Genomic DNA, 57,671 nt, shown 5'->3' on the forward strand with positions numbered 1-57,671 from the left:
GTGCGAGACGAAGTTGAGCACCATCTCCTGCGAGAACGGCGCGTTCAACTGGAGGCGGCATTCCCGCCACAGACGCTCCACGTGGTACTCCTTCGAGTACGCGTAGCCGCCCAGGGTCGACATCGCGCGGTTGCAGGCTTCGAACCCGGCTTCGGCGCCGAGGAACTTCGCTGCGGCGGCTTCCTTGCCGCATCTCTGCTGCGTGTCGAATAGGTTCGCCGCATGCATGGCCATCCGCTCGGCTGACTCGAGGCGGATCCACGAGTCGGCCAGTGGATGAGCAACGGCCTGGTTCTTGCCGATGGGACGATCGAACACGACCCGGTCCTTGGCGTACTGAACCGCGATATCCATTGCGGCACGACCGATTCCGATCTGTTCCATGGCGACGACGATGCGCTCGGGGTTGAGTCCGTCGATGAGGTACTGAAACCCCTTGCCGACCTCACCGACGACCTCGTCGTCGCGGACCGGGAGGTCGTCGATGAACAGCTCGTTCGAGTCGAGCGCCGAGCGGCCGCACTTCTCGATCTCCCGGATGGTGACGTGGTCTCGGTTGAGATCGGTGAAGAAGATCGTCATGCCGTCGAGCGGGTTGGCGTCATCACGCGGTGAGGTACGGGCAAGCAGCAGGATCTTGTCCGCGTTCTGGGCGTTACTGATCCAGACCTTCTGACCGTTGACGACCCAGCCGCCGTCGACCTTCTTGGCCATGGTGCGGATGCGGGAGGTGTCGACGCCGGCGGTCGGTTCGGTGACGCCGAAGCACATGAGGATTTCTCCGCTGGCGATCTTCGGCAGCCACTGCTTCTTCATTTCCTCGGAGCCGAAGTTGATGATCGGCGCCGGGGGGAAGATCGAGAAGTGGATAGCCGACGCACCACTGTTCGCGGCACCGGAGGCGGAGATCTCGTAGAGCATCACCGCCGCCTCGGTCATCCCGAGCCCGAGTCCGCCGTACTCCTCAGGGATGATCAGCCCCAGCCAGCCACCGTCGGCGAAGGCCTTCACGAACTCGCGCGGATATTCGGCCTTCTTGTCCTTCTGCCGCCAGTATTCGAGATCGAAGCTGCGGGCCAGTTCGCGTGTCGCCTTTCTGACGACGTCGACTGCGGTCTCCTCGGTGGTGATGGTCATGGTGTTTCTCCTAATTCTGCAGAGAGGGAATGGCGGCGAGACTGTCCACGGAGTCGAGTGCGGCGAGATCGCCCGTTGGTTCTCCGAGATGTTGTGCGCGGATGACGCGGCGCATGATCTTGCCGTTCTTGGTCTTCGGCAGAGCCGACACGAGGTGGACGGTGGGGGCGAATGACCGTCCGACGTTGTGGACGGCCGTGGCGACGAGGTCGTCCTCGTCGATCCCCTCGTCCCGCACGACGACGAAGGCGACGACCTTCTGGCCGCGTTGTTCGTCGGGCACCCCGATCACGGCGACCTCGACGATGCGGGGATCCTTGAGCAGCGCGGCCTCGAGCTCCGCGGGTCCGATTCGTCGGCCGGAGACCTTCATCGTGTCGTCGGATCGGCCGTGGATCTTCCAGCTCCCGGATGGGGAGACGCTTGCCAGGTCACCGTGGACCCAGAGGTCGGGCCAGGTGTCCCAGTAGGTGTTCAGGTAGCGGTCGGTGTCGCGCCAGAAGGAGTGGGTCATTCCGGGCCAGGTGTTCATCACGGCCAGTTCCCCGATCTCGTCGAAGACCGGTGCGCCGGCTGCGTCGAGGACGGCGGCGTCCATACCCAGCATGGGGCCGTTGAACGACGCCGCGTCCGCGGCGAGGAACGGATAGCAGACGATGATTCCGCCGGGAACCTCGGTTCCGCCGCTGTAGTTGATGACGGGGCGGGTGCCCTTGCCGACGTGGTCGAACAACCATCGCCAGGTGGGCTCGTCCCATGCCTCACCGGTGGAGGCGAAGGAAACGAGGGTCGACAGGTCCTGCGCGATGGCCTCGTCCTGTGTGGCCGCCATGACGGCCCGCGCCGCGGTCGGAGCGATGCCCTGCAGGGTGACCCCGTTGCGTTCGACGATCTCCCACAGCCGGTTCCGGCTCGGGTACGTCGGCACGCCTTCGGTCAGCACCAGGGTGGCGCCGTGCTGGAGAACGCCGATGAGGAGAACGCCGTACAGCATCCATCCGATGTCGGCGATCCAGGCGACGACATCGCCGCGGTGGACGTCGAAACCGTATGCCGCGTCGACCCCGCACTTTACGGCCAATCCGCCGTGCGAGTGGACGATGCCCTTCGGTGCGCCGGTGGTACCGGAGGTGTAGGCGATGACCACCGGGTCGTTGGGGTCGGTGTCCACGGTCGGGGCCGGCGCGGGGTCGGCCTCGAGTTCGTCCCAGTAGACGTCCCGGCCGTCCACCATCGGAGCCCCGTCGCCGAGATTGCGCACGACGATGACCGTGCGGATCGAGGTCGTCTCCGCGAGTGCCTCGTCCGCGGTCTCTTTGAGGGGAACCCGTTTGCCGCGGCGCGTCGTCGCGTCCGCTGTCACGAGCACGACCGCCTCGGAGCTGCGGATGCGCGAGGCAACGGCCTCGGCGCCGTAGCCGGAGAACGCCGGAACCACGACCGCGCCGATCATGGCGGCGGCGAGGAACGCCACCGCGGTCTCGGTGACCACCGGGGCGAACAGCACGATCCGGTCGCCCTTGCCGACCCCGAGGTCACGCAGGTTCGCCGCGAAGCGGCGCACCTGCCGGTCGAGTTCGGCGAAGGTCAGCGCCCGGCGGGCGCCGTTGTCGGCCTCGTAGACGATGGCGTCCCGGTCGGCGAGATCCCCGGCCGCGTGCCGGTGCGAACACAGGTGCGCCAGATTGATCCCCCCTCCGACGAACCACTTCGGCAGCGGCTTGCCGGCCGAGTCGTCGAGCACCGCGGTGAACGGGCGGGTGAACTCGATGTCGAGGTCGTCGATCACCGCACGCCAGAACCACTCGGGATCGTTGATCGATGCTGTGTGCAGTTCCTCCACCGACTCGTATCCCCACCGCTTCATCGCCGCGAGCAGCCGGTTCCGGGAAATGATCTCCTCGGTCGGGATCCAGGCGGGCGAGGAGGAGGTTCCGAAGACGCATTGCCCCAACATGTGCACGTCCTTCTTGTGTGATCGGATGGGGGTCAGCTCGGGCGCTTGAGCATGAGCCCGTTGCGGCGCGCGTTGCACACGACCTCGTCACGCTGGTTGAGGCCGAGGTGGCGGAAGAAGACGATTCCGGCGTCGTTGCGGCTCTTGGACTCTCGCTTGCCGATGATCTCGGTGCGGACGTGGATCGTGTCGCCGTGGAACACGGGCTTGGGGAAGGTGATCTCCTCGAACCCGAGATTGGCGACCGTCGTGCCGAGGGTGGTCTCGGGCACGGGGACCCCGCAGACCAGCCCGAGGATGTAGAGGCTGTTGACCAGCCGCTGGCCGAATTCGGTGTTCTTGCTGTACTCCGCATCCAGGTGCAGGGGCGCGAGGTTCAGCGTCAGCGAGCTGAACAGTACGTTGTCGTACTCGGAGACCGTCCGCCTCGTGGGATGGTCGATCACGAGACCGGATTCGAACTCCTCGAAATACAAACCGGGCATATCGGCGCCCTGCCTTTCACTTTTGTTTCGCGTGACGAACGCCTGGCAGATCAGCCAGGAATAGGAAGTGACCTCACGTCCGCGCGGTGAGCGGGATCGGAGTCGAGTGACATGTGGCGTGCGCCCCATCTAGACGTTAATCTACTGTCGATTAACGTACGAGTCAACAGCACCTTCTGTGCTAATTTTCAATCGATGACGAACACGAGACGCGGAACCGAGTCGAACTCGCCCGCCGGAACCAAAGCCGCGCGAACCCGCCAGCGCATCATGGATGCGACCGCTCGGGTGGTCGGACGACGCGGCTACGCCGGCACTCGACTCTTCCAGGTCGCCTCGGAGGCAGGTCTTCAAACTGCGACGATCTACTACCATTTCGCCTCCCTGGAAGAGCTCATCGAGGCGGTCATCCGGGAAGGAACGACGCAGGTCAACACCCATGTTCGCCACGCTCTGGCGGAATTGCCACCGGACACGGACCCGCTGGACCGCATCGTGGTCGCAGTCGAGGCACATCTGCGCGTAACGCTCGGAATGTCCGACTACACCATTGCCGCGGTCCGCAACTCCCGCCAGCTCCCCGACTCCATGCGCGACGCGATCCGCGTCGACGAGGAGGAATACGGCACCGTCTGGCGTGACCTGATGAACGCCGCACACACGGCCGGCCGGATCAGACCCAACGCCGACCCCTACCTCACACGCATGCTGATCATGGGCGCCCTGAACTGGGCCGTGGAATGGTGGCGCCAGGACAGGGTCCCGGTGGAAACCGTGATCACGACCGCGCAAACCATTGTTCGCCGCGGACTGGAGAACCGATCCCCGCAGGCGACCTCACCGCTGTTCCTCGAGCCCCGCTCCTAAAAACCAGCCACTACCTGCGCGCACCAGGGCGTCGGGCGCACCCGCCGACGGTGGACGGTGCCACGGTCGCCACGACCTCACAGCCCAACCCAGATCCGGGGTATTGTCATCTACATCACGTTAATCTACGATCGATTCACGTACCGAGGCGCTGCGGAACCGGCTGTCCCATCCATGCCGGCCACTTCACGTCACTCCAATTCCCTTGTCGTGGAACCTGATTCCAGTGACCCGTCCGTCCCGGGCTATCGCCGTCGATCGAACTCGAAAGACCATCACCTCGAAGGAGAAGTCCTCCATGACCACAATTCGACCGTATCGGTCCATGCTCTTCGTGCCGGGACACAAGGCCGCGTGGGCGGACAAGGCCGTGGCGTCGGGCACCGACGCGATCATTCTCGACCTGGAGGACTCCGTCCCCGCCGCGGACAAGGCAGCCGCGCGCGACACCGTCGTCGGGACCATCGGCCGCCTGAGCGACCAGGGACTCCGCGCGGATGTGTGGGTTCGGCCCAACAGCCGCGACACCGGACTCATGGGTGCCGATCTCGACGCCGTCGTCGTACCCGGCGTCGCGGGGCTGCTGCTCCCGAAGACCTTCGACGCCGAGGACATCGTCCGGATCGACGCGGTCGTCTCCCATCTCGAAGAGACCCGTGGTCTTCCCGCCGGCGAGATCGGTTTCCTGCTGAGCCTCGAAACCGCCTCGTCGATGGCGAACTGCGAGGCAATGGCCGCGGCCACCCCGCGGGTTGTTGCCCTCCTCGGCGCCACCGGACCCAACGCCGATGTCGGGCGTGAACTCGGATTCGAATTTACCCCGGAGGGTCTCGAAACCCTGTACCTGCGCAGCCGCATCGTGCTCGCGTCCCGGGCCAACGGGCTGCACCACCCGATCGGCGGCGTGTGGCAGGACATCGCAGATCTGGACGGATTCCGCACCTTCTGTGAGGACAACCGCCGCCTCGGGTACCGGGGCATGACCCTCATCCACCCGTCCCACGTCGAGATCGCCAACGAGGTCTTCACCCCCTCCCCCGACAAGGTCGACTTCTACCGACGCATGGCCGCGGCCTTCCGCGACGCCGAAGCCCAGGGACACGGTGCAGTCGACTTCGAGGGACAGCACATCGACCTCGCCCACGCCAAGACCGCGGAGGGCGTCATCGCGCTCGCCGACGCCCTCGCCCTCGTCTGAACCATCCCCGACCGAATCCGCTCTCCCCCAACACAGTTCTCCCCTCCCCGGCCCTCCGGAAGGATTGCCATGTCCGCATCCCACGTGTCCTCGCCACCGAGACAAGTCACCGAATCCGCGGCCCGCCGCCGCGCCATCTACGCCGGCGCCATCGGCAACTTCATCGAGTGGTACGACTTCGGCCTCTACGGCTTCTTCGCAGTCACCATCTCGGCGCTGTTCTTCCCCTCGTCCGACCCGAGCGCTGCGCTACTGTCCACCTTCGCGGTGTTCGCGCTGGGATTCTTCGTCCGCCCCTTCGGCGCCTTCGTGTTCGGTTGGATCGGTGACCGCATCGGCCGTCGGGCCGCCCTCCTGACCGCCGTGATCCTCATGAGCCTGTCGACCGTCCTGCTCGGCGTGCTGCCGACGCACGCGGGCCTCGGCGTCTGGGCCACCGTCCTGCTCGTCGTCCTGCGGGTGTTCCAGGGGCTCTCGGCCGGCGGCGAGTACGCCGGCGCCACGATCTACGTGGTCGAGCACGCCCCGCGGGGATGGCGCGGGCGATACGGTTCGCTCTCTCCCGCCGCGGTCGGCATCGGAACCGCTACCGCAGCGCTCGTCTCCCTCATCGTGACCTCGTCGGTCTCCGAGGCCGACCTGACCTCGTGGGGCTGGCGGATCCCGTTCCTGCTGGCCGGGCCGATGGGCATCATCGCCATCTTCCTGCGGATGCGTATCGAGGAAACCCCGGAATTCAAGGCGGTGCGCGAGTCCGGCCAGGTCGAGTCGGCGCCGCTCGCCGAGGGCATCCGTGTAGCGAAGAAGTCGATGGCCACCGTCTTCGGGTGGAACATGCTCAACGGTGTCGCCTTCTACATGCTCACCGGCTTCACGGTGGCCTACATGATGAAGGTGGCCGCGCTCAGCTACACCGCGTCGCTCAGCGCACTGGCCATCGCGCTGCTCTTCTACACCGCCGTCTCCCCCGTCTACGGGCTGTGCGTGGACAAGATCGGACGCCGCCAGGTCGCGGTGTTCGCGGCACTGGGTATGGCCGTGTTCGCACCGCTGGCGTTCTCCCTGCTCCACAAGCAGACGTTCGCCGCATCGCTGCTCGCCTTGATGGGGATCGGGTTCTTCGCCGCCGGTGTGACCTCCATCGTGGCCGTCTCCATGGTCGATCTCTTCCCCGCCCGCATCCGCTTCTCCGCCGGTGCAGTTCCCTATCAGATCTCCATCGCCGTCTTCGGTGGCACCGCGCCCTATGTGGCCACCTGGCTGGGGAACACCGACGTCGAGCTGGCGCCCGGGTACTACCTGTCCCTCATCTCCGCCATCGCGGCAATCGTCGCGTGGTTCGGGTTCAAGGGCGTCAACGAGAATTCCAACGCCGAGTTCGTCGCCCCCACCGCCGAAGGCATCGAGAAATAGTCTCGACATCCCGAGTGGAGACCGGCACAGGCTCACCGCCGCTGCCGGTCTCCGCAATGTCGGCGACTCCCCGTCCTCCACTCGGCGACGCTAATTTCCGAACGATCACGATGTGCGACGAAGAAAGGCCTCATCATGTCCACGGTCACCACGAGCCTTCGCGGAACGATCGCCGTAATCCTGCTGAACAATCCCCCGGTGAACATGGGCAATAGGACTCTGCGTGCCGACCTCGCCCGGTCCCTGCGGAACCTCGCGACGGACCCGTCGGTCGAGGGAGTGGTGATCGCCTCGGCGCTGACGCACTTCTACGCCGGCTCGGACCTTACCGAGTTCGCTGGTGACCTTCGGGAACCGCAATTGCCCTCCGTCATCGCGGCCGTCGAACAGCTGGACGTGCCTGTGGTCGCCGCCCTCACCGGGCTCGCCCTGGGCGGCGGTCTCGAATTCGCTCTCGGCTGCGACCGTCGGATCGGAGATCCCACGGTCCAGGTCGGATTCCCCGAGGTGACCCTCGGGATGGTGCCGGGTGCCGGAGGAACGGTCCGTACGCCCCGCCTCGCCGGTGTCCCCACGGCCATCGACCTGGTGGCATCGGCGCGGCGAATCGGTGCCGACGAGGCACTCCGCGTCGGGATTCTCGACGACATCGTTCCGGCCGACGAACTCGTCGATCGCGCGGTCGAGCTCGCGAGGTCCGCCAGCGGCAAGTCCCGACTGATCGACCGGCAGGTGCCGCCCGCTCCCGAGGAAGACGTCGAAGCGGTGGTCACGCGGGTGAGCCGGCGGGCTCGCCCCAACGTCCTCGAGGCGATCGACCTGGTTCGCCGCGCGGGCGACGGCGACGTCGACGAGGCCCTCGATGCCGAACGGAAGGTGTTCAACCGGCTCAGACTTTCCGGCGAGGCGAGCAACCTGCGCTACCTGTTCTTCGCGCGCCGTGCGGCCGCGAAAGCGCTGCGCTCACCTGCACACCCACTGCCGGTCCGCACGGTGGGCATCGCCGGCGCGGGAACCATGGGCGCCTCCCTCGCCCGAGCCTTCACCGATCACGGATTCGCCGTCGTCGTCTACGACCGGGATCCGGGCGCGCTGGAAAGGCTCGCCGCACAGGTCAGCGGGATCCGTACTGCCATCGACATCACCGGTCTGGCCGACTCCGATCTCGTCATCGACGCCGTGTTCGAGGACATGGGAGTCAAGACCGACCTGCTCGACAACCTCGAACCCGTACTTCGTGGCGACGCGGTCATCGCGAGCAACACCTCCTATCTCGATCTCTCTGAGATGTCGCGCGCGCTCGAGTACCGCAACCGATTCGCAGGGCTGCACTTCTTCAACCCGCCACATCGCAACCCCCTCGTCGAGGTGATCCGCACCCCGGCCACCGACGATGTGGCCGCTGCCACCCTGTCCCGGATCGTCTCCACCCTCGACAAGGTCGGTGTTCCCGCCGGACTTGGTGAGGGGTTCGTCGCCAACCGCGTCTACGCCGATTACCGCACGCAGGTCGAGTTCCTGGTCGAAGAAGGCTCCTCACCGTCGGACGTCGACCGTGCGATGCGCGGACTCGGCATGCCGATCGGCCCCTTCACTGTCGCCGACATGTCCGGTCTGGACATCGCCTGGGCGCGCCGAAAGCGGCTGGCCGCCACGCGTGATCCACGGCAACGCTATGTCGCGATCGCAGACCGGTTGTGCGAAGCAGGCCGACTCGGGCAGAAGACCGGCGCGGGATGGTTCACCTATCCCGACGGTTCGCGACGCGGAGAACCCGATCCCGAGGTCGACGCGATCATCGCGGCCGAACGTGCGATCACAGGAGTGGCGCCCCGCCACATCGACGATTCGGAGATCCGAGACAGGGTGCTCGCCTCGATGCTGTGCGCCGCCGCAGTCCTGGTGGACTGCGGAACCGCCGAGCGCGCATCCGACATTGATGTGGCCATGACCGAAGGGTTCGCATTCCCCAAAGCGCTCGGTGGTCCGATCAGAGCGATGTCCGCGCGTCCCGACAGCGAGATCGTCGAGGCTCTCGCCGCTGTTCACGCTTCCTGCCCACTCACCTTCTCCGTAGCAGAACCCGCTTCGCAGGGACGCCTCCCCGACATCGTCGCGCGATGCCTCGACGAGGTACGCGAGCGGTAATGACCCGCAACCTCGATGACGGCGTGATACCTCCGGTCCACTACCGTGGACAGGTGACAAAGGACGCTTCGGGCACAGGACAGCGCGGCGACGCCGCCACGCGCAGCGGCAAACACACCCGCCAACTGATCCTCGATGCCGCCGCAGAGGTCATGTTCCGAGACGGATACGCGGGAACCAAGCTCGCCGACATCGCCGAGATCGCCGGAATCAAAGCACCCGCAATCTACCGGCACTTCCCCTCACGCGACGACCTCGTCGACGAGGTGATGACCGTCGGACACCGACGATTCATCGAACACGTGACCTCCGTCATCGACGCCCTACCGCCCACCGCGACGCCGCTCGATCGGATACTGGCGGCAGTCGCGGGACACCTGGAAGTAGCATTGACGATCTCGCACTACGCGGCGGCCTCGACCCGGAACATGAGCCAGATGCCCGACGATATCCGGGAGCGGCAACAAGAGCTGCGCCGAGAATACGGCGCGATCTGGCGACGACACCTCGCCGAGGCAGCCGAAGCCGGACAGCTTCAACCCGATCTGAATCTCTATGCGGCGCAAGGACTGATCATCGGAGCATTGAGCTGGGCCAACGAATGGTGGGACCCCGAACGACAGACCCTTCAGTCCGTGATCCGAAACGCGCAGGACCTCGTCCGCACCGGGATCGGCCGCTGACTTCAACGTTGCTCGCGGCAGGCACCGATAGCGCGGAACACGGAGTTCGGATCACCACCACTTCCACCGCAGGGTCGGTGGGGCAGGAGTAGTCCGCCCTGCGGTCAACAGGGTAGCCCGGCGCCTGGCACACCCGAGCTCTTCCCTGCTGCTACCTGCCGGACCCATTCGCCACCGAGTACGAGCGCACCGCACCGAACCGAACCGGCCTACAGGGAACGGTGTCTCAGTACGGCGAGCACCCAACGTCCGACTCCGATGCGCGGTGCGGGCAGATTCCGGCGCACGCGCTCGTCGGCGCCCTCGAGTCGAGGGTGGTGGCCTCGTTGCGGGCGTCGGGCTAGTGGGGGGGAAGGTGAACCGCTCAGCGATGCCGGCCCGCCGGCCGCGGCCTTCCCTCATCAATGGCACCGAGGCAGTCGGTGCGCTCGCAACCAGAGCCTGGTAAGCCCTACTTGTTGGTATACATGTCGACATGTCCGCTGACGCAATCCTGGATCGAACCGGGCGAGCTGTTGCCCCATAAGCGTCGTAGGACCGATCTACCGTAACGCCGACTGCTGAGATGGGTGCGCACATCCGAGACAGCGCCGATGAAATCTCATAGGGTTTGCGCCAGGTCGGCCGCCAACGGGCCCTGAACGCGCCACTGCGGAATTGGTCCGGATAGGTGTCGGGATCAATCGTGGGTCCGCTCCACGACCCAGGCCGCGACCTGTGTCCGGGAGGTGAAGCCCAGTTTGGCCAGGATGTGCTCCACGTGCCCTTGTGCGGTGCGGGGTGAGATCACCAGGCGGTCGGCGATCGCCTGATTCGTCAGGCCTTCGGCGATCAGGTCGGCGACTTGGCGTTCCCTCTTGGTCAGCCGCGTCGACGCGTCGGTGTCGGGTGTGGAGGCGGCGGGCTGTTGCTCGTGGAGGGCGTAGGCGATTGCCGCGTCGAAGCCTAGACCGCGGCCCTTGCTGTACGCCGCCGCGAATGCTTTGTCTCCGATTCGCTGCCTCGTCCTTTGATCGCATTCTTGATGGTAGACAAGCAGATCCGGGTGGATCACCACAGAACTGCCCATCGAACACGCCATCTCTTCTGCAGCCCCCATCAGAATCGCGGCCCGCTGTGCGTCCCGCGGTGCGCACTCGATCCAGGCCAGTGCCTCGAAGCATGCTGCGGCGACGCGCACGTTGTGTACCTGCCGGGCCAGCTCCAGCGACTGCGCGAGCACTCGGGCCGCGCGATCGGTATTACCCTGCCGCCACACGGCAATTCCCAAGGCCCACAACGAGAGCGACCGATACATCTTCTCGCCGTACCGTTCCGTGATCGCGAGAACACGCTCGAGGCATTCGATCGCCTTGTCCGTGGAGCCGCGCAGTCCATACGCCAACCCCATCGGATACAGGGCGGCTACTTCGAGGGTTCGATCTCCGCGTCTACTGAACTCCGTCTCGGCAATTTCGAGGTGAGAGCACGCGCGCGGGAGATCACCCCTGTAGAGGGCCAGCATTCCGTCGGCGCAGTCAACGAACGCACGCATCATCGGGTCACTGGTCTGCGCAGCAAGCGCTCGCCCCTCTTCGACCAGTGCGGCCCCGGCCCCGAGGTCACCCTGCACGTTCGCCATCACACTGGCGCAGTAGAGCCCCTTGACCCAGTCGAGGGTGGGTAGGCCGCTCTGACGGGTGAGCAACTGGTCAAACCAGCGCCGCCCCTCGTTGTAAAGGCCCTGCGAGGCCCAAAATGCGTAGAGTGCGGCGGCAGTTCGCAGGCCGGCGACAGGATCGTCGTCGATGCAAAATTCGAGGGCCTCCCGGAGGTTCGGTTGTTCCCGCTTCAGCCGGGCGATCCAGTCGAGCTGTTGTGCGCTGATCCACTCGGCCTCCGCGTCGAGCGCCAACGCCTCGTACCAATCCCGGTGCCGGCGACGCAATGCGATGGTCTCACCGGTCCGCTCGAGTTTCTTGTACCCGTACTCACGGAGGGTCTCGAGCATCCGGAACCGCACCACCGCACCGGTTTCTTCCCGGATCAGGATCGACTTCTCCACCAGGGAGGTCAGCGTGTCGAGCAGCTCGTCCTGGTCCAGGTCGGCGCTACACACCTGCTCCGCGGCATCGAGTTCGAAGGTCCCCGCGAAGACTGCCAGCCGGCCCCACACCAGTTGTTCTCCGGCGGTGCATAGTTCGAAGCTCCAGTCGATGCACAACCGTAGGGTCTGTTGGCGCGTCGGTGCACCGCGGCTGCCGCGGGTCAGCAGGGTGTAGCGGTCGGTCAGGCGCCCGAGGATCTGCTCGGGCGACATCGCCCGCAACCGTGCCGCCGCCAACTCGATCGGCAACGGTAACCCGTCGAGCCGGTGACAGATACCCGCCACCGCCGCCGCGTTGTCCTCGGTGAGCGCGAATCCGGGGACGGCGGCAGCGGCGCGTTCGGCGAACAACGACACTGCATCGTATTTGGGCAGCCCGCGCAGCGAGGGCCGCCGTTCGGGATCCGGGACAGCCAGTGGCGGGACGCGCAGCACCGACTCGCCGCCGATGCCGAGAGGTTCGCGGCTGGTGGCCAGAATTCGCAACCGCGGACAGGTGTGCAGCAGGGGGCCGGCGAGTTCGGCGACCGCGTCCACCACATGCTCACAGTTGTCGAGGACCAACAACACTTCTCGCGGGGCGAGGAACTCGATCAGAACCTCACGCACCGGCCTCACCGAATGGTCCCGCACCCCCACGGCAGCGGCCACCGCGTCGACCAGCGACGACGCGTCGCGCAGTTCACCCAACTCGACCAGGCGTACACCGTCGGCGTAGTCGCGCTGGACACTTGCCGCGACCCGCATCGCCAGCCGCGTCTTGCCGACACCCCCGATCCCGGTCAACGTCACCAGCCGGGACCCGGCCAGCAGGTTCTTCGCCTCGGTGAGCTCGTGCCGGCGGCCGACAAAACTGGTCAGCTCCAGGGGAAGACTTCCCGTCGCGCCCAGCGTGGACGAAACCGGCGAGCCTCGTCCGCCGCGCGATGTCGGGTGCTCGTCGCTGCCCTGCGCATCGGGTGCCGGGCGCAGGGCCATCTCGTCAATGGGGAACCCGTGTTCGCGTTGCAGGCCTCGCAGCTCCTCCCCGAAGACGGCGGCGGTGGCCGGGCGCTGACCGGGCTCGCGGGACATCGCGCGGGCGATCGTGTCGGACACGTCGTCGGGGATCCCGTGCTCATGCAGGTCGGGCACCGGTTGCGAGGTGATCCGCAGGAACTGCGCGACGACCTGCTCACCACTGCGGCGTTCGAACGCGGCGTGGCCGGTGAGGGCACTGAACAGGGTGGCGCCCAGGCCGTAGACATCGGCCGCCGGACTCGGCGGATCACCGCCCAGCACCTCCGGCGCGGTGTATGCCGGTGACCCGGTGACGGCGCCGGTGGCGGTCACGAAGCCGCCGGCGATGTGCGCGATACCAAAATCGGCCAACTCCGGCTCGCCGTAATCGGTGAGCAGGATGTTCGCGGGTTTGACGTCGCGATGAAGGATGCCGAGCTGGTGCGCCGACTCCACCGCACCGGCCATCTTCACCCCGAGCCGAAGTGCCTGATCCAGTGGTAGCGGGCCGTCCTGCCGGACTCGGGCCTCCAGTGAATCCTGCGGGTGATACGGCATCACGATGTAGGGGAGTCCGCCGTCGGTGGCGCCGACCTGCAGAATGTGGACGATGTTCGGGTGCCCGGTCAGACGCCCCATCGCCCGCTGTTCCCGGAAGAATCGGGCCCGGTTTTCCTCGTCGAGTTCGACGGTGAGTACCTTCACCGCCACCGTGCGGTCCAGGTCCTCCTGGGTACAGCGGTAGACCACGCCGAAACCGCCGCGGCCGATCTCCACAGCATCGTCGAAGCTCGTGCCTGCCAGCTCCGCGGCCGGGGAGGGCGGGTACCGCTGCGTGTCGAGCGGATCACCTTCACCCATCGGACGGTCTACTCACCCCGTCGGCTCATGGTTCCCTACGTACTGGCCCCGACGGCATGACCAGTACGGATAATCCTCGGACTCACCTCTCGATGGCGTCCTCTCGAGGATATCGCTGACAGGTGTCATGGGCCTGGGATACGAGCCGACCTAGATGACTCTGGAGCCCTGGTCTGGACCCATCGGTCTAGAACACGCCGCCAACAATCCATGCCATGGAACATGCCGTCGCCGCAGCGCCGCCCGAAACTCCTCCGGCAGCAGCTGCTGCAGCGAGCCGTCGGTGTCGGCTGCCGCGAGGAGGCGGAGTTTGAACTCGTCCGCATCCAGATGCCCCCTGCCGGTGCTCCCCCACCAGATGGGCTTGGGCGGTGGATTTCCCGGCACCGGGCGGGCCAGCCATGAGAATCCCCACCCGCTCACGGCGCACCTGGGTGCGCGATGCACGCCAGTCCGCGAGGATCCGCTCATGCAGCCGCAACCGTGCCCGGGTCGGGATCGGTTCGCCGTCGATCCGGCGGAAGTACCGGCGGTCATTGACCGTGGCGTGCGGGGCATCGATCGTCAGCGGGCCACCCGGTGTGGACAGCGACGCGAGGAAGGCACGGCGATCCTCAAATTCACGAGTCGGCACAGGTCAGTCGGCCAGGGCGTCGAGGATCAGGTCGTAGTCCTCATCGGTGAGGAACCCGTGGGTGAGCGCGCGGCCCACCTGGTGGTTGAAGCCGCCCTCGGCGTTGGGGGCGGACGTCGTCGAGGTCGGGGTAGGCGCTCGAAGGTAGGGGCTTGTCGTACTCCCAGCCGATCAGCTCGGCGCGCATCGTCGCCGGATCGATCTCGCCGGCCGCGCACCGCGCAGCGACCTCATAGGCGGTGCCGCCGTGGGTGCCCGGACGGACATCCGGGGCCTCGACGCGGGCCCGGTGCAGCATCTGGCTGATCGCAGGGGCGCTACACGGACGGGGTCTGCCCCATGTCCACATTGCTGGCACAGCGGCCCCGCCATCCGACCACCGGCCGGGTGTTCGCCGGCTTCGGCGAGTGCGGCGAAGACCTCAGCGATCGGGGATTCCAACTTGGCCAATCGTTCAGTTAAGGTCCGTGCGTGAGGCGTACTCGTGATTTCGATCTGCCGACCGCACACCCAGATCGTCGGCTGCCTTCGCAAGATTAGCGCGCCGCTCTTCGACGGTGGCGCCCTTCCAGATCGAGTCCGCCCATACGACCAGGTTGGTCATGCCGTGATCGTGGTACCGCTGTAGCTGGGACGCACTCGTTGCGTCGACACGAACGAAACAATCGAATTCATCCGTCTTACCGTACCTTTCACGGCACCTTGCTAACTCAGTGACCAGTTCCAGCGATCCCTCCAAGGAGGGCGTGCCTGACGTGAACCACCCGTCTCCGAGCCTGGCCGCGCGGTCCAGTGCCTTGGGTCCGTTTCCTCCCAGGATGACGGGGATGTCCACCTTTCGCGAATGGATCTGCACTGAGCCGATATCGAAGTGTTTGCCATTGTGCACGAACGGTTGCCCGGACCACGCCGCCCTCAGCACCTCGATGCACTCCTCTGTTCGCGAAACCCGGGTCTTGTAGGGCACTCCGAGTGCGGTGAACTCTTCCTCCAACCATCCGGCACCGACGCCGAGTAGCACTCGGCCCCCGCTCAGTTCTTGAACGGTGATGGTGGTGCGCGCGGTGTGCAACGGATGGCGCAGTGGGGCCAGGTACACGGCGGTACCGAGTCGGATCCGTGTCGTCGAGGCCGCGATCGCCGCATGTACCGCCCAGGGGTCGGTCAGTTCGGTGTCGGTGTCCAGGATCGGGCCGGCATGGTGACTGTGCGCCTGCGTCCCGTCGGTCGGATGATCGCTGCCGTACCCGATCGGATGGAAGATGTGTTCACCGAGCCATAGCGCATCGAATCCCAGTTGGTCCGCTGATATCGCCAACTCCAACAGGTCGTGACCTTTCATGCCGAACGCGGACAATCCAAGTGACGTCACTGGCCTTCCTTTCGTGATCTCCCGAGGTATCTGGGCGTTCCTCTCCCATGCGTCAACTCAGTGCGAGTTCGAGAAGGCGCTCGGCATGATGCTGCGGCTTGCCCAGCAACCCCGCACTGCTCAGCGCCCGCCGATAATAGAGATGAGCAGGGTGCTCCCAGGTGAATCCGATACCGCCGTGGACCTGAATACACTCGCCCGCAGCGAGAACTGCTGCGGGAGCGCATGCCATTGCCACCATCGCGGCCGCGCGCGACAGTTCGTCGGCGGTGCCCTTCGCGGCCGCCCAGATACCGTGCTCGACTGCAGACTCCGCGCTTTGAACGGCAACCGCCACCTCTGCGAGCTTGTGCTGGATCGCTTGGAAGGAACCAATGGGCCTTCCGAACTGTGTGCGTTCACGTGCGTACTCGACAGCCATATTCAGAACAGTCTTCGACTGTCCCAGTTGTTCGCATCCGATCGCCAGCAACGCCAGATCACGGGCACGGGCCATCGACTGCCCGGCGTCGCCGACCGTACCAACCAACTCGGCCGGTGCATTTTCGGCCGTGATCACGGCCAGCGGCCGCGTGGGATCGAGTGTGCGCATGGGGTCCCGCCGCAGGTGTTTGCCTTCGACGGCGAAGAGGGTGCACCCCGAGGCGTCCCGGACCGGTATCAGGATGAGATCTGCTGTTGCTCCGTCGATCACGAACTCTTCTGTTCCCGACAGGGTGTATCCGTCGGGCGTCTGTTGTGCGGCGAAAGGAGCGGACTGTTCGGCGAATGCGTGGTCACCGATGAGGACCGGATCGAAGATCACGGTGGCGGTGACCTCTCCCGCGGCAAGCCGGGGAACCCACTTGTCCGAGATGTCGCAACCGGCTGCAGCGAGAAGAACTTCGGTGGCTACGAAGGTACTCAGGTAGGGCACAGTGGCCAACGCTGCTCCGAGTTCCTCGAGGATCACAGCGGCCTCTGCGAAGGTCGCCCCCACCCCGCCCAGGGCCTCGGGAACGGCCAGGGCAGGCGCCGCGAAATCTCCACTGAGTGCCGACCACAGCTCCGTGTCGGTGCCACCCGCCGACGCCGTCTCGGCCCGTTCGAGGAGATTTTCAGGTGGATTGACCTTGCGAACCATCGCGATTATCGATTCGCGAAGAAACGCCCGGTCTTCACTCGATTCAGTGTGTTCGAGGATCATGCCGTGACACCTTCGAGCAGTGCGGCCAGTTCGGTGCGAACCTCACGCCGCAGTAGCTTGCCGAGCTCGTTGTAGGGCAACTCGTCACGATAATGGATCCGGGCGGGAACCCGGGTCGAGCGAAGAGCCGCGCGGACCCGTTCCTGCAGTTCCTCGATGCCTGCGGCTTTGCCGGCAGCGAGCACCACCACAGCCTCGACCCGCTCACCCCACTCCGCGTCCGGCACACCGACAACGGCAACGTCAGCCACAGCCTCATGGCTGCGCAAGCAATCCTCGATCTCCGCCGGCGCGATGTTCTCGCCCCCGCGGACGATCACATCGTCAGCGCGGCCGTGTAGGAACAGGTAACCGTCAGCGTCGAGATGACCATGATCGCGGGTGGGGTACCAACCATCCTCCCCCTTTGCCGAGTGCGAAAGGTACTCCCCCGAAACTTGTTCGCCACGCACCCAGACTTCACCCGCCGCACCGGCCGGTAGCACTGATCCATCGTCGGACCGCACCTCGAGTTCGATCGAGGGGATCGGCCGGCCCACCGAGCCGAGCCGAGCGCGAACCGACGGGTCGTTACTGGCCGCAGCGACCCGATGATCGTCGGGCCCCAGAACAGCGATGGTCGAGCTGGTCTCGGTGAGCCCGTAGGCATTGACCAGATCCACTCCGGGTAGCAGTGCAAGCGCCCGCTCGACCGTCTCCACCGGCATCCGGCCACCCCCGTACGACAGATGCCGCAGCGCGTCGAGCCGCTGGCCACGTCGTTCGAGCACATCGAGGATCCGGCCCAGCATCGTCGGAACCACCATGGCGTGCGTGATGACCTCTTCCGCGGCGAGATCCACCCAGGATTCCGGGTCGAACGCGGGAAGCTGGACGATACGACGTCCGGAATACACCGACGTGAGCGCCGAACTCACGGAGGCAATGTGGTAGGGCGGGACCGAAACCAGGATCGCTTCCTCGGGGCCCGCATTGAAGAACTCGATCGTACTGACCACGTACGGCACGAGATTGCTGCTGCGCAGAACGGCAGCTTTCGGATCACCACTGGTACCGCTGGTGAACAGCAGCACCGCTGGCGAGTGTTCGTTCCGCGCCGCGACTGCGTCGTCGGCGGCGGTGTCCGGTGTAGACAGATCGAGCAGGCTGACGCTGTCGCTGGCCTCGACTCGGGCGGTGAAGTCGGCGCCGGCGACCACCGCGACCGGCGCGAGTCGTTCGAGCGCGCGGCCGACCTGCTGGTCGGTCCAACGGTAGTTGATGGGAGCGAACGGCACACCTGCGTAGCTGCACCCGAACAGCAGCGCAATGCACGTCGGCGAGTTCAGGTCGAGATACGCCAACGCCTGCGCGTCGAGTCTGCCGATCTGGGAGCCGTATCGACGGCTCAGTTCGAGCAGTTCGCGGTAGGTCAGTCCGTCTCGTCGGGTACCGACGGCGATTCGGTCACCGTCCGCGTCTGCGGCCATTTCCAACAGCATCGAAAGATTCATGGTCGTACCCATCAGTCCGAGGAGGGAAGGGCCTTGGGCACCGACAACTCGAGTGGCCGGTCATCGGCCGATATGGAGCCGGCACCGGGCTTGACGCAGAGGACTTCCACGCCGGACTCCGTGTCGATGTACCTTTTACCCAGCACGGTGCCTGCATCGAAGCCGGCCTGTGGGGCGCCGACCGCTTCTGTCGACTCGTCCGGTGCCAGCATCGGTACACCACCGCAGCACAGGGTGATGTCTCCGGTACCAGCGCGGATGACCATGACTTCGGTGCTGCAGACCGCGCTGCGCATTTTGGCACCAGTTTTCATTACATACTCCTCATTGATTTCATCGCGGAATTCGATATCAGGACAGCAACCCGAGGGCGCGACGAGCGAGCGGCGGAATCAGTGCGCCACGCTCCCCCATCCGGGCATCGGTGGTCTGACCTCGAACGTAGCGGGCGTAGAGCTGTTGGAGAATCACCGACGTCTTCCAGCATCCGAGTGCCTCGTACCAGGCGATGTCGGACAGATCGAGACTGCTGCTCCGCCCGTATCGGTCGATGACAGCGGCACGGGGCGGCAGGCCGAGTCCGTGCATCCCCGGAACCGCGATGAAGGCCGCATCCGAGTCGGGATCGAGTGTGCTGTCCGGCCAGTAGTTCAACAACGTACCCAGATCCGACAGCGTGTCACCGGTTGTCGCCATGTCCCAATCGAAAACCGCCGTGACGCGGTCCGGGTCACCCGGCCTGAATTGGCAGTTGTCGATCTTGTAGTCGTTGTGCACGATCCCACTGCGCTGGCTTCGCGGCTGGCCCTTCACGAGCCGGACGGCGACTTCCCGCATGACGGCCGCGGTCTCCAAAGAGTCGACCTCCGGTTCCACAGCAGCCCAGCGCCTCTGCCAACCGCGGAGCTGCCGGTCGAGGTAGCCGCCGGGCCGGCCCAAGTCGGACAGCCCCGCCTTCCCCGGATCCACCTCGTGCAAGTCGGCGAGGGCATCGATCACTGCCAGCCCGATACGTTCGCCGGCATTGTCGAAGCCGGACATCGAGTCAGGTACCCGGTCCCAGATGACGATGCCCTCGCGGTACTCGTTGACGAAGAACTCCGCGCCGATCACCGATTGGTCGGCACAGTGCAGGAGAGCGCGCGGCGCACGGGGAAACTCTGTGTGCAGCTGTGAGAGAACCTTGTACTCGCGGGCCATGTCGTGGGCGCCGGCGGCGATCGTGCCGAAGGGTGGTCGGCGAACCACCAGTTGCCGATCACCGAACGTGACCTGATATGTCAGGTTCGCTGATCCGCGGGGGAACTGGAGAACCGAGAAGTCGCCCTGAAGGTCCGGGAGCTGCTCGCGCAGATAGCGTTCGAGCCGGTCCCAGTCGAGTATCTCACCGGCACGAACCGGTGCGAGCTCGGCCTGATCGTCGTTGACCTCGGTGCTCATGACAGTGCGGCCAGATCGAGATGCGCATACTTTTCCTGTGCCGCCGCCTCCAGGGCAGGAAGATGTCGGGTCGGAAACAGTCCCGGTGCCGGGGTTGCGGTGCGCAGCAATTGCTTTGCCACGGTCTGCAGGTGCAACTCGGTGGCACCGTCGGCGAGCCCCATGTGGTAGCTCTCCATGATCCAGCGCCCGAACGGCAATTCCGTCGAAATGCCCAATGATCCGTGGATCTGGGCCGCGCGTGAGGTCACGTCGAGAAGCACCTTGGGCATCGCGGCCTTGACCGCCGAAATGTCGACCAGGACTCGCTTGTAGTCGTTGTACTTGTCGATCTTCCACGCGGTCTGCAGCACCAGAAGCCGGAACTGCTGCAACTGAATCCACGATTCGGCGATCATTGCCTGCACCATTTGCAGGTCCGCCAGCCGCTGCCCGCGCGTATGGCGGGACACCGCGCGCTCGAGCATCATGTCCAGCGACGCCTTCACTAGACCGACGGTCCGCATCGCGTGGTGGATACGGCCTCCTCCGAGCCGGGTTTGCGCGACCTCGAAGCCCTGGCCCTCGTCCCCGAGGCGGTTACCCGCGGGAATCCGCACGTCCGTGTACCGCATGTAGGCGTGAGTGGCCTCATGGTCCTCATGGCCGGACACACCGACGTTGCGGACGATCTCCACCCCCGGGGTGTCGACCGGTACGAGGAACATGGATGCTCGCTTGTGCGGTTCCGCCTCGGGGTCGGTGACCGCCATGACGATGAGGAATGTCGCGAATCGGGCGTGCGACGAGAACCACTTCTCGCCGTTGATGACGTACTCGTCGCCGTCTCGTACCGCACGAGTGATGAATCCGGTCGGGTCGGAACCACCGGCCGGCTCGGTCATCGAGTAGGCCGACATGATGTCACCGTCGATCAGCGGCTCCATGTAGCGCTTCTTGAGATCGGCGCTGCCGAAGTGCGCCAGCACCTCCGCGTTGCCCGAATCCGGCGCCTGGCAGCCGAACACCACCGGACCACTGTGGGTTCGCCCGAGGATCTCGTTGAGAAGGGCAAGCTTGAGCTGTCCGTAGCCTCGTCCGCCGAGATCGGGCGTGAGATGGCAGGCCCACAGGTTCCGCTCACGTACCTGCTGCTGCAGCGGGCGGATGAGCTCGTTACGCTTCGGATCCGTTACGTCCCAGGCGTGCTCGATCAGCCGGTCGAGGGGTTCGACCTCGGTGCGAACGAAGTCCTCCACCCACTCCAACTGGGCCTGGAATTCGGGATCGGTTTCAAAGTCCCAGCTCATCGCATGCTCCTAGAATACGTAGTGAAAGAGGAAAGTTCGTAGTGGACTACCGGGACAACACGGTGCACGCGCTGATGCCCGGTGCCCCGTAGACGTGGCTGAAGGCCAGCTTCGGATCACCCGGCACCTGCCGGGCGCCGGCAGCGCCGCGCAACTGCACCACGTTCTCGTACACCTGCCGAAGCCCGGTCGCGCCGATCGGTTCACCGTTCGCGATGCAGCCGCCGTCGGTATTGATCGGGATCCGCCCGCCGATGGCGGTCTCCCCCGCCGCGATCAGCGACTGCTGCTCTCCGTGCTTGCAGAGACCGGTCTCGGCCATATGCATGATTTCGGCCCCCGATTCGGTGTCCTGGATCTGCGCGACGTCGATATCGGCCGGGTCCACGCCGGCAGCCTCGAAGGCCGCTCGCGCCGCTGTCCCCGTGGGGCCGTCCGCGCGTTCGGGCGAGACCCACGGACTGAACACCTCATACGAGCCGAACTGACGTGAACGCAACTCCGCGGCCTCGAGAAACACCGGGGTATCGGTGTACTTCTTCGCCTGATCGGCACGCGCAAGAATCAGCGCCACAGCCCCCTCTGCGGGAGAGCAGAACATGAACTGCGTCAACGGATGACTGACCATCGTCGACGACAAGACCTGCTCCTCGGTCATCGGAGTCCGCCGCCACGCATGAGGAGCCAGGGACCAGTTACCGAACGCCTTCACCGCGACCTGTGCGAGTGTGTTCTCGCCGATACCGTGTTCGGCCATGTACCGCTGAATCTTCATCGCGAAGAACTGGGTGGTCACCATCATGCCCGTCTCGCCGTACCACTGCCCCAGCCCATTCGCCTTCGGATCGGCATTGAAGGCGCCCTTGGGATGCTTGTCGAACCCGATGGCGATCCCCAGGTCGTGCTTGCCCGACGCGATCGTGTTCACCGCGGACGTCAACGCGCTACCGCCCGTCGCGCAACCATTGGACACGTTGATGAACGGCAGGCCGGTCAGTCCGAGCTCGGAGACGAGGGTGTCGGCATTTCCGGCAGAATCACTGCCACCGTACGCAAATTGAATATCAGGCCATTCGACACCCGCGTCCTCGAGCGCCTGTCGCGCAGCATAGACGGCCTGAGCACGGCCGCTCACACCCTCGGTCCGCCCGAAAGGGTGGATGCCTACTCCGACGATCGCGACCTTCATTTCGTCTCCTCATTGCTTCCGGGGCCGAACGCATACGTCAGGACCGAGGAACCGTCGGCGTCACGGTGGTTGACCATCGTCGTCAATGTCATCGAATCGCCGATCTCGAGTTGGTCCGGGTCATTGACCGTCAATCGGGCCTCCACGATGACCGGACCCAGGTCGATATATCCGACACCGAACGGGACGAAGTCATCCGGACCGAGGAACGGGCGTTTCGGCCGGAACGACTGCACGGTGTACGACCACAACGTTCCGGCCGACGGAAGCTCGACGCTGCCCATCGAGGAACCGCTGCACCGCGGACACGAATCCTGCACCGGAAAGGTAACGGTCCCACAATCGCCGCACCTCCCGCCCAGTAGAACCACGCCCCGATCATCGATCCGAAGCACCTCGCTATCGATCGATTTACCTAGCAACGATGCCTGCGTCGGCGTCATTCTCGAACTCCTGACTCGTGTGTCCCGAGGCCCCGCCCAACGACCGCATGTGCTCGACAGCAGTCACGACGTACCTCCGAATTCTTCGCCCGGGTCGCGGTCAGGTATCTCAGCACCGACCGGCCCTGTGCCTCACGTCACTCCCGATACACCGAGCATAATTATCATGAGGAACTTTCGCAATATGGTTTTGACGAGCCAGGAGAAGTGGACGGAATCGCGCGGACGGCCTGGCTCTCATGGACCGGCAGAATGAGCCCCGAGACGTATTTTCGGCTCGTCACCGCGCAAGTACAGAGAACCATTCCGAATTTGGCCACGCCGGAGATGACCGAGCGCCGGCAAGATCGTCCATCCACCTCGTCGTCCGATCATCCACGCGCGCAGTGACGGTGATCCTGAGGCGTTCGCGCCGCGAGCAGGTCGGGATCGCCGGGCGCGAGGACGAACCGAGATCGGGGCAGCCCCGAACGGTCTTCCACGCCGCGATCGTGACCGCAATGCTGGCTTCGCCCGCCGACGGGTATCAGGGTGACGCCCGGGAGCCAGCGAGCCGCTCGCCGACCGGCAACCATTTCCTGCCTATGTTGTTGACTCCGAATCGTTGTGGAAGTTCTTGGGATCTGTCGGGCCGTCAATCGCCTGACCGTCCAGTACACGAACGCCGACTGCCTTACCGAATGGGTTAGGAACCGCTCGGACGCCGATGATGCGGGTATGCGCTCGCCAAGCTGCGTATCTCTTCCTGGTCACAGTCCGACTCGGGAATGACCTGCCACAAACGCTCGACGAACCGGCGCGTTGTCATTCCGAAGTTCACAAGGATCTCTTCCGTCGTGGGACCCCCGTATGGTGCCCACCTCCGGGCGAAGTCGATGAGGAGCTCCGCGTCGTTGTCAGGATGTGTGCGTTTGCGGTTGACTTCGATCCACGCGGCGCGACGCCTTTGACGCCAGTGGCGATATTCTGCAGGGTTCATGGTATTCAACACATCTACTCGGGCCTGAGCAGGCCATTGGATTCGCGAGTTTTCCCTCACTGCGGCTAGGTATGCATTCGGTAGATGACGGTTTCCGTCCACCCAGCTGCCCGGTATTCCGAGATAGCCTGGACTGCCAGTGGGCAGCCGGGTGACGACCCCTGTCGGCAATTGCAAACCCACCCTTCATGTGGCGGTGGAGATGCGCCTCGAACTTTCCTTTGTGCGGGCGACCTGGACCCGGTCAGATCCTGCGGTTGTCCCCCACGCGTTCCTTCGCGATGGTCCATTTGGGAAGCACCCTGGCGTTGCCTTCACGGTCGGGTCCGAGATCCTCGAATTCGACCACGAATTCGGTGGTCTCGTCGACGTCCACCCTGCCGGGTAGATGGCCGATCATCCGGACGTTCTGTTCACCGTGGACGTCGATCAGGACCACCGTGTACGGCACCGGAAAGAGTGGATGGACCTGGTGTTCCACGACGGTCCACGACTTCGCCCGGCCGCGGCCGGCTACGGCGGACCATTCGAGATTGTTTCCGCCGCATCCCACACACCGGGGCCTGGGCAGATGGACCCGGGCTCCGCAGTCCGTGCAGGTGAGGACACCGAGTTTCCCTTCCGCCGCCAACTCGAAGAAACCGCGACTCGCCGGGTCGTCGACCCGCGGTGCCAGCCGGGCGCTCATGCCGACACCAGGATCAGCGCCGCGGTGGACGGCGGCGGTGCCGACGTCACGAGGGACACCGACGCCCCCTCCACCTGGTTCGACGACTGTCCGCGAATCTGCCGAACACCTTCGACGACATGGTTCATTCCGTGGATGTACCCCTCGGACATATGACCTCCACTCGTGTTGAACGGCATCGCCCCGCCGACTTCGAGTTCACCGGATTCGATGAAGGCGCCGGCCTCCCCTCGGGCGCAGAAGCCGTAATCTTCGATCTGCAACAGCGCAGTGATGGAGAAGCAGTCGTAGAGCTGCGCGGAGTCGACGTCCTCGGGCCCGAGACCTGCACGCGCATAGAGTGTCTCCGCGCACTGCCGCGACGGCATCGATAGTGGATCCTCGCGCATCAGTACCGGATACATCTGCCCCGGTTGCGGGCGAGGCCCGCTCGCCATGGCCGCGGCACGGATCACCGCGGGGGGTTGCCGCAGGTCCTTCGCGCGTTCGGTCGTGGTGACGACAACCGCCGCGGCACCATCGGTTTCGAGACAATAGTCGAACAGACGCAACGGTGTGGACAACATGCGCGAGTCCATGTAGTCATCCAACGTCATCGGACGGTGATGCATTTGCGCCGCCGGATTGTTGTTGGCGTGCTTGCGCGCAACAAGTGCGATGTTCGCGAGTTGCTCGGACTTCAACCCGGTCTCGTTCATGTACTGCTGCGCGATGAGCGCAAAGAACATGCCCGGGGAGAGCAACCCGTACGGGCCGAAGAACTCTGTGAACGACTCGGCGCCGCCGATGACGGGATCCAGCTCGGCGGAGAGTCCGAACCGGTTGCCGGAGCGACCGTTGAGGGAGCGGAAGACCACCACGGTGTCCGCCTGTCCACTCATGATCGCGGCGACGGCCTGTGCCACCATCGCGCAGGGACCCGACCCACCCGGACCAGCCTCACCGTAGTAGGTCAGATTGCGTGCGCCGATCGCATCGCCGAGAGCCGCGCAGGACACGAGGTCCATGTCGTTGCGAACGATACCGTCGACATCGGCGGGGTCTATGCCTGCATCTGCCAGCGCAGCGAGCGCCGCGTCCGCCGCGAGAGCTGTCACGCTCACACCGGAGTTCTTCGAGAAGACGCTCTGCCCGACCCCAGCGATTGCGCAGACGTCGCGTTGCCATCGATCAGTCATGTGCCAGAACCTGTTCCGTGTGCTCGCCGAGGCGTGGTGGACGGGTCGGCGCGCCGTCACCACCGGAGAATCGGTACGGGGTGCCGGGAAAGAGCGCACTGGAGCCGTCGTGCATCTCGACGGGGACGAAGAACCCGCGTTCGGCGAGGTGCTCGTCGTCGAACAACTCTTCCGGGGCCCGCAAAGGTCCGATCGGCAGACCGCGCCCCTGGCCCTCGCGGTAGACGGTTCCCGAATCCTGAATGAGGAAGAAGACCTCGAGCAGTTCCTGGATGTGCGAGAAATTCTCCTGCCGATACGCCAGCGACAGGTACTCGTCGTCGACGAGATCCGCCGCGACGCCGGCCGATTCCATCCACGAGGTCAGTGCCTTCCACGCATGCTGGTCAGCGAGAATGAGAGCGAAGTACACCCACACCCCGTCCGCGCACTGGAACAACGCCGGCTGCGTCGGCTCCGGCTGGGCGTGGCGGCAGGTCTGCCTCTGCACCAGCGCCTTCGGGTAGAACCAGTAGGGGTTTGCCAACTCACCCGTGACCGCGATCGATTCGTGCATGGACACGTCGACCAATTGCCCCTGTCCGGTGTTCTGGCGCTCGATGAGTGCAAGAAGAAGTCCGCACAGCGCGAAGCTCGCGGCGGTCATGTAGCCCTGATTTCCGCCGGGACGGATCGGCGGAATCGAATGATCGTCGTACCCACACGTGGTGAGCAGCCCGCCCATCGCGAGACCGACCAGGTCGGAGCTGCGGTAATTCGCCCACGGGCCGGTCAATCCGAACGGGGAGACCGACAGTGCAATCAGCCGAGGTTGCTCCGCGCACAGCCGTTCGAGGTCCACTCCCTGCGCTTCGAGATCCACCGGCCGGCCGGTGGTCAGAAGAATGTCCGCGCCGGCGATGAGATCGGCAAGTGCAGCGCGTCCCTCCTCGCGATCGGTGTCCACGGTGACCGAACGCTTCGACGTGTTGTACGTCCAGAAGTTCAGGCTCTTGTCCGGATCGACATCGCCACCCGCGTAAGGTCCGATATGTCGGCTCGCCGCGCCACCGGGGGGCTCGACCTTGATGACGTCGGCGCCCTGATCGGCAAGGAGCTTGCCGGTATATTCGCCGGCCGGATCGTCGGCGAGTTCGACGACGACCAGTCCACTGTATGCGAGTTCCATCAGATCACGCCCTCTGCGGTAAGCGTCGCAATCTCATCCGCGCCGAGTCCGAGGATGTCCCCGAACACGTACTGATTGTCTTCCCCGAGTAGTGGTGCGCTGCGCCAATTGTCCTGGACGGTGCGGGAAAACTGCATGGGTGAGCCTTCGAATTTCGCCATACCGATGACCGGGTGATCCAACTCGAAGAATGTTCCACGTAGATCGATCTGGGGGTCCGATTCGGTGAGGTCCTGCGAGTTCCGTACGGCGCCGGCAGCCACACCGGCAGTCTGCAACAACTCCATCGACTCGCGTGCGGGCCGACCGGCGGACCAGCGGGAGATGTGTTCGTCGAGCTGGTCCTGGTGGGCGAAGCGCGAGGATTGATTCGCGAACTCCGGTGATGACGCCCATTCGGGATTGCCGAGTGCTGTAACGAACCGGGACCAGTCCGCATCGTCGAACACCGCGATTGCGAGCCATTTGTCCTCGCCCGCCGCTGGATAGACACCGTGCGGGGCCGCCTGCGGGTTGTTCAGGCGGTTACCGTTCGGGTATCCGGGTCTCCGGGTGGTGGCCTTGTTCACGGACACGTCGAGCAGGTCCGGTCCGATCAGATTGATGCCGGCCTCGACGGCAGAAACATCGATCTCCTGCCCCTTGCCGGTGGCGTTGCGCTGCATGATCGCCATCATGAGTGCCACCGAATTGTAGTAGGCGGCTTGGTTGTCCATGTAGGACAGTCCCCAGCCGGATGGCTCCCGGTCCGGCAGACCGGAGATGAAGGACAGGCCGCACACCGCTTGGATCACCGGGCCGTAGCTCTTGAATCGGTGGTGTGGCCCGCTGTGCCCGAATCCGCTCATCCGCGCGAAGATGATCTCGGGATTGATCTCACGCAGGTCGTCGTAGGTCAGTCCCCACTTCTCCATGACACCGGGTGCGAAGTTCTCTGTCACGACCGAACTGGCGGCGATCAGCTGCCGCACCAACTGCTGGCCCCGTTCGGTCTTCATGTTGACGGTGATGCCGAGCTTGTTGCGGCTGTAGTTGTTGAACAGCCCGCCCTTGTTCGGATCCGGATTCGGATCTTCGTCTCCGTACGAACGCAGTTCGTTCTTGTAGATGGGCAAGCGCCTGGGCATGTCCAGACGATCACGTGTCTCGATCTTGATGACCTCGGCGCCGAAATCTGCCAGCAGGCGGGTGGCGACAGCACCGACGCCCATCCAGCAGAAGTCCGCGATCCGCACACCGGCAAGCGGTCCCGTGCGCTGTTGGGGCAGGCGCCCGCTGTCCAGGTGTGTCTGCGTTGGCCGCGTGTGCTCTATTGCCGTCACCACGTGCCTCCCATCCTCGTCGTGTTGTCGGGGTTTCAGCCGGGCAGCTCACTCACCGGCAGTTCGTGTGCCTCGGGTCACTCCCGCTGCACCGAGCATAATTATCATGAGGAAATATGGCAAGAGGCTTGATGCAGGGAAATACCCGCACAAACTGCGAACCCCGCGCACCGGGGGGCAATGCGCGGGGTTCGAAGGGATTGGCGCTGAAAGTTCGCAGCGGCCAATCAAGTAGGCGAGGTCTGTCAGGGGACCGGCAACGGATTATCCGACGGCCATTCGCCCACCGTCGACCGGCAGGATCGTCCCCGTGGTGTAACTCGACGAATCGCCGGCGAAGTACAGCACCGCCCCGACGATCTCCTCCGGCCTGCCACCACGCGAGATGGGCCAGGCCCCCGCGAGATCGTCGAATTCGTCCATGTCCCACCCCTTGCTGATGTCGGTGAAGAAGGAGCCGGCCATCACGCAGTTGACGCGGACCTCGGGTCCGTAGGCGGACGCGAGTCCCTTGGTCAGCGAGTTGAGACCGGCTTTGGCTGCGCCATACGGGATGTAGGCGGGGGCCGGTCGCTCGGACGCGTTGCTACTGATGTTGATGATCGATCCGCCGCCCGCTGCGGTCATTCGCGTCGCGGCGAGGGCGCTCAGCCGGAAGGGACCCTTGAGGTTCACGTCGACGATCTTGTCGAACAGTTCCTCGCTCACCTCTTCGATACTCGGATACAGCGGTGCGATGCCGGCATTGTTGACCAGCACGTCCAACTTGCCGAAGTTCGTGTACACCTCGTCGATCAGCGTCGGTAGAGTCGCCCAGTCACCCACGTGCGCCGCCACACCGAGGGCCTTGACCCCGGTCTTGGCCTCGATTTCCGCAGCGAGTTCCCGGCACGGCTCGACCTTGCGGCTCGCGATCACGACGTGTGCGCCCTCTTCTGCGAACGCCCAGGCCATCGAGGCTCCCAGACCCCTGCTGCCGCCGGTGATCAGGGCTACCTTGCCGGCGAGATTGTGTCGATCGGTACTCATGGTTCCTCGATTCGTTCAGGCGCGCGAGCGCGACGTCGATTCACGCCACGACTTGCCCTTGTCGGCCCGCGCTTCTGCGGGGAGCCCCAGCAGTCGTTCGGCGATGATGTTGCGCTGGATCTCGTCGGAGCCGCCCGCAATGCGGTAACCGGGTGCCCCGAGAACGTGCTCGTTCCACGCGTATGTTCCCGGTCGCCCCGTGTCGGCCAGTAGCGTCCGTCCGAGTATCGCAGTGGCGGTGTCGGACACCAGCTTCAGCTTGTCCACCCACTGGACCTTGCGCACCGATCCCACCGCGCCGGGGGCGCCTCCCGCCGCCCGTGCCTGGCGATCGCGCAGCAGGTCGATCTCGGCCAGAGTCTGGCGAAGGTAGACCTCGGCCAGCTGCTGCCGAATCTGTGGATCACCGATCCGTCCGGAAGCGCGTGCGGAGGCAACGAGCTGGCTGAACTGTCCGCCGACTCCCGCTGTGTTGGAGTTTCCGCCTCGTTCGAATGCCAGGGTCGTCAACGCGACATTCCAGCCTGCCCCCACCTCGCCCAGTCGCAGACGATCCGGGACACGGACGTCGGTGAAGAAGACCTCGTTGAAACTGGTACCTCCGGACATTTGCCGGATCTGGCGTACCTCCACACCCGGTGCGTCGAGCGGCACGAGGAACGCGGTCATTCCCGCATGTTTGGGTACGTCGGGATCGGTGCGTGCGATGAGTTCGCCCCACTCGGCGAATTGCGCCCCCGAGGTCCACACCTTCTGTCCGTTGATCACCCATTCGTCGCCGTGCCGGACGGCGCGGGTGCCGAGGGAGGCGAGGTCCGAGCCGGCACCGGGCTCGGAGAACAACTGGCAGGCCAGGAGTTCGCCGCGGAGCATCGAGGGCAGGAAGGTCTCTTTCTGTCTCGGCGTCCCGAGGATCCGAATGGTCGGGGCGATCAAGTGCATCGTGACCGAGAACAACTCGTGTGGCGCCAACGGCAACAGTAGCGACTCCTCCCTCGCGAACACATCGGCGTGCTCGACGCTCAATCCGGCGCCGCCATCCTCGATCGGCCAGTCGAGGGCACCGTAGCCGGCGTCGAACTTGATACGCTGCCACCGCTTGTGTTCCTCGAGCAATGCCTGTTCCGCCTCGAATGGCAGTGAATGGAATACCGCCACATCGAACGGGTCCCGCTCCGTGGTGCCCGCGACGGCGCCGACGTTCTCGCGCAGCCATTGCGCGGCCTGTTCACGAAACTCTGACAGGGTCATACAACCTCCGAAATTTGTGCGGCGAAAGGCGCCCCGGCCATCCGAGAAGCGCCGGCGCTCAGTACAACGACTCTCCGCCGTCGACGATCTGGTTGGTGCCGGTGATGAACTTCGCGCTCGGACTGCACACGAACACCGCGGCCGCGGCCATGTCTTCCACGCTGCCGGCTCGACCCAAGGGAACTGTCGCGGCCATCCTCTCGAAAACCTCCGGGTTCCGCTCCAACGCCATCGGGGTTGCGGTGATACCGGGCGAGAGGGCGTTGACACGGACACCCTGCTCAGCCAGCTCATAGGCTGCCACGCGCACGAACTGATTGAGCCCCGCCTTGGTGGTCGCGTAGTGGATCGTGCCTGGCCGCGTCCCCAGTGCGCGGACCGACGAGAGCACCAGAATCGCCGCATTCTCGCTCTTGTCCTCACGTGCCGCCATCCGCGTCGCGGCCTGGTGACAGCAGCGGAAGGTGCCCGTGAGATTCAAGTCGATCGTGTTGATCCACACCTCCTCCGTCATCTCCAGGAACGGGACCATCGACCCGCTGCCCGCGTTGGCGACGAAGATGTTGAGCGTAGGGAAGGTGCGGTCTACGAGTTCGAACATCGCGCCGACCGATTCGGGGTCACGGATGTCCACTTCCGCGATCTCGACCTGCTGACCGGGCGCGGCCAGCTCGAGCAGTTCCTTACGGGCCACCTCCAGTTGTGGTCGCCGACGGGCCGCGATCATCACGGCGGCGCCGGCTTCCACCATTCCCTTCGCGATGCCGAGCCCGATGCCTTCGCTGGCACCTGTGACGAGCACGTATTGCCCGGCCAGCGCACCCTGGTTTCCGATCTCTCGGCTCACGACACAGCTCTCCTTGTGTTCTGTCCGCTGCGCGACTGCGGGTTCAGCGCCACTACCGATGTCCGAATCAACGGATGTATCACGCGTCGAGACGCAGGGAGACCGAGCGCGCGCGTGACACGCACAGCATCATGGTCTGACCGCATTCACGCTCATCGTCGGTCAACACCGAATCCCGGTGGTCTGGAATGCCGTCGAGGACGGGAGTTTCACAGGTTCCGCAGGTTCCCTCGTTGCACGAGGACAGAATGTCGATTCCGTTCTCCTCCGCCACGGACAGGATCGTTCGATCTGCGGGAACGGTGACCGTGATACCGGACTGTGCGAACTCGACGTCGATGTCGTGATCGGGTCCGTCCAGTTCGATCTCTTTTGCCACAAAACGCTCGGTGCGCAGAGTCCGCTTCACCGGCCCGGCGGTGCAGACATCTTCCAACGTGGCCAGCAGCCCTTCTGGACCGCAGGAGTAGATGATGGTCTGCGGATCTGTGGCGGTGACGAGCCCGTCGATGTCGGGCATCCCCCGTTCGTCGTCCGGCCAGATCTGGACCCGATCGCCGAACTGGGCCAACTCGTCGAGGTAGGCCATGCTGGCCCGCGATCGTCCGGCGTAGAACAACTTCCAATCCCGGCCTTCACGCTCGAGCTGCATGATCATGGGGATGAGAGGGGTGATGCCGATCCCACCGGCCACGAACTGAACCGCGACGCCACCGGCGAGAGGGAAATGATTGCGGGGCGTGCTGACTGTGACCGACGACTGCTCCGCGAGCGAGTCGTGAACGGACACCGAACCGCCGCGACTGTTCGGCTCCCGCAGCACCGAGATGACCCACCGGGTGTCGGCGACGCCGAAACCGGTCAGCGAATACTGGCGAATCAATCCGTTGCCCACGTGAAGATCGATGTGGGATCCGGGTTCCCAGCGCGGAAGTGCGTCACCGCTGTCGGCTTCGAGTGCCAGTTCGACGATGCCGTCGGCGACCGTGCGTCGTTCGACGACGCGAAGATCGAGGTTCATGTTCACTTCCCAGAAGTTTGTCGAAAGGTGCCGACTCCCTCGAAGCAGGACCAACCCGCTTCGAGGGAACGCCGCGGCCTATCCGTAATCGCACCACTCGGTCAACCGACCATTCTCGAACGTCATGATCGACAGGACGTTGAGCTTGCAGAACTCGCCGGCCTTGCCGAACCCGGGAACATCCGCTGTCGCGGTGCCCTGCCACGTGGTCTCGCGCAGGACCGAGTTGCCGGTCACTGCCCAGCGGGTGGTCTCACCGATCGAGCGGTCGGGGAACACCTGCTTCATCTGTTTTACCGTCTCGATCATGAGGTCGCGACCGGTTGCCGCGACGCCCCGATTCTGGTGCACCACCACGATGTTCTCGTCGACGAGGTCGTGGAGCACGTCGAGTTCGAGGTTGTTCCACGCATCGACGACCTTGTGGGCCTGCGCCAACAGTTCTTCCGGAGCCGGGTTGGTCATGAGTAATCAGTCCTTCTACGTGAGATGGCCAGGGATGGGGTGGGGGGTCGTCAGTCGGTGAGTACTTCGATGTCGAACTCGTGGATTCCGCGGGTGGGCATCGAGTGGTAGCCGATGGTCTGTCCCTCCACCAGTGTGAACTTCGGCATCTTGGTGACGATCCGCTCGAGTACGAGAATCATCATCACGCGCGCGAAGTTGGAGCCGAGGCACCGGTGTGGACCGATGCTGAAGGCAATGTGGTTCTTGTCCTTGCGGTGCAGGTCCCACTGGTGCGGGTTCGGGAACTTCGTTTCGTCACGGTTGGCCCCGTTGTAGGACGTCCATACCTTGGCGCCCTCGTCGAGATCGGTCTGGCCGACTGTGACGGGGCATGTGGTGGTCCGTTGGAGTGCAGTGACATTCGCGAACATGCGAAGGCCTTCTTCGACGGCGTTGGGAACCAGATCTGGATTCTCCACCAGTTCGGTCAGGTCGTCGGGATGAGTGGCGAGGTGGTGAACGATGCCGCCGAGGATGGTTCCGGTCGATTCCAGGCCGGCGATCGACAGCGGGAGTACGACGGCAATGCGCTCGGACAGGGTGGGCTCGCGGCCGTCGATCTCTTTGACCTGGCACACCAGGCTGACCAGGTCGTCCTCGATCGGGTCGGCCATACGCGCCTTGACCAGGGCTTCGATGGCGGCGTACAGGCTGACGAACGCATTCTCCGACGCCTCCGCCGTCTCGCCGACGAAGATATCGTGAGCCCATTGCATCCAGTCGTCGATCTTGTCGCCCTCGAGCTGGAGCAGATTACTGAAGACCGCCCGCAGCTGCAGCGGGCGCAGGAAGTCTTCCATGACGCTGAACCGGCCACGGTCGATCCCCGCGTCCAGGAGCGTATCGATTTCGGCGGTGATCGACGGCGCGAAGACTCTCATCTTCTCTTCCGTCAGTTCAGGGTTGAGGATCTTTCGCCAGTCCGTCTGTGCCGGCGGATCGAGATCCTCGGGCAGGAACCGGCCCTCGTTCTTCGGAGGCGCCGCCCGGTTGTCGTGGCCGAGAATCGCGACGCCCCCTTCTGAGGAGAAGCGCTTCCAGTCACGCAGGATCTTGAAGACATCCTCGTAGCGGGTGGCCACGTAGCACGGGGTATCGCCCTGGGTATGGACGCTGAGCTCGTCGAGTTTCTGCATGCGATTGATCTCGGGCCAGAAATTGTCGTTGAACTCCGACGACCACATATCGACGGGGCATCGACCGGTCGTGGTCGTCTCCGACTGCAACTGTTCAGTCATTTCCAATACCTGTCTCTCACACGGAGGTAATAGCGGCTTCGGGGCACACGGCCAGGATCTCGTCTACCGTGTTCGACTCCGGCACCGCGCCGTCGTTCTTCACCTGTGCGCGGCCCTCGTCGTCGGGTTCGAACAGATCAGGGAACATTGCGTAGCACCTACCGTGCGCCTGGCAGAAGTCCTGATCTACCGATACCTTGTTCGTCATTTCGACTCCAATCGATGTCATCCGGTGCACCTCAGGCGCGGGCGAGTTGTCCGCCGTCGACGGGAATCGCTGCGCCAGTGACGAATCGGGCATCGTCCGAGGCGAGCCACAGCACCGCGTTGCTCACATCCTCGGGCTCTACCCACGGGATCGGGAGAAGCGTGAGGTTGCTGAAAAGGTCTGCCGCGTCCGCGGGAGTCGGGTTCTCGATATCGGGAAGGAACATCTTCAGCAGGCTCTCGTTGATCGCCATTTCGGTGTTGACGGCGCCGGGATTGACCGAGTTGACCCGGATGTTGTGTTGACCCACCTCGTTGGCCAGCGACAGCATCAGACCCTGCATGCCATGCTTGGAAGCGCTGTAGTGCGCCTGCCCGGGCGCACCGCGCAACCCGACCGTTGAGCTGACGAAGATGACGGACCCACCCGCGCCGCGCTCGATCATCGAGGGCAGCACTGCGCGGCACGAATGCCAGGCTCCGACGAGGTTGGTACCGAGAATGTCTTCCCACTGCTGGTCGGTGAGCCCGACCACCGATCCCTGGTTCGAGATGCCGGCGTTGGAGACGAGGATGTCGATCCCACCGAACTCACCGAGCGCCTCTTCGACAACCACATCCAACGATGCCTGGTCCCGCACATCGGCGGCACGCGCGATGATCCGGCGGCCTTCCTTTTCGACCAGCCGCACCGTCTCCTCGAGGTCCTCGGGAGTGCCGGACGTGTAATCGAGGTTGGCCTGCTGCCTGCACAGATCGACCGCAACGATGTCGGCGCCTTCCTGCGCAAGCCGGACGGCGTGGGTACGCCCCTGTCCGCGTGCAGCACCAGTGATGAACGCGATCTTGCCATCCAGCCGTGTCACTTGATTGCCTCCTATTGGCAGCTGTCTCGACGGTTACGCCAGGTACTTGAATAAAAGGCGACGCCAAGCAGAAGAAGAGATGTCGGGAGCGCATCGCAGCAAGCTGTCGATCCCCGGTTCGTAGGGTCGTGTTGATCCAGTCACACCCCGGACAACATGAGATCACTATTGCTCATGAGAAACTCCGATGTCAAGGGGAGATCGCGATTTGCGCTGCACCACCTCGACGGCTTGACAAAATTGGCTTGACCAGCACTTTCAACAAGTCCGCCCACAGCGTGAGGAATCTCATCGGGACCCGCAAAGCACAAGCGGATCGCGAGCCGTTCGAGACTCGCCGACCCACGAAGAGAGGCAGGACAGAACAAGTACGCATATCGTGCGAAGCCGCCCGAATCCGATTCGGGTACGACAGATTTCGGGGGAGATCAGATCCCCGGCGCGGCGCATTTCAGCCGCAGAGAAACACGCCGACCGACACTATGAAGTCGGCGTTCGATATTTTCCTCAGCCCAGGCGCGCCGGTTGCGCGCGTAGCCAGTTCGGCGTCAGCTCACAACCATTCAATCGCCGAATCGAGCGATCCTCCCAGGCGATCCCGGCAGTAGTCGACAACGGCTCGCAAGTGCTCTTCCATGAGATCGCGGGAGCGCTTGGGCTGCCCAGCAGCGACCGCCCTGGCAATCCTGTGATGATCATCGACGAGAACGCTTCGGAGGGCGCGTGGGTCGTCGACCATGGCGACGTGGTGCGCGACGATCTGGCCGTAGGATTCGAGACTCAACTCGAGGACCCGATTGCGAACCAACGAGGCAACCGCCCCGTGAAACCCGGCATGCTCCTCAAGGTAGCCCTCGAGGAGCTCGTCGGATTCGTGGTGGTGCCCGTCCATGAACGGCGCCATCGTGGAGGCGCGCATGGCGGCGTCGGGATGCCGAGCCGCACGCTCGGCCAGCTCTCCCTGTCCCCACACCCACGCCTCGAACAGTTCCTGATAGGTGGCACCCGACATGTGAAAGAACAACGCCGAGACTCGTCCGAGGTGTGCTGCGCCCACAGACCCGACCACGGGACCGCCGCCGGGGCCGCGTCGAATCGCGATCATTCCCTGCACCTCGAGTAGGCGCAATCCTTCCCGCAGCGATTCTCGGCTCACACCGTACTGCGTGAGCATCGCCGCCTCCGAGGGAAGTCCGTCGCCCGGCCGGAGGTTCTGAGCACGGATGTCGCCCACAATGTTCCGCGCGATGACTTCTGCCGCTTTGAGCGGTCGGAGCAGCGAGGATCCGCCCGCCGCGATCGGAATCGGGCGGTCACCGTTCGTCTCGCGCTTGCGCGTCCCTTCGCTGCGTACGACCATCGCACCATCCTCTTCGAGTACCGGACCCACACACCAACGGTTCCCGGTGCGCGGCACCCTAGAACGCGGACGTGCTGGACATCACATCGGATATTATCATGATGTTTCCCCCCTACTCCGACGCGGGAATCTCCCCTCGAGGTCGTAAAGGCACGCTGAGCTCACCCAGGGCGACCGTGGCGGCCACAATCGCTCGTGCGAGTCGCCTCCGATCGACGCGCGGTAGCGAGCACGGGCGGCCTCTGCCGGGGCAGCAGGAAATCGTCACGATCCACCGAAGACCCCGTCGTGACGACGGCGGGGCCGATCGCCCGATCCGCTCGGTCTGCGCAGCACTTCCTCGACAATGCCCCCGGTCAAGCCGTGGTGGGAGACGGAGAATGTGTGCAGCGTCGCCCGCTACACGCCTTCCGAGTGGCTCGGCCGAGGAGATCCCGTTGCTTACTCACCACGAGCAGCGCACGATGGGTGATGCGATCACCTGCGGCGAAGGCTGTTTTCCGAGAGAGGTTACCTCGACCCGCCGTCTCGACGGTCGAGGTCACAAACATCATGCTCAGGCGTCATCGCGCCGCCGGGCTGCTTCCTGTCCCGCCAGGTAGCCGAACACCAGCCCGAGCGAGATGGTCCCGCCGGCGCCTCCGTAGAACCCCTTGGTGGGCGCGCCACCGGAATTGCCGGCGGCGTACAGGATAGTAGGCGCCAGGGCAGCGTTAACCAGGAACCTCACGCCTGGCCGGGGAGCTGCCGCAACACTTGAGTGTGCTCAGTGGGCGGTGACCGTTGCGTGCGGTCCGGTGTTGCTTGTGCAGCTCAGTTGATCTTGTCGATCAGTCCCCACTCGAGTGCTCGTTGTGCCTTGAGTGCAGCCCCAGTGACGAACAGGTGGAGCGCGCGCCAGCGTCCGATGCGGCGCGGCACACTGACGGTGCCGCCGGCGCCGGGGAGCAGCCCCATCGTCACCTCGGGCAGCCGAAAGACGGTGTCGGGTCGGGCGAGTATGCGGCCTGCGAAGGCGGGAATCTCGATGCCGGCGCCAATGCAGTGGCCGTGCAGATGCACCACCGTGCGGTCCGAGAGTTGCGCGACGAGGCGTCCGGCGCCGCCGCGGGTTCGGATCAGGTGAGCGGTGGCGGTGTCCGGGGTGTGGCCGAACTCATCGAGATCACCGCCCGCGCAGAACGAGGATCCTGCACCGTCGAGGACCACCGTGCCGATGGTGTCGTCGAGCAGCGGCAGCCGCAGCGCCTCGACCAGGGCGTCGCGTAGTGCGGTGCCGTAGGCGTTTCGCCGTTCGGGGCGATTGAGCGTGATTCGCAGGATGTCGCCGTCGCGCTCGATCAGCACCGGATCGGCGACGGGCGGCGGCGGGATCGGCCGGCCGAGGCGGCGGCGCTCGTCGAGCCAGCTGCGGAACTCGGCTCCTCCTTGCAGGGTGGAGTAGGCGAGCGATTCGACGTCGATCGCCTCGGGCACCGGCAGCCTCTCCGAGGCGCGTACGACCTCTCCGGCGACGAGTGCCGACTGTGGGTAGCGCCCGACGCAGGCGATGAACTCGGCGAGCGCCGTGTCGACGTCGTCGGTGCCGATCACCGCCCGGTCCGCGGGGTCGGGGCCCACCGCGTAGGTCAGGTCCAGCGCGGCGGTCAGCGGGGCGAGTGCCTCGGGGACGGTACTTGTGCAGCGGCCGACGAGCAGCCGGTCCGACCTGAGGCGGCGAGCGGCCACGGCGGCGGTTACCTCGTCGGTATCGTCCAGGTCGACGATCAGCACGGGTTCGAGCAGGGCAGCATTGGCGTCGAGAATCGGTGTGTCCGCCGCGCCGGCCGCGAGTTCTGCTGTCGAAATGACTCGTACGCCTGTGTCCATGTCCGCCGTCCTGAAGTGGGTCCCGCGGAATGTAGCATCGACAGCGTGTCGACCCTCACGCACCCGGACCCGGTGCGAGACTGGGCCGAGAGCGGAATCGCCTCTCTCACCGGCCCTCCCGACGGTCCACCTCTGATTCCCCCAGGTAACGCGGCCTCGGTCGCGCGGGAGTGCACCGCGTGGATCGCCGACGTCACCGGCGGAGCGGTGCAGCTCGACGGAGCACGCCTTCTGGCCGAGCGGGCCGCGTTCACCGGACACCGCCGCGCCGGCAGGACGTCGGCAGGCGGCGCGTGCCGATTGCTGCCGACGGCCGACGGCTGGGCCGCTGTCTCCTGCGCGCGGCCCGACGACCCGCTGCTGATTGGCGCCCTCGTCGGCGCCGACGTCGGCGACGACCCGTGGCCCGCAGTAGAAGAGTGGTTGCGCGAGCACTCAGGTTCCGAACTCGCCGAGCGCGCGCACATGCTCGGTGTGGCGGCCGGCCCTGTCATGTCGCCGGTACCCGCACCGGCACCGCTACGTCCCCTCGCGCCGCGTCCGGTTGCCGGACTGCTCGTCGTCGACTTCAGCGCCCTGTGGGCCGGTCCACTGTGTGCGCATCTGCTGGGCTTGGCTGGGGCACGAGTGATCAAGGTGGAAACTGCTCGCCGGCCGGACGGCGCCCGGCGTGGGCATCCCGATTTCTATCGCCTGCTGCACGGCGGCCATGAGGCGGTGACGCTGGATCCCTCTCTTCCCCGGGACCGAACCGATCTGGCGGCGCTGGTCTCGGCGGCCGACATTGTCATCGAGGCGTCGCGTCCGCGCGCGCTGCTCGGATTCGGTCTCGACGCTGCCGAGTATGTCTCCAACGGAGCAACGTGGGTGTCGATCACCGCGCACGGACGCGACTCGAACAGTGTCGGGTTCGGCGATGACATCGCCGCCACTGCTGGGCTCGTCGCTCGTGACAACAATGGACTGATGTTCGTCGGTGATGCGATCGCCGATCCGCTGACCGGGATCACCGCCGCGGCTCTTGCGATGTCGACTCCCGCCGACGGTGCCGGCATGCTGTGGGACATCCCGATGTCGTCGGTGGTGGCAGCAACGCTGCACGAGACAGAGACCTCTGTGCGACAGGCCTATCGAGATGGGAATCGTTGGTGCGTCGAGGCGGCATCGGGGATTGTGGAGATCGCTGAGCCACGTCGGCGCGAGCCGCGCGGCATCGTCGCTGGTCCAGGCCGCGACACAGGACTGGTACTCGCCGAGTTGCGTATCACCAGATGACCGGTCTCCTCTTCACAGGCGTCGATTTGCCGGTCGGTCTATGTGACGTGATGATCCGTCACGGGGGGGTCGTTGCGATCGGCACCGGACTCGATGCCGGCGGCGCCGAGGTGATCGAGGGCCTGGGCGGTGCGCTGCTGCCGGGTCTGCACGATCATCACCTGCACCTGCACGCGACGGCCGCGGACGCGTCGTCGGTGAAATGCGGACCTCCGCACGTGCGCACGCCCGGTGACCTGGCCCGTGCGCTCGACGCCGCGCCCGGCGACGGCTGGATCCGCGGGGTCGGCTACGTCGAGACCGTTGCTGGCCTGCTCGACGCCGCGGCGCTGGACCGGCTGCACGGACGCCGGCCGGTGCGCGTGCAGCACCGCAGCGGCGCGATGTGGGTCCTCAACTCGGCCGCCTCCGCGTTGGTCGGGCTGGACTGCGCACACCATCCGGGGGTCGAGCGCGACGACGACGACCGGCCCACCGGCCGGGTGTGGCGGGCCGACGCCTGGCTGCGGGAACGGCTGCCTGCCACCGGGCCACCACCGCTCGATGCCGTAGGGGCAGACCTGGCCCGCCTCGGGATCACCGGGGTCACCGACGCCACGCCGGACTTGCCGCCGGACTCGCTGGCCGCGCTCGTCGATGCCCACGTCTCCGGTGCGGTGCCGCAGCGACTGCAGCTGCTCGGTGTGCCGCTGGGCGACGAACCGGCGCAGTGGCCGGCGACTGTGACGGCCGGCCCGTACAAGATCGTTCTCGCCGACTCGGGACTGCCCGACTTCGAGGCCCTGTCCGGCGTCGTCCGTCGCGCCCACGCCTGCGGTCGGCCGGTGGCGGTGCACTGTGTCAGCCGCGAGGCACTACTGTTGCTGCTCGCCGTGTTCGACGATGTCGGCACCCGGCCCGGAGACCGGATCGAGCATGGGGCGCTGGTCCCGGCCGAGTCGATCGGCGAACTGCACCGGCGCGGGTTGTGTGTGGTGACACAGCCCGGCTTTCTCGCGCACCGCGGCGACGACTACCTGGATCGGGTCGAGGCAAGGGATCTACCGGACCTGTACCGATGCCGGTCCCTGCTCGACGGTGGCGTCGCGGTCGCCCTGTCCAGCGACGCCCCGTACGGTCCGCTCGATCCGTGGGCGGTGATCACCGCCGCAACCACCCGCCGCGCCTCCACCGGAGACATCGTCGGGCAACAGGAGACGATCACCGTTGCCGAGGCACTCGACCGGTACCTGAGCCCGTTGGATCGGCCGGGCGGTCCGCTGCGCACGGTGGCGCCGGGTGCACCCGCGGATCTGGTGCTGCTCGATCGCCCGATCGTCGACGTACTGGCCGCGCCGACCGCGGAAGCAGTGCGCTGCACCGTCATCGGCGGCCGAGTCCGATACCTGTGCTGAGTGGTACTGGACGTGTTGCCGGTTGGGTAGTTACAGCGCCCTGAGTTCCTCGGTGACCTCGGAGGCCATCTTCTTCATCCGGCCGGCGACCGGGTGTATGGCGTACTTGACCTCCACGGAGGTCATCTCTTGACCGCGTGCGCCTGCGCTAAGACAGCGCTAAGCCAGGCCGTAGTCGGGCACCACGATCACCTGGTTGGCGTACGCCATCTGGATTGCCGCATCCGAGGCGGAGTGGCCTTGACCGTGCCGCCCGCACCGGCGGGTCCCGCGACCTCGATGCGACGCTCGTTAGATCCCGGCAGCCACAAGGACATTCTCGCGGTGGCTTCTGATGTCCCCGAATAGGGCGGCATCACTCGTGGCGCGTCGGAAGTACAGGTGGGCCGGATGTTCCCAGGTGAATCCGATGCCGCCATGAAGGTGGATGTTCTCGCGGGCGCAGTCCTGGAAGGTGCGGGTGCACACGACTGCAGCCATCGAAGCCGCCATCGGCAGCTGTTCGGATTCTTCGTGCAGTGCCCATACCGCGTGGACCGTGGCGGAGCGGGCGTCGTCGGTGGCGATGGCCAGGTCTGCGCAGCGATGCTTGATCGCCTGGAAAGAGCCGATCTCGCGGCCGAACTGCACGCGAACCTTCACGTAGTCGACCGCCATGCGCAAGGCTTCCTCCGCGCCGCCCAGTTGTTCGCACGCCACCGCGACCGTCAGAAGGTTCTGCAGATCGGGGAGGAACGTGTCCGAAATACCCGGCGCTCCCACGGGGCGCGCCGTCGCCCCCTTGAAGTCAAGCCGGGCGAAGGACCGGGTGAGATCCATGGATTCCTGGACGGTGCACCTGACCTGGGGATCGTCGGTGTCGACGACGAACAGCCGCGCGCCGTCGGTGGTGCGGGCTCGAACGAACACCCACCCAGCGGTGGCGCCATCGAGCACGAACGAGGTGAAACCCGTGACCGTCCAGGTTCCGTCGGCCTGTGCCGCTGACTCGAGGTCTTCGGGCACGGTACCGTCGTCGCGGAGTGCGCCGAGTGCGCCGAGTGCGCCGAGTGCGCCGAGTGCGCCGAGTGCGCCGAGTGCGCCGAGTGCGCCGAGTGCGCCGAGTGCGCCGAGTGCGCCGAGTGCGCCGAGTGCAACTGTCGCCGTCCGCGATCCCTCGAGCAACGCTGGAAGCATTTCCGCTCGCGCCTTTTCGTCGCCGGCCCGAGCGAGTAGACCCTGAGCGAGAACGACCGAGCTGAGGATCGGCAGGGGCGAGAGCACCCGTCCCGCTTCCTCGAGCACGATCGCCAGGCCTGCGACACCGATTCCGGCACCGCCCAGTTCTTCAGGTTCCGCGACGCCGGCGAGCCCGAGTTCCTCGCACGCACGGGCCCATCGTGCCGGGTCCCAACGGGGTTGGCCCTCGGGCGCTGTGGTGATGTCGTCTTCGTCGAGGAAGTCTCGGAGTACCTTTCGGAGGTCAGCGAGATCGTCGTCCGCTCGTAGGATCATCGGTTCGCCTCTCTCAGTTGGGCGCGGGCGTGGAGTTCGTCTCGCAGGGCGCGCCGGAGCAGCTTTCCGGTCTCGTTGAACGGCAACTCTGTCCATTGGTGGATTTGTGCCGGCACCCGGGTCGACCGCAGTCGCTCCCGGACCCACTGCTGCAAATCGGATTCCAGAATCCCTGTATCGGACGCGGCAACGACGACCGCTTCGACTCGCTCGCCCCACTCGGGGTCGGCGACACCGACGACCGCGGCTTCGGCGACCGTCGGGTGTGTGGTGAGAACGTCTTCGATTTCACCGGGGGAAATGTTCTCGCCTCCGCGGACGATCACATCGTCGGCGCGTCCGTCGAGGAACAGATACCCGTCGGAATCGAGCCGGCCACGGTCCCGCGTCGGATACCAACCGTCGGCGTCGAGTGCGCTGTGGGAGGTGTACTCGCCGGCGACCTGCTCGCCTCTGACGACGACTTCCCCGTACTCCCCGGCCGGGACCGGTGTCCCGGTGTGGTCTCGAATTTCCACCTCGACCGAGGGCAGGGGTCGGCCGACCGATCCCAGGCGTGCCCGGATCTGGGGAAGGTTGCTCGAGAGCGCGGCACGGTGGTCTTCCGGGCCGAGCACCGCGATCGTCGAGCTCGTCTCGGTCAGCCCGTAGGCGTTGACGAAGTCGACATGGGGAAGCAGTTTCATCGCTTTTTCGACGGTCGGCTGCGGCATCCGGCCCCCGCCGTAGGACAGGGTACGCAACGTCGGCAACCGGGTGCCGGTTGCTTCGAGAACATCGAGGATTCGGCCCAGCATCGTCGGAACCACCATGGCTTGGGTGACGCGCTCCACTGCAACGAGTTCCACCCAACCCTCGGGCGAGAATGACTGCAGTTGCACCATGCGACGTCCCGCGTAAACGGAGCTGAGCACCGAGCTGATACCGGCGATGTGATAGTTCGGCACCGAAATCAGGATTGCCTCGTCCTCGTCCGCGTCCGCGAACTCGACGGTGCCGACGATGTAGTTCGTCATATGCCGGTGCCGCAGGACCGCCGCTTTCGGTGCACCGGTGGTTCCACTAGTGAACAGCAGCACCGCCGGGTCGTCCGGGTCCACGAAAGGTAGATCCGGGTGAGCCGTACCCATGGATGCGGCCTGCAGGATGTCTTCGGTTCGCCGGAACACCACGTCGTCTCGAGCCGTCAGCCGACCGGCCGCGTCCTCGCCGACCACGACCGTTGCCGGTGCGAGTCGTGCAACCGCCTGGTCGAGCTGATCGTCGGGGAGCCGATAGTTCAGCGGTGCGAGAGGAACTCCGGCGGCGGCCGCCCCGAAGAGAAGAACCGGAACTACCGGACCATTCAGGTCCAGTAGTGCCACGTGTGCGTGGTCCGAAGCTGTCAACTCGGTGGCGAGAGTGCGTGCCCGGTCGAGCAGCTGGCCATATGTGATCCCCCCGTCGCGCGGCCCGACCGCGACTCGGTCGGATGCGTTTTCTGCCGCCATCTCAAGGAGCATCGAAAGGTTCATCAATCTCTCCTTAGTCCGACGACGGAAGCTGTTTCGCGGACTTGAGCGTGAGCGGGCGGCCGTCGACGGTCAGTGATCCCACACCGGCCTTGACGCACAACACCTCGAGCCCGGTGCTCTGGTCCTCGTAGCGCTTGCCGACCTGCGTACCGTCGGCCAGACCGGCAGCGGGCTGACCGGTGCCGTCGGCGGGGTCTGCTGCATCGACCATCGGCTGTCCGCCGCATTCGATGACCAGCTCACCCGCCGGCCGTACGATGACCACGGTCGTATTGCACACGGTGCTACGAAGCTTGGTTCCCGGTTTCATGTCGTCTTCCTTCTCGGTGCTGAGGAACGGGTGTGAGGTTTTCAGCTCAGGACGAGTTCGTCGTCCACGAACAGGTCCCGGAACTTCGCCAGTGCCTGCTCCCGCCGCGCCGGCAGGTGACCGGAGGGGAAGAGGCCGGCCGCGGGTTCGACGCCGCGCAGCAACTGCTTGGCGACCTGGATCTTGTGGAGCTCGGTGGCGCCGTCCGCGAGTGCCATGTGGAAGCTCTCCATCACCCAGCTACCGAACGGCATCTCGGTGGAGATTCCGAGGGAGCCGTGGATTTGGATGGCGCGGCCGGCAACGTCGAGCAGCACCTTCGGCATCGCGGCCTTGACGGCGGAGATGTCGATGACGACCTTGCGGTAGTCGTTGTACTTGTCGATCTTCCATGCCGTCTGCAGCACCAGCAGACGAAACTGCTGAAGCTGGATCCAGGAATCGGCGATCATCTCCTGGACAAGCTGGTGATCGGCGAGGGTGCCGCCGCGGCTCTGCCGCGACACGGCGCGCTCACACATCATGTCCAGGGACTGCTGGACGAGTCCGACGGTTCGCATCGCATGGTGGATCCGGCCGCCGCCGAGCCGCGTCTGGGCCACAGCGAAGCCCTCACCGCGCTCGCCGAGCAGGTGGTCCTTCGGGACGCGCACGTCGGTGTAGCGGATGTAGGCGTGCGTACCACCGAGACTCTCGTGCCCGGCCACCGCCACGTTACGGATGATCTCGATACCAGGGGTGTCCGCCGGGACAACGAACATCGATGCTCGGTGATGTCGGTCGGCATCGGGGTCGGTGACCGCCATCACGATGAAGAACGATGCAAAGTTGGCGTGCGAGGAAAACCACTTCTCCCCGTTGATCACCCATTCGTCTCCCACCAACTCGGCACGGGTGGTGAACGCGGTCGGGTCCGAGCCTCCCCTGGGTTCGGTCATCGAGTACGCGGAGACGATCTCGTTCTCGAGCAGCGGCGCGAGATAACGCTCCTTCAGCTCGTCGCTGCCGTAATGCGCCAGGATTTCCGCATTACCCGAATCCGGTGCATGGCAGCCGAACACGACCGGTCCGCTGTGGGTGCGGCCGAGCTTCTCGTTGAGCAGCGCGAGCTTGAGCTGGCCGTACCCGGGGCCGCCGAGGTCTGGACCGAGGTGGCACGCCCACAGCTTGCGCTCCCGGACCTGCCCCTGAAGCGGCTTGATCAGCGAATTGCGAATCGGGTCATTGACGTTCCACGCATGCTCGACGACGCGGTCGACCGGTTCGATCTCGGTGGTGACGAATTCGTCGACCCACTCGAGGTCCTTGCGGTACTCGTCGTCGGGTTCGAATCCCCAGCTCATTGCCATGTTTTTCTCCATAATCAGCGTGTGAGGACGGTGCAGGCACTGATGCCTGGGGCGCCGTAGACGTGGGTGAAGGCGGCGCGGGGTGAGTTCGGAACCTGCCGCTCACCGGCGTCACCGCGCAACTGCAGGACGTTCTCGTAGACCTGGCGTAGCCCGGTCGCGCCAATAGGTTCGCCGTTCGCGAGCACGCCGCCGTCGGTGTTGATCGGCAGCCGGCCATCGATTTCGGTGGCACCGGATCCGATCAGGATGCCCTGCTCACCGTGCTCGCACAGTCCGGTCTCGGCCATGTGCATGATCTCGGCTCCGGACTCGGTGTCCTGGATCTGCGCCAGATCGATCTCGCGCGGTTCGATTCCGGCGGATTCGAAGGCAGCCGTGGCCGCCTCGACGCTGGGGCCGTCCGAAACGGTCGGTGAGGTCCAGGGACTGTACACCTCGAAGGAACCGAAGCGGCGCGAGCGGAATTCACAGGACCGCAGGTAAACCGGCGTAGAGGTGTACTGCTTGGCGCGATCCGCCCTCGCGAGGATCAGCGCCACGGCACCCTCGCCCGGCGAGCAGAACATGTATTGCGTGAGCGGATAGCTGATCATCGGTGCGCCGGCGATCTCCTCGACCGATAGGGGCTTGCGCCGCCACGCGTTCGGATTGCGTGATCCGTTCCGGAACGCCTTCGCAGCCACCTCGGCGAGGGTCGCGTGCTCGATGCCGTGCATGCGCATGTAGCGCTGGATCTTCATGGCGAAAAACTGCGTGGTGACCATCATTCCGGTCTCGCCGTACCACGATCCGAGCCCTAGGTTTTCCGGATCCTCGTTGAATGCCCCCGGGGGATGCTTGTCGAAGCCGACCACCATGCCCACGTCGTATGCACCGGACAGGATCGCATGGCGCGCCGAGGTGAGCGCCGAGCCTCCGGTACCGCATCCGTTCGACACATTGATGAACGGAAGACCGGTCATGCCGAGGTCCGACACCAAGGTGTCCGCGTCTCCAGCGGAATAACTTCCCCCGTAGGCGAATCCGATGTCCTTCCACTCCACGCCAGCATCCGCGAGAGCCTGACGGGCCGCGTAGACGCCCTGCGTCCGCCCGCTCACCCCCGGGGTACGGCCGAACGGATGGATTCCGATTCCGACGATGGCCACATCGTTCGAGTTCATCGAGGCTCCTCGTTCTGCGTCTCGACGGGGGCGAAGGCGAAGGTGAGCACCGTCGTACCGTCCGGATCGGTGAACGCGGGAATCAGTCGGAGTCCGTAGCGGTCCCCGTTGCGCAGCCTGCGTGGATCGTTCTCTGTCAGGATGGATTCGACCAGGACGTCGCCGAGGTCGACGTATCCGACCCCGTAGGGAGTGAACGGGCCTTCGTCGGAGCGGTACGGCGGTTTCGGTTCGAACCCCTGCACGGTGAACGCCCACAGGCTGCCTTCACGCGGAAGCTCGTGGGGGCGGGTATTCGTGCGGCTGCAGCGCGGGCACGCATCGCGGAAAGGGAAGGTCACCGTCGCGCAGTCCTCGCATCGGCTTCCGCACAGTGCAGGGGCGACGTCAGTGTCGATGTCGGTGGTGAACAACGTCCGGTCGATCAATCGAGACGGCATCGCTTTCGATCCTTCCTATTCGAGTGCGCATGCGGCACAGACTTCGTCGCCGCGGAGGTCAGGCCTTCGGTGCGACGCTCGCAGTACGACGTCGATGTGATGGGGCTGCCGTGCGGGTCCCCCCACATTATTCCTCATGAGGAACTTTGGCAAGAGTATTCGTGCGGGCCGCGACGTCGACGGCGCGCATACCCGTCAGCGCCGGCTTTCCCGCCAAGAGGTCGTCCGATCAGTGCGCTGCTCTGTGGGCAGACCGAGCATGCGCTCGGCGATGATGTTCCGCTGGATCTCGTCCGAGCCCCCGGCAATGCGGTAGCCCGGTACGCCGAGCACGTGCTGCCCCCAGGCGAAAGTGCCCCATTCGCCCGAGTCGACGGCCAGGCGGGGTCCCAGTGCGGCGGTGACGAAGTCAGAGATTCCCAGCATCCGACGGACCCATTGCATCTTGCGGACCGATCCGATTGCCCCGAGGGGGTGACCCTGACTCCTGGTCTGCTCGTCCCGGGCATGTGCGATTTCACCGAGCTTGTGTGCGATGACCACATCGGCAAGCTGCTGCCTCAGGACGGGGTCGCCATCTGCCTGGGTGAACGCGGCCAGCCCCACCGCCTGCAACCAACTGCCGCCGACACCGGCGGTCGACGAGCTGGCGCCCCGCTCGAAGCCGAGAGTCGTCAACGCCACCTTCCAACCGGCCCCCACATCGCCGAGTCGCAACCTGTCCGGAATCCGCACCTCGTCGAAGAAGACCTCGTTGAAACTGGTGCCGCCCGACATCTGGCGCAACGGTCGAATCGCAATCCCGGGCGAGTCCATCGGAACGAGAAATGCCGTCATCCCCCGGTGCTTGGGAACGTCCGGATCCGTCCGAGCAATGAGCTCTCCCCACTGCGCGAACTGCGCACCCGAAGTCCACACCTTTTGACCGCTGATCACCCAGTCGTCGCCGTCTCGCACTGCGCGGGTTCCTAGCGACGCCAGATCCGATCCCGCCCCGGGTTCGGAGAACAACTGACACCCCAGCTCACGTCCACTCAGAAACGAACGGATGAATCGCTGCCTCTGCTCATCCGTCCCCAACAAACGGATCGTGGGCGCGATCAAATGGAGGGTGACCGACAGCAGTTCGTGGGCGCCACCGGTGTCGAATGCCTGTTCTTCGACGGTGAATGCGTCCTCGAACTCCGGTGACAACCCCCGACCACCGAACTCCTCGGACCACGTCAGGGCCCCATACCCGGACTCGAACTTCGTCCGCTGCCAGTTCCGGAGCCGATCAAGGAGCGCCTTCTCCTCCTCGAAGGGCAGATTGTGGAACACGGAGACATCGTCCGAGCCGCGCCCCCAGACCGGAGCACCGTCATCCGTACCGGCCCGTGCAAGACCGGACTCGGCCAACCAGGACCGCGCCTCGTTGCGGAATTCTTCCAAGCTCGGACTCTGCATCCGATCCACCTCCTTCGAGCCCACGGCTCGTGCTGAATCTTCGGACATGCCGCTCTTTACCCCCGATGCCGGAGCGGATCACGGCGTCAACAGGTCCAACGCGCGACGGGCCAGTGGTGCAACCGCGGCGCCGCGCTCACCCATCCGTGGATCGGTCGTCTCTCCGCGGACGTAGCGGGCGTACAGCTGCTGCAGGATCACGACGGTCTTCCAGCAACCGAAGGCCTCATACCACCCGATCTCATCCAGATCGAGTGTGCTGCGTTGCGCGTACCTGTCCACCACTGCCTGCCTCGGCGGCAGCCCGAGGGCATGCATACCGGGCACCGCGATGAACGCCGCATCGGAAGAGGGATCGACCGTGGAGTCGGGCCAGTAGTTCAGCAGGGTGCCCAGATCGACGAGGGTGTCGCCGACCGTGGCCATGTCCCAGTCGAACACCGAGGTCACCCGATTGGGATCGTCCGCTGCGAACTGACAGTTGTCGACCTTGTAGTCGTTGTGCACGATGCCGGCGCGCTGGCTGACCGGCTTGCGGGCCACCAACCGGGCGGCGACGTCGCGCACCAACGTGACCGTGTCCACCTCGCCGACCTCGGCCTCGGCTGCTGCCCATCGCTTCTGCCATCCGCGCAGCTGACGATCGAGATATCCCTCGGGGCGGCCCAGATCACCCAGACCGACCGTGTCCGGGTCCACCTCGTGCAGGTCGGCCAACGCGTCGATCACCGCGAGGCCGATCCGCTCACCGGCATCGTCGAGATGCCGCATGGATTCGGGCACGGCATCCCACACGACGACACCGTCTCGATACTCGTTGACGAAGAACTCCGCCCCGATCACTTCCGGATCGGCGCAGTGCAACAGGGCTCGGGGAGCGCGAGGATATCGCGCGTACAACCGCGACAGCACCCTGAACTCCCGCGCCATGTCGTGCGCTCCGGGTGCCAACGTGCCGAACGGTGGCCGACGCACCACTACCGGCGTATCGCCGAACATCACCCGGTACGTCAGGTTCGCCGAACCGCGAGGGAACTGCAGTACCGAGAACTCACCGTCCAGGTCCGGAAGATGCGCCCGCAGATACTTTTCAAGACGATCCCAGTCCAGGCCCTCGCCGGCGCGAACCGGCGCGAGCTCCGAACGGGGTTCGGAGTTTTCGGTGGAAGTCACTGAATGTTCTCCCTTGTCAAGGCAGCATCCTGCGATACTGCACACCAACGGAAGCGTCCGAGCATGAATCCGCTCCTGGGGTTGTAGAAGTACCAGTCAATTTGCGACCGTCGTTGGCAACGAAAGAGAACCTGTCGTCATGGCGTCCGGCTTCACGCCCCGTCCACGACCTCGACGAAGTCGACATCGGCCGTTCATTACCCGATCTGCCGTCCAGCGGACCACGGGCTCGTGCACGGTGTCGGGTCACGGACCGGAACGGGAGGCACAACGGTTCTAAGCGCTGCACATGCCATGCGGAAGAAACACCGGTTTCCCTTCCTGGCCACTCCAGAGATCCTCGAAGTGCGCCTCCAGCAACGCCTGTTCGTCGATCTCGGCACGGCCCGGCGAGTACCTGATCGTCCGGACATCAGGGCCGTCCCCTGCATCGACACGATCGTGTGGAGCACTGCTGTCGTCTCACACAGTAGCGGTAATTGCTCATGAGGTAAAGGCCCATTCTGACCCATCGCGTCAGGGCGGCCAGCCCAGCCGAGCCGACCCAACTCAGACACCGACCGACCGAACGCACTTGGCCGCAACCCAGATCTGCCGCATCGAATGCCCGTGGCGGCGGGTAGCACCATCCCGGCCGCGCCGAGCCGCCCGCCCGGCACGACCGCCGCCGGGACACCCAGCCGGCACAGGGTGAGTTGTTCCGCAGCGATACGGCGCCGCCCGGCTCGGATCGACCACCCGATTCGACCGAAGGAGACGTCAGTGTCATGGGGTGACATCACCGACAGTGGTCAGCCAGCGAGGGCCTGTTGCCTGACCGGAAAATAACGTGGTGAGTGGGCAGGCGACAGCACCCGGCGGAGCTTGCGGAGCCGGGTCATGTTGTAAGGCTGTGTATTTGGCTATGCGGCGGGTTCGAGGGTGACGTGGTAGCCCATTGCGGTGAGTTGGGCGATGTGGTTACGCATCCTGCGTTCGGTGTTGATGCGGCTGATGTGATAGTCGGCGCCGAGGTCGCAGAAGCGGGCAAACGGGTCGGTGAGCAGGTGCCAGATGATGACGAGGAGGGAACGGGCGACCGCGACCAGGGCTTTGAGCTTGCCACGGTGTTTGACGAGGCGTCGGTAGCGTTCGCCGAGGAAGGTGTCGGTTTTGGCGGCCACGGCGGCGGCCTCGCCGAGTGCGCCCTTGAGGTACGGGTTGCCCTTGCCGGTCTTGCCGCCATGGGTGACGGGCCCGGACTGGACGGTGCGCGGGCAGAGTTTCGCCCACGAGACCAGGTGCGCGGCGGTGGGGAACTGGGTCATGTCCAGGCCTATTTCGGCGAGGATGCTCTGCGCCCCGGCCCGGCCGATGCCGGGGATTTCGGCGAGGCGTTCGACCGTGCTCGGCCCGGTGGTGGCCGCGGTTTCGTCGGTGACGCCCCCACCGTCCGCGTCGGCCTGCGCCAGCAGGTGGTCGATGCGGGTGGTGAGGGTGCCGATCTGACCGGACAGCGTGTCGATCTGATCGAGCAGCATCCGGGCCAGTTCGCCGTGGTGGTCGTCGAAGCGGCCGTGGAGCGCCTTGATCAGTGCCGGTCGTTTGGTCTTCATCCGGCCCCGGGCCAGGTCGGCGAGCCGCCGCGGATCACGCTCGCCCGCGATCAACGCCTCGATCATGTCCCGTGCCGACAGCGTGTCCAGGGTGGACGCCACGGTCGACACCTTGATCAACGCGTCCTCGAGCAGTTTCTCGAGCCGCTGCCAGTAGCGGGTGCGTTCCCGGGTTAGATCGACCCGCAGCCGGGTGTAGTCCCGCAGCCGCCGGATCGGTGCCGGCGGCACGAACGAGGGCCGCAGCAGCCCCTTCTCGGTGAGCTTGGCCAGCCACACCGAGTCGAGCTTGTCGGTTTTGGGCCGCCCGGGCACGTTCTTCACGTCGCGGGCGTTGACCAGCTGCACGTCCAGGCCGGCCGCTTCGAGCAGGTAGTACCAGATCCGCCAGTAATCGGAGGTGGACTCGACGGTGACCTTCTCGATCTCCAACTCCACCAGCTGTTCGGCGAGGTCGGTGACCGCGCCGGTGGTGGCCTCCACGTCCCACACCTTGCTGACCCGTCGACGCTGCCGCGGGGTCCGCACGCACACCTTGCCCGATGCCTTGGCCACGTCGATGGCGCACACCTGCTCGATCACCAGTTCGTGATCGGCGTCGGGAATTTCTTCCGGCGTCGGTCCGTGTATCGGTTTCGCTCTCACTGCACTTGTCCTCCCATCGAGTCCACACATCTCACGGGGGCCGCCCGGGGGCCTCGGTCAAGGGAACCGAAATTCTGACCGGCGTGCTCGAAGCAACAGTGCGTGACCCTTCGAAGGTCGGGCCCCGGCGCCAGGCTCATGTGCGGGCTGGCAGCCCAAGGAAACGTCGGCGTCGGACAGGCGACCCAATGCCATTTTCACGCCTGCGAGGCGTCCCGGGAACGGAACGGGGGGCTCATGTCAAGATGCCCGCGAAGTCTGATTCGTTGACTCATCGAGAAGTGCCCGCGTGAGAGGGGCTCTCCTCGTGGGTGTGTTCTTGGCGGTGGCGAGGGCGATGAGCTCGGTGGTCAATGCCTGGATCTGACGCTGGACGGCGGCGGGGTTGATGGTGGAGTACGTGTCGGCGAGGATGGCCTTGTCCTCTCCGGTGACGGCCTCGTGCTGGTCTGTACGCCGATGCGGAGTGGTGGCGATGTCGTACTTTCTTGGTCACCTTCGCGCCGTCACGTTCTTTCGACACCAGTTTCTGCTGTGGGTAGAAGTAGTTCGTTAGCTGCGACTGCAGAACCCAGGTCTGATTGAGCAGCAACAACTCTGCAGAGGTGTCATAGCGGAGATAGCCGACGATGGTGCGTACTACGGCCCAGTTCTTCTGCTCGACGTGTGCCCCGTCGTTGGAGTTTCCGGGACGCGAGCGGGTGAAGGTGATCTGCTGTCTGTTGCACCAGTCGAGCAGGTGGTGGTTGATGAACTCGCTGCCGTTGTCGGAGTCGACGCCGAGGAGTGGGAACGGCATGATGGCAGCGATCTCGTCGAGTGCGGCGATGACCCATTTGCGGGCCTTGTTGCGCACACTGCGGTTCTCGGTCCAACCGGTGGCGATGTCGGTGACCGTCAGCGTGTAAGCGTGCTCACCGACGGCGTTGCCGCCCTCGTGGCCGACCAGGTCGATCTCGGGCGTTCCCCGGCGCCGCATCATCCCACTGCGCCCAGGTGCGGATCGGGATCTGGGACTTGAGCAGGGAACCGGGCTTGGTATGTGATCGGCCCTTGAGTTCATGGTTCTTGCGTTCGGGCGCCAGCCGTCGGTCGATGGTGGCTGCAGACATGCCGACCAGCAACAGTGCGGTAGCGTCGTCGATGTCGAGTTCACCGAACGCACGCAGAATGGGCACGAGGTCGGGCAGTGCCGGTGCAAGCCGCTTCCCGGCAGGCATCCCCAGCACCGCCCAGCAGAAGATCAACGCTGCAACAACGTTCGGCCCGTACGTCGGTGGGCGCCCGGTTCGGGGACGGACCACCTTCGGAATCAACGCTGCCCGCAATGCCTTGCGGGCGTGGTCGCGATGCCAGCCGGTCGTGGCGCACAGTTCGTCGAGGATCTTCGCTTTGCCCGGCTTGTCGGCGCGCTTGTAGCGGGTCGCGATCGCCGTGGTGACGGCTCTGCGTTCAGCCATGGTCAGTCCCATCCTCCGGCCCTACCCTCGACCACCACACCGACGTGATCGACACGCCGCTAGCGTTCTCACGTGAGGCAACGAAGGGGCTTACGCGGGCATTTTGGATGAGTCAACGCGGAGGGTGTACACGCTCGCATCAACACTATAAGCTCATGATCTTATCAACGATGTCACTATCACCAGTTGCAGCGGGGTTTTTACGAAAATGCATACTGCCCAGGGACTACCGGTCATTTACAATCCAGGGTTCAAGCGCTTGGATGGCATTCGAAGCGCAAGCGCGCGGCCGCCCAAGGCCTCGGAGGTCGCGGCATCTCGGATTGTCAACGACATCGTCAGCCAGGGACTCCAGGTGAACGACCGACTTCCGGGTGAGGCCGAAATGCTTGCCGCGTATGGGGTTAGTCGTGAGACGCTTCGGGAGGCCCTCCGCATCCTCGAAGTACAAGGGATGATCGCGATAAAGCGAGGACCTGGCGGCGGCCCGATCGTGACTGCACTCAATGCCTACTACCTGGCTCGCACCGCCACAATGTATTTCATGCTGGCCGGCGCGACGTACAACGAACTCTTCGAAGCCTGGGAAGTCCTTGAACCACCGATGTCGGCCAAGGTTGCACGGCTGAGTGATTCGCAGATGAAAAAGGAGGCGTTCGAGGCCGCCGAGATGGCGACCGAAATGTCCTCCGGCGACGAGGCACTCTTCACCGCGGTGAACGACTTCCACGCAGTGATAGCACAGCTGAGTGGAAACCGGGTGCTGATGCTACTCACCCAAGCCGTGAACCACATCGTGGTGGACCACATCCTCGAGTCTGGTGAGCTGATGGCCGAATCGGATATCTCACACGCCCATGCGGGCATTACCGAGGCGATTATTGCCGGATGGCCACGTCGGGCATCCCAGCTGATGCGCGACCACATCGAGGAGGTTGTTGCCTTCGTCCGCTCCCGCCACCCGGAACGGATGGATGACGTCATTCAGTGGCGCTGAGGACGCGCACGCTGTTTGCGCCAGAACCAACGCTATAATTGGCCCTCTAAGGGGAGAAGACCTGATTCCGGTCCTCTCCCCTCAGTGTGCTCATCCGCCGATGTACTCACGCAACTCCCTGAGCAGACCACCGTCACCGGTACGCCCCACAACACAGGCATGGCGGACCTTGACCCCACTGCCCGGGAGCGACGAATGGACTTCGTGTTCCTCGACGAACCCGCCCTCGAAAATCTCACGTCGGACCGCGGAATAGCGGTGCCGCGAGGCATCCGGCGACCGACTGTCGAGTTGCTCAGCAACCGACTCCGCAGATCGCCTGTCACCCCCGTTCTTGATGGTTACGCCGCCCTTCTCGAAGCACGCGAGGAATGTATCTGAATCGCCTCGCTCGATCGCGCCGAACAAAATGTCGGCAAGCTCGGTCAGCTTCTTTTCGGCATCCATCGTGTTCATTCCCTCCCGGTGGTGTGGATACGCCCCGTGGGGACGCCGGAAAGCATCCCCACGGGGCATCGTCAGTGAGTGATCGGACTGCTGTTACCCGTTTGCTTCGTCCAGTCTTCGCTGCAGACTCGGAGTCAGCTTCTTCATTTCAGCGATCTCGAGGACACCGGTTCCGACGCGGCCGCCACATTCGAACATCGCGAACCCGTTGCTGGTGAACCATCCCCCGTGGTGACTGCTGATCTGCGAGCTGACACAGTTGCCGGTGATGTGGTAGGCATCGCCGGGTTGCGTCCAGATGTACGTGTCGCAGCCTTCCACGCTGAATCCGTCGTCGCCGACCCGGCCACCGAAGGAAACCCGTGTTACCTGCTTGAACTCGCCGTCGAACACGTATCCGAAGGCGCGCACACCCGCATCGGTTGCGAAAGTACCTGCAGCACAGTAGAAATCCTCCGAAAATTGTGCCTGAATCCACCGGTGCGCACCGACGGTGTCCCAGTCTCGGATGCCCCAGGAGTGGTCCTGGAAAGCCCAACCGGACACGTCCACGGACTCACCGTTCCGGGTCAGCGTTCCGGATGCTCGACCGAAGGTTTCGTAGTGGTTCGCCCCCACCTCGGCACCCTGTCCGTCGAGCTGCACCGAGATCGCCTCCGTGAAAGCCTCGTAGACGATATCGATGCTGGTCCCAGTGCTCGGGTACTCGCTGGCTAATCGATACTTCTTCAGTGGCTCCAACGTCTCGATCGTCATGTTGCCGAGCTCGAATTTCGAGATGTCCTGATCCGGAATCGGCAATGTCAAGGCGTTGAAGTGGCCTGCCGGACGGCCGTTGACCGTCACCCAATCCCACACATCGGCCCGCCCGCGGGGGCGCTGGAGACCGAAGTGGTGCGAGCCGCCGGTGTTGTTCGATGGGTCGAACCAGTAGAGAACCCAGCTCTCCTGCCAGCGCTCATCGACACTGTCCGGATGGTGGGAGCCGTCGTCTGCGGGATCGACCGTGCGTAGTCTCATGATATTGCCCCTCTGGTTACGGCGGCTGCGATCACGCGTTTGCCACCTCGAGCAGTTCCACCACTCCGCTCGTGCCGTTGATGCGGATACGTGCTCCGTCCTGGATGAGCTGGGTCGCTCCGACGATCTGCACAGCCGGGATGCCGTGCTCGCGGGAGAGGCACGCGCCGTGTGCGAGCATTCCGCCGGTCTCGATCACGAGTCCACTGATCACACTGAACACCGGAGACCAGCCGGGATCTGTTGCGTTGCAGATCAACACGTCGCCCTGTTCGAGTGAGCCGATCTCGCTCATGCTCGCCAACACGCGAGCTCGTCCCTCGATCTGGCCGGCGGAGGTGCCGACACCCGTCATGGTCCCGACCCCGGGCTCGGCTGCGGGGAGCGCATCCTCGACCAGGGTCTCTCCTCGCATGAAGGTCGGCGGAGTGAACTTCCGAGACTCGAACATGTCGAAGTCACGACGACGTGCGGTGACCTTGGCCTGTACCAGCGGCTTCTGTGCGGTGCCCCGCAGGACCTCGAACAACTCGGTCTCGCCGAGGAAGAAGGCGTCGTCCTCGCTGTCGAGGCGGCCTCGCTCGACACAGCGACGCGCAACCTCCAGGAATGCTTTGCGCTTCGCGTACGTGATGCGGTCGATGAAGTGGCGCCAGTCATCTCGAAGGACCAGGAAGTCGATGATCTGGCTCTGCAAGAGGGTGAAGAGCTGTTGCTTGAGCGCTCCCATCGTCCCCCGGCCCAGGCTCTCGAGGACCTCTGCCTCAGCCGCCAGGCGCTTGTCCCGGACCCGTGTTTCCAGCTCTGCCGGCGGTGTCGATTCGGGTGCTGCCAGATGAACCTTGAAGGCTTCGTAGTCGACAGCAGGGTCATCGCCGCGCCGTTTGAAGATCAAGTCGCGGTCAGGGTGTCCGCGGTGTCCGTGCTCGGTGATGAACTCTGCGTAGCGGTCAAGGAACTTTCGTCCCTCGTCGTTGTCTTCCAACTCCTTGAAGAACGCGGCTCCCTGGTGCTGCTTGAACATCGCAGAAAGCTTCTCGGAGTTGCGGATCGCCGAGGTGAGCGCGAAGAAGGCACGGTTCTCGACGTTCTGGAGTGTGGTCGGCAAACCGCTGATCAGCTGCTGCCCCAGGAGCTCGTTCGTGCCGGTGTAGTACTTCGCCACGAGCGCACCCTGCAGGGAGAAGAACATCGACATCGCGGTGTAGGCACCGAACCACAGGGGGTCCATGAAGTCGATCGCATACTGCTGGAGACCGCGCTGATACTTGTCCAGCTCGTCATCGGAGAGTCTCTCGAGTTCGGCCTCCGACAGCCCATTTGCCTTGGCAACCGCTTCCTTGTTGAAGAGATAGTCGTTACGGATGACCTTCTTCCACCGCGACAACGAGTACACGGGCGAGACGCTGAAACTGACCATGGCCTTCAGCCAGCGCACCACGTCCAATGGCTCGTTGAACATGGCCTCATGCATGTCCAGCGGCACGATGTTCGCTCCCGCGGGCCGCGCGAACTTCGGCAGCACATAGCGAAGAC

At 64.9% G+C, this 57,671-nt stretch carries 48 protein-coding genes and 3 pseudogenes (2 of these 51 running past the window's edge); 8 read left to right on the plus strand and 43 right to left on the minus strand.

The genetic code is table 11. The annotated features are described in order from the left end of the window. The 3 genes in view from CJ177_RS41975 to CJ177_RS41985 are tightly spaced (at most 32 nt apart) and all read right to left on the minus strand, a layout consistent with a single transcriptional unit that may run on beyond the window. A protein-coding gene (locus tag CJ177_RS41975) for an acyl-CoA dehydrogenase family protein (protein WP_095870540.1) crosses the window boundary here: on the minus strand, positions 1 to 1,137 show its 5' portion. Its footprint begins 30 nt before the window's first position; 1,137 of the gene's 1,167 nt are visible here — the first part of the coding sequence; its start codon is at positions 1,135 to 1,137; its stop codon lies off the left edge, out of view. Positions 1,138 to 1,147: 10 nt separating this feature from the next. Beyond that, positions 1,148 to 3,094 carry an AMP-binding protein gene (locus tag CJ177_RS41980; RefSeq protein ID WP_095870541.1) on the minus strand — a complete coding sequence of 649 codons (1,947 nt, stop codon included), beginning with the start codon at positions 3,092 to 3,094 and terminating at the stop codon, positions 1,148 to 1,150. 32 nt (positions 3,095 to 3,126) lie between these two features. Then, the gene (locus CJ177_RS41985; protein ID WP_373560083.1) at positions 3,127 to 3,630 is read right to left on the minus strand and encodes a MaoC family dehydratase; all 504 of its coding nucleotides are present in this window, start codon (positions 3,628 to 3,630) and stop codon (positions 3,127 to 3,129) included. A gap of 144 nt (positions 3,631 to 3,774) precedes the next feature. Here CJ177_RS41985 and CJ177_RS41990 point away from each other — a divergent pair, with 144 nt between their 5' ends. The 5 genes from CJ177_RS41990 to CJ177_RS42010 all read left to right on the plus strand — a co-directional run bounded on the left by CJ177_RS41990 (position 3,775) and on the right by CJ177_RS42010 (position 9,888). Next, positions 3,775 to 4,446 (plus strand): TetR/AcrR family transcriptional regulator, encoded by a 672-nt coding sequence (locus CJ177_RS41990; protein ID WP_095870542.1) that lies wholly within the window; start codon positions 3,775 to 3,777, stop codon positions 4,444 to 4,446. Between the two features lie 307 nt (positions 4,447 to 4,753). Beyond that, positions 4,754 to 5,644, plus strand: coding sequence for a CoA ester lyase (locus CJ177_RS41995; protein WP_095870698.1), 891 nt, complete (start codon positions 4,754 to 4,756; stop codon positions 5,642 to 5,644). Positions 5,645 to 5,713: 69 nt separating this feature from the next. Next, complete coding sequence (locus CJ177_RS42000) at positions 5,714 to 7,057, plus strand: MFS transporter (RefSeq protein WP_095870543.1); 1,344 nt, start codon at positions 5,714 to 5,716, stop codon at positions 7,055 to 7,057. A gap of 135 nt (positions 7,058 to 7,192) precedes the next feature. Next, a complete protein-coding gene (locus CJ177_RS42005; RefSeq protein ID WP_095870544.1) occupies positions 7,193 to 9,205 on the plus strand; it encodes a 3-hydroxyacyl-CoA dehydrogenase NAD-binding domain-containing protein in 2,013 nt (670 codons plus the stop codon). Next, complete coding sequence (locus CJ177_RS42010) at positions 9,205 to 9,888, plus strand: TetR/AcrR family transcriptional regulator (RefSeq protein WP_095870545.1); 684 nt, start codon at positions 9,205 to 9,207, stop codon at positions 9,886 to 9,888. The genes CJ177_RS42005 and CJ177_RS42010 overlap by 1 nt, the downstream gene beginning before the upstream one ends. 679 nt (positions 9,889 to 10,567) lie before the next feature. On the opposite strand, the gene CJ177_RS42015 is transcribed toward CJ177_RS42010, so the two are convergent. From CJ177_RS42015 to CJ177_RS42130, 26 genes and pseudogenes are all read right to left on the minus strand, one after another. Beyond that, on the minus strand, positions 10,568 to 13,834 hold the full coding sequence (locus tag CJ177_RS42015; protein WP_095870546.1) for a protein kinase: 3,267 nt from the start codon (positions 13,832 to 13,834) through the stop codon (positions 10,568 to 10,570). 674 nt (positions 13,835 to 14,508) lie between these two features. Further along, complete coding sequence (locus CJ177_RS47110) at positions 14,509 to 14,766, minus strand: hypothetical protein (RefSeq protein ID WP_143548800.1); 258 nt, start codon at positions 14,764 to 14,766, stop codon at positions 14,509 to 14,511. A 156-nt stretch (positions 14,767 to 14,922) separates the two neighbouring features. Next, the gene (locus tag CJ177_RS42020; RefSeq protein ID WP_095870547.1) at positions 14,923 to 15,840 is read right to left on the minus strand and encodes a TIGR03619 family F420-dependent LLM class oxidoreductase; all 918 of its coding nucleotides are present in this window, start codon (positions 15,838 to 15,840) and stop codon (positions 14,923 to 14,925) included. A 52-nt stretch (positions 15,841 to 15,892) separates the two neighbouring features. Further along, positions 15,893 to 17,026, minus strand: coding sequence for an acyl-CoA dehydrogenase family protein (locus tag CJ177_RS42025; RefSeq protein WP_095870548.1), 1,134 nt, complete (start codon positions 17,024 to 17,026; stop codon positions 15,893 to 15,895). Then, complete coding sequence (locus CJ177_RS42030) at positions 17,023 to 18,519, minus strand: class I adenylate-forming enzyme family protein (RefSeq protein WP_095870699.1); 1,497 nt, start codon at positions 18,517 to 18,519, stop codon at positions 17,023 to 17,025. The genes CJ177_RS42025 and CJ177_RS42030 overlap by 4 nt, the downstream gene beginning before the upstream one ends. An 11-nt stretch (positions 18,520 to 18,530) precedes the next feature. Further along, complete coding sequence (locus CJ177_RS42035) at positions 18,531 to 18,833, minus strand: hypothetical protein (RefSeq protein ID WP_095870549.1); 303 nt, start codon at positions 18,831 to 18,833, stop codon at positions 18,531 to 18,533. A gap of 37 nt (positions 18,834 to 18,870) precedes the next feature. Beyond that, complete coding sequence (locus CJ177_RS42040) at positions 18,871 to 19,959, minus strand: phosphotransferase family protein (RefSeq protein ID WP_095870550.1); 1,089 nt, start codon at positions 19,957 to 19,959, stop codon at positions 18,871 to 18,873. Continuing rightward, positions 19,956 to 21,248, minus strand: a complete 1,293-nt coding sequence (locus CJ177_RS42045) for an acyl-CoA dehydrogenase family protein (RefSeq protein ID WP_095870551.1) — start codon at positions 21,246 to 21,248, stop codon at positions 19,956 to 19,958. Before CJ177_RS42045 ends, CJ177_RS42040 begins: the two co-directional genes overlap by 4 nt. Before the next feature lie 46 nt (positions 21,249 to 21,294). Then, positions 21,295 to 22,437, minus strand: coding sequence for a thiolase family protein (locus CJ177_RS42050; protein ID WP_095870552.1), 1,143 nt, complete (start codon positions 22,435 to 22,437; stop codon positions 21,295 to 21,297). Next, complete coding sequence (locus CJ177_RS48870) at positions 22,434 to 22,721, minus strand: Zn-ribbon domain-containing OB-fold protein (protein WP_257014979.1); 288 nt, start codon at positions 22,719 to 22,721, stop codon at positions 22,434 to 22,436. The genes CJ177_RS42050 and CJ177_RS48870 overlap by 4 nt, the downstream gene beginning before the upstream one ends. Before the next feature lie 12 nt (positions 22,722 to 22,733). Next, positions 22,734 to 22,880: pseudogene (locus tag CJ177_RS48875) on the minus strand (zinc ribbon domain-containing protein); the annotation flags it as partial. A 1,223-nt stretch (positions 22,881 to 24,103) separates the two neighbouring features. Then, positions 24,104 to 24,547, minus strand: a complete 444-nt coding sequence (locus CJ177_RS42065) for a Zn-ribbon domain-containing OB-fold protein (RefSeq protein ID WP_095870554.1) — start codon at positions 24,545 to 24,547, stop codon at positions 24,104 to 24,106. Beyond that, on the minus strand, positions 24,544 to 25,725 hold the full coding sequence (locus CJ177_RS42070) for a lipid-transfer protein (RefSeq protein WP_095870555.1): 1,182 nt from the start codon (positions 25,723 to 25,725) through the stop codon (positions 24,544 to 24,546). The genes CJ177_RS42065 and CJ177_RS42070 overlap by 4 nt, the downstream gene beginning before the upstream one ends. Beyond that, a complete protein-coding gene (locus tag CJ177_RS42075; RefSeq protein ID WP_095870556.1) occupies positions 25,718 to 26,893 on the minus strand; it encodes a CaiB/BaiF CoA-transferase family protein in 1,176 nt (391 codons plus the stop codon). Before CJ177_RS42075 ends, CJ177_RS42070 begins: the two co-directional genes overlap by 8 nt. Continuing rightward, positions 26,893 to 28,218, minus strand: coding sequence for a CaiB/BaiF CoA-transferase family protein (locus CJ177_RS42080; protein ID WP_257014953.1), 1,326 nt, complete (start codon positions 28,216 to 28,218; stop codon positions 26,893 to 26,895). The genes CJ177_RS42075 and CJ177_RS42080 overlap by 1 nt, the downstream gene beginning before the upstream one ends. Before the next feature lie 261 nt (positions 28,219 to 28,479). After that, the gene (locus CJ177_RS42085; RefSeq protein ID WP_095870558.1) at positions 28,480 to 29,244 is read right to left on the minus strand and encodes an SDR family NAD(P)-dependent oxidoreductase; all 765 of its coding nucleotides are present in this window, start codon (positions 29,242 to 29,244) and stop codon (positions 28,480 to 28,482) included. Positions 29,245 to 29,259: 15 nt separating this feature from the next. Further along, entirely contained in the window at positions 29,260 to 30,495 is a 1,236-nt protein-coding gene (locus CJ177_RS42090) for an acyl-CoA dehydrogenase family protein (RefSeq protein WP_095870559.1), read from the minus strand. A 58-nt stretch (positions 30,496 to 30,553) separates the two neighbouring features. Then, on the minus strand, positions 30,554 to 31,342 hold the full coding sequence (locus CJ177_RS42095; protein WP_095870560.1) for an SDR family NAD(P)-dependent oxidoreductase: 789 nt from the start codon (positions 31,340 to 31,342) through the stop codon (positions 30,554 to 30,556). A 79-nt stretch (positions 31,343 to 31,421) separates the two neighbouring features. After that, complete coding sequence (locus CJ177_RS42100) at positions 31,422 to 32,363, minus strand: PDR/VanB family oxidoreductase (RefSeq protein ID WP_095870701.1); 942 nt, start codon at positions 32,361 to 32,363, stop codon at positions 31,422 to 31,424. Between the two features lie 78 nt (positions 32,364 to 32,441). Next, positions 32,442 to 32,828 carry an ester cyclase gene (locus CJ177_RS42105; RefSeq protein ID WP_009476052.1) on the minus strand — a complete coding sequence of 129 codons (387 nt, stop codon included), beginning with the start codon at positions 32,826 to 32,828 and terminating at the stop codon, positions 32,442 to 32,444. Between the two features lie 50 nt (positions 32,829 to 32,878). Then, positions 32,879 to 34,108: a cytochrome P450 gene (locus tag CJ177_RS42110; RefSeq protein ID WP_095870561.1), complete on the minus strand. Its 1,230-nt coding sequence runs from the start codon at positions 34,106 to 34,108 to the stop codon at positions 32,879 to 32,881. Positions 34,109 to 34,124: 16 nt separating this feature from the next. Continuing rightward, positions 34,125 to 34,316: a ferredoxin gene (locus CJ177_RS42115; RefSeq protein WP_051033709.1), complete on the minus strand. Its 192-nt coding sequence runs from the start codon at positions 34,314 to 34,316 to the stop codon at positions 34,125 to 34,127. Positions 34,317 to 34,347: 31 nt separating this feature from the next. Next, positions 34,348 to 35,181: a mycofactocin-coupled SDR family oxidoreductase gene (locus tag CJ177_RS42120; RefSeq protein WP_095870562.1), complete on the minus strand. Its 834-nt coding sequence runs from the start codon at positions 35,179 to 35,181 to the stop codon at positions 34,348 to 34,350. 553 nt (positions 35,182 to 35,734) lie between these two features. Continuing rightward, entirely contained in the window at positions 35,735 to 36,541 is an 807-nt protein-coding gene (locus CJ177_RS42125; RefSeq protein ID WP_095870563.1) for a FadR/GntR family transcriptional regulator, read from the minus strand. A gap of 556 nt (positions 36,542 to 37,097) precedes the next feature. Further along, entirely contained in the window at positions 37,098 to 37,271 is a 174-nt protein-coding gene (locus tag CJ177_RS47760) for a hypothetical protein (RefSeq protein WP_179443403.1), read from the minus strand. 83 nt (positions 37,272 to 37,354) lie between these two features. After that, positions 37,355 to 38,410 (minus strand): enoyl-CoA hydratase/isomerase family protein, encoded by a 1,056-nt coding sequence (locus CJ177_RS42130; protein ID WP_095870564.1) that lies wholly within the window; start codon positions 38,408 to 38,410, stop codon positions 37,355 to 37,357. Between the two features lie 45 nt (positions 38,411 to 38,455). On the opposite strand from CJ177_RS42130, the gene CJ177_RS42135 reads away from it, so the two are divergent. Both CJ177_RS42135 and CJ177_RS42140 read left to right on the plus strand, forming a co-directional pair. Then, positions 38,456 to 39,685, plus strand: a complete 1,230-nt coding sequence (locus CJ177_RS42135) for a CoA transferase (protein ID WP_257014954.1) — start codon at positions 38,456 to 38,458, stop codon at positions 39,683 to 39,685. Then, the gene (locus CJ177_RS42140) at positions 39,682 to 41,079 is read left to right on the plus strand and encodes an amidohydrolase family protein (protein ID WP_095870565.1); all 1,398 of its coding nucleotides are present in this window, start codon (positions 39,682 to 39,684) and stop codon (positions 41,077 to 41,079) included. The genes CJ177_RS42135 and CJ177_RS42140 overlap by 4 nt, the downstream gene beginning before the upstream one ends. A gap of 75 nt (positions 41,080 to 41,154) precedes the next feature. Here CJ177_RS42140 and CJ177_RS42145 read toward each other — a convergent pair. From CJ177_RS42145 to CJ177_RS42195, 11 genes and pseudogenes are all read right to left on the minus strand, one after another. Continuing rightward, positions 41,155 to 41,351: pseudogene (locus tag CJ177_RS42145) on the minus strand (NAD(P)(+) transhydrogenase (Re/Si-specific) subunit beta); the annotation flags it as partial. A 19-nt stretch (positions 41,352 to 41,370) separates the two neighbouring features. Continuing rightward, complete coding sequence (locus CJ177_RS42150) at positions 41,371 to 42,573, minus strand: acyl-CoA dehydrogenase family protein (RefSeq protein WP_179443418.1); 1,203 nt, start codon at positions 42,571 to 42,573, stop codon at positions 41,371 to 41,373. After that, positions 42,570 to 44,087 (minus strand): class I adenylate-forming enzyme family protein, encoded by a 1,518-nt coding sequence (locus CJ177_RS42155; RefSeq protein ID WP_095870567.1) that lies wholly within the window; start codon positions 44,085 to 44,087, stop codon positions 42,570 to 42,572. Before CJ177_RS42155 ends, CJ177_RS42150 begins: the two co-directional genes overlap by 4 nt. 10 nt (positions 44,088 to 44,097) lie before the next feature. Further along, entirely contained in the window at positions 44,098 to 44,397 is a 300-nt protein-coding gene (locus CJ177_RS42160; protein ID WP_095870568.1) for a hypothetical protein, read from the minus strand. 41 nt (positions 44,398 to 44,438) lie between these two features. Next, complete coding sequence (locus CJ177_RS42165) at positions 44,439 to 45,740, minus strand: acyl-CoA dehydrogenase family protein (RefSeq protein ID WP_095870569.1); 1,302 nt, start codon at positions 45,738 to 45,740, stop codon at positions 44,439 to 44,441. Positions 45,741 to 45,760: 20 nt separating this feature from the next. Next, entirely contained in the window at positions 45,761 to 46,912 is a 1,152-nt protein-coding gene (locus tag CJ177_RS42170; protein ID WP_095870570.1) for a thiolase family protein, read from the minus strand. Then, complete coding sequence (locus tag CJ177_RS42175; protein ID WP_095870571.1) at positions 46,909 to 47,352, minus strand: Zn-ribbon domain-containing OB-fold protein; 444 nt, start codon at positions 47,350 to 47,352, stop codon at positions 46,909 to 46,911. The genes CJ177_RS42170 and CJ177_RS42175 overlap by 4 nt, the downstream gene beginning before the upstream one ends. Positions 47,353 to 47,547: 195 nt before the next feature. After that, the gene (locus tag CJ177_RS42180; protein ID WP_095870704.1) at positions 47,548 to 48,798 is read right to left on the minus strand and encodes an acyl-CoA dehydrogenase family protein; all 1,251 of its coding nucleotides are present in this window, start codon (positions 48,796 to 48,798) and stop codon (positions 47,548 to 47,550) included. Positions 48,799 to 48,876: 78 nt separating this feature from the next. After that, positions 48,877 to 49,971, minus strand: a complete 1,095-nt coding sequence (locus CJ177_RS42185) for a phosphotransferase family protein (RefSeq protein WP_095870572.1) — start codon at positions 49,969 to 49,971, stop codon at positions 48,877 to 48,879. Positions 49,972 to 50,873: 902 nt separating this feature from the next. Further along, complete coding sequence (locus CJ177_RS42190; RefSeq protein WP_257014955.1) at positions 50,874 to 52,211, minus strand: IS110 family transposase; 1,338 nt, start codon at positions 52,209 to 52,211, stop codon at positions 50,874 to 50,876. Between the two features lie 240 nt (positions 52,212 to 52,451). Beyond that, a pseudogene (locus tag CJ177_RS42195) lies at positions 52,452 to 53,683 on the minus strand (transposase family protein). A gap of 196 nt (positions 53,684 to 53,879) precedes the next feature. On the opposite strand from CJ177_RS42195, the gene CJ177_RS42200 reads away from it, so the two are divergent. After that, positions 53,880 to 54,668, plus strand: a complete 789-nt coding sequence (locus CJ177_RS42200; RefSeq protein WP_095870574.1) for a FadR/GntR family transcriptional regulator — start codon at positions 53,880 to 53,882, stop codon at positions 54,666 to 54,668. Positions 54,669 to 54,758: 90 nt separating this feature from the next. Here the strand turns inward: CJ177_RS42200 and CJ177_RS42205 are convergent, their stop codons facing one another. The 3 genes from CJ177_RS42205 to CJ177_RS42215 form a co-directional block, all read right to left on the minus strand. Beyond that, complete coding sequence (locus tag CJ177_RS42205) at positions 54,759 to 55,115, minus strand: hypothetical protein (protein ID WP_095870575.1); 357 nt, start codon at positions 55,113 to 55,115, stop codon at positions 54,759 to 54,761. A gap of 93 nt (positions 55,116 to 55,208) precedes the next feature. Then, on the minus strand, positions 55,209 to 56,135 hold the full coding sequence (locus CJ177_RS42210) for a hypothetical protein (protein ID WP_095870576.1): 927 nt from the start codon (positions 56,133 to 56,135) through the stop codon (positions 55,209 to 55,211). A gap of 31 nt (positions 56,136 to 56,166) precedes the next feature. Next, on the minus strand, positions 56,167 to 57,671 hold the 3' portion of the coding sequence (locus tag CJ177_RS42215; protein ID WP_095870577.1) for a PEP/pyruvate-binding domain-containing protein. It continues 1,210 nt past the right edge of the window; only the last 1,505 of its 2,715 coding nucleotides appear in the window; its start codon lies off the right edge, out of view; its stop codon occupies positions 56,167 to 56,169.

The sequence above is a fragment of the Rhodococcus sp. ACPA1 genome, from assembly GCF_002300195.1.
In the GTDB taxonomy this organism is placed as follows: Bacteria; Actinomycetota; Actinomycetes; order Mycobacteriales; family Mycobacteriaceae; genus Rhodococcus_F; species Rhodococcus_F opacus.

Coding starts and splice junctions, on each gene's coding strand:
- CJ177_RS42100 (WP_095870701.1), bottom strand. CDS start 32,363: ATGAACCTCGATCTTCGCGTCGTCGAACGACGCACGGTCGCCGACGGC.
- CJ177_RS42105 (WP_009476052.1), bottom strand. CDS start 32,828: ATGACCAACCCGGCTCCGGAAGAACTGTTGGCGCAGGCCCACAAGGTC.
- CJ177_RS42200 (WP_095870574.1), top strand. CDS start 53,880: ATGCATACTGCCCAGGGACTACCGGTCATTTACAATCCAGGGTTCAAG.
- CJ177_RS42155 (WP_095870567.1), bottom strand. CDS start 44,087: ATGAACCTTTCGATGCTCCTTGAGATGGCGGCAGAAAACGCATCCGAC.
- CJ177_RS41980 (WP_095870541.1), bottom strand. CDS start 3,094: ATGTTGGGGCAATGCGTCTTCGGAACCTCCTCCTCGCCCGCCTGGATC.
- CJ177_RS42050 (WP_095870552.1), bottom strand. CDS start 22,437: ATGAAGGTCGCGATCGTCGGAGTAGGCATCCACCCTTTCGGGCGGACC.
- CJ177_RS42210 (WP_095870576.1), bottom strand. CDS start 56,135: ATGAGACTACGCACGGTCGATCCCGCAGACGACGGCTCCCACCATCCG.
- CJ177_RS42045 (WP_095870551.1), bottom strand. CDS start 21,248: ATGAGCTGGGACTTTGAAACCGATCCCGAATTCCAGGCCCAGTTGGAG.
- CJ177_RS42075 (WP_095870556.1), bottom strand. CDS start 26,893: ATGGAACTCGCATACAGTGGACTGGTCGTCGTCGAACTCGCCGACGAT.
- CJ177_RS42070 (WP_095870555.1), bottom strand. CDS start 25,725: ATGACTGATCGATGGCAACGCGACGTCTGCGCAATCGCTGGGGTCGGG.
- CJ177_RS42085 (WP_095870558.1), bottom strand. CDS start 29,244: ATGAGTACCGATCGACACAATCTCGCCGGCAAGGTAGCCCTGATCACC.
- CJ177_RS42010 (WP_095870545.1), top strand. CDS start 9,205: ATGACCCGCAACCTCGATGACGGCGTGATACCTCCGGTCCACTACCGT.
- CJ177_RS42030 (WP_095870699.1), bottom strand. CDS start 18,519: ATGAATCTTTCGATGCTGTTGGAAATGGCCGCAGACGCGGACGGTGAC.
- CJ177_RS42015 (WP_095870546.1), bottom strand. CDS start 13,834: ATGGGTGAAGGTGATCCGCTCGACACGCAGCGGTACCCGCCCTCCCCG.
- CJ177_RS42165 (WP_095870569.1), bottom strand. CDS start 45,740: ATGAGCTGGGGATTCGAACCCGACGACGAGTACCGCAAGGACCTCGAG.
- CJ177_RS47110 (WP_143548800.1), bottom strand. CDS start 14,766: ATGCTGCACCGGGCCCGCGTCGAGGCCCCGGATGTCCGTCCGGGCACC.
- CJ177_RS42025 (WP_095870548.1), bottom strand. CDS start 17,026: ATGATCCTCGAACACACTGAATCGAGTGAAGACCGGGCGTTTCTTCGC.
- CJ177_RS42130 (WP_095870564.1), bottom strand. CDS start 38,410: ATGGACACAGGCGTACGAGTCATTTCGACAGCAGAACTCGCGGCCGGC.
- CJ177_RS42000 (WP_095870543.1), top strand. CDS start 5,714: ATGTCCGCATCCCACGTGTCCTCGCCACCGAGACAAGTCACCGAATCC.
- CJ177_RS41990 (WP_095870542.1), top strand. CDS start 3,775: ATGACGAACACGAGACGCGGAACCGAGTCGAACTCGCCCGCCGGAACC.
- CJ177_RS42205 (WP_095870575.1), bottom strand. CDS start 55,115: ATGGATGCCGAAAAGAAGCTGACCGAGCTTGCCGACATTTTGTTCGGC.
- CJ177_RS42170 (WP_095870570.1), bottom strand. CDS start 46,912: ATGAACTCGAACGATGTGGCCATCGTCGGAATCGGAATCCATCCGTTC.
- CJ177_RS42175 (WP_095870571.1), bottom strand. CDS start 47,352: ATGCCGTCTCGATTGATCGACCGGACGTTGTTCACCACCGACATCGAC.
- CJ177_RS42065 (WP_095870554.1), bottom strand. CDS start 24,547: ATGAGCGCCCGGCTGGCACCGCGGGTCGACGACCCGGCGAGTCGCGGT.
- CJ177_RS42035 (WP_095870549.1), bottom strand. CDS start 18,833: ATGAAAACTGGTGCCAAAATGCGCAGCGCGGTCTGCAGCACCGAAGTC.
- CJ177_RS42005 (WP_095870544.1), top strand. CDS start 7,193: ATGTCCACGGTCACCACGAGCCTTCGCGGAACGATCGCCGTAATCCTG.
- CJ177_RS42150 (WP_179443418.1), bottom strand. CDS start 42,573: ATGATCCTACGAGCGGACGACGATCTCGCTGACCTCCGAAAGGTACTC.
- CJ177_RS42160 (WP_095870568.1), bottom strand. CDS start 44,397: ATGAAACCGGGAACCAAGCTTCGTAGCACCGTGTGCAATACGACCGTG.
- CJ177_RS42040 (WP_095870550.1), bottom strand. CDS start 19,959: ATGAGCACCGAGGTCAACGACGATCAGGCCGAGCTCGCACCGGTTCGT.
- CJ177_RS42180 (WP_095870704.1), bottom strand. CDS start 48,798: ATGCAGAGTCCGAGCTTGGAAGAATTCCGCAACGAGGCGCGGTCCTGG.
- CJ177_RS42140 (WP_095870565.1), top strand. CDS start 39,682: ATGACCGGTCTCCTCTTCACAGGCGTCGATTTGCCGGTCGGTCTATGT.
- CJ177_RS42090 (WP_095870559.1), bottom strand. CDS start 30,495: ATGACCCTGTCAGAGTTTCGTGAACAGGCCGCGCAATGGCTGCGCGAG.
- CJ177_RS48870 (WP_257014979.1), bottom strand. CDS start 22,721: ATGGGCAGCGTCGAGCTTCCGTCGGCCGGAACGTTGTGGTCGTACACC.
- CJ177_RS42110 (WP_095870561.1), bottom strand. CDS start 34,108: ATGACTGAACAGTTGCAGTCGGAGACGACCACGACCGGTCGATGCCCC.
- CJ177_RS42125 (WP_095870563.1), bottom strand. CDS start 36,541: ATGGTCGTACGCAGCGAAGGGACGCGCAAGCGCGAGACGAACGGTGAC.
- CJ177_RS42115 (WP_051033709.1), bottom strand. CDS start 34,316: ATGACGAACAAGGTATCGGTAGATCAGGACTTCTGCCAGGCGCACGGT.